The sequence below is a fragment of the Roseateles sp. DAIF2 genome (assembly GCF_015624425.1).
In the GTDB taxonomy this organism is placed as follows: Bacteria; Pseudomonadota; Gammaproteobacteria; order Burkholderiales; family Burkholderiaceae_C; genus Kinneretia.
The window spans coordinates 4,419,490-4,474,442 of record NZ_CP049919.1 but is presented as its reverse complement, the minus strand read 5'-3'; the positions used below and the strand labels follow the sequence as shown (position 1 = coordinate 4,474,442).

Genomic DNA, 54,953 nt, shown 5'->3' with positions numbered 1-54,953 from the left:
CGGTGCCGAGACCTTCAGCAAGCAGGTCACCGCGGCCGGTTTCCAGCTCAAGGGCTCGGGCTGGTACGCGACCGACTTCAAGGGCGGCGCCGGCGCGAGCGCCGCGGCCGCCTCGACGGGCAGCACTGCCGCCGCGGACAGCGGCTCGGCCGGCTCCGGCGGTTCCGACAGCGGTGCCAGCAGCGCGGCGGCCGCCCCGGCGGCCTGCGGCGGCTCCTGTGCCTGCCACTGATCGGATCGTGTGAAGAAGTACATCATCACCGGCCTGCTGGTCTGGCTGCCTCTCGCGATCACCATCTGGGTGCTGCTGTGGGTGCTGGGCATCATCGACGGCGTGTTTGCCTCGCTGCTCAGCGCGATGCAGGCGGTCGCGCCGGCCTCGCTGCACGACAACCTCGAGGGCCTGCGCCATATCCCGGGCCTGGGCGTGGTGATCCTGGTCGGCGCGCTGCTGCTGACCGGCGTCTTCGTCGCCAACATCTTCGGCCAATGGTGGCTGAAGCAGTGGCATCGCCTGCTGTCCAACATCCCGATCGTCAAGAGCATCTACAGCTCGGTCAAGCAGGTCTCGGACACGCTGTTCTCCAGCAGCGGCAATGCCTTCCGCGAGGCGGTGCTGGTGCAGTACCCGCGCGAGGGCAGCTGGACCATCGCCTTCGTCACCGGCCGGCCCTCGGGCGAGGTGGCCGAGGCGCTCGGGGATGAACATGTCAGCCTCTATGTGCCGACCACGCCGAACCCCACCTCCGGCTTCTTCCTGATGATGCCGCGAGCCAGCGTCAAGCCGCTGGCGATGAGCGTGGATGAGGCGCTCAAGCACATCATCTCGATGGGCGTGGTGGCGCCCAATGGACCGGTCACCGTTGCGGCCGAGAATCCGCGAAACCTGCCGGGTTGAGCGCCGTCAGCACGCGTTCAACCCTGAGGGCATACCGCCTGCCAGTGCTCCAGCCGACCACGAATACCCGGCCGACTCCCGAGGAGGAGAAGGCCCCAAGCATCCGGAGAAAACAATCATGCGAACCTGCTACGCCGGCCAAGTCAGCGAGAAGCTGCTCGACCAGACCGTGACCCTGATGGGCTGGGCCCATCGCCGCCGCGACCATGGCGGCGTGATCTTCATCGACCTGCGCGATCGCGAGGGCCTGGTGCAGATCGTCTGCGACCCGGACCGCGCCGAGATGTTCAAGATCGCGGAAGATGTGCGCAACGAGTTCTGCCTGAAGGTGGTCGGCAAGGTGCGCGCGCGCCCGGCCGGCACCGAGAACGCCAACCTGGTGAGCGGCAAGGTCGAGGTGCTGTGCCACGAGCTGGAAGTGCTGAACCCCAGCGTCACGCCCCCGTTCCAGCTGGACGACGAGAACCTGTCGGAGACGACGCGCCTGACGCACCGCGTGCTGGACCTGCGCCGTCCCTACATGCAGAACAACCTGATGCTGCGCTACCGCGTGGCCATGGAAGTGCGCAAGTTCCTGGACGAGCAGGGCTTCGTCGACATCGAGACCCCGATGCTGACCAAGAGCACGCCGGAGGGCGCGCGCGACTACCTGGTGCCCAGCCGCGTGCATGACGGCATGTTCTTCGCGCTGCCGCAGTCGCCCCAGCTGTTCAAGCAGCTGCTGATGGTGGCCGGTTTCGATCGCTACTACCAGATCACCAAGTGCTTCCGCGACGAGGACCTGCGCGCCGACCGCCAGCCCGAGTTCACCCAGATCGATATCGAGACCTCGTTCCTGACGGAAGAGGAAATCCGCTCGATGTTCGAGGGCATGATCCGCCATGTCTTCCGCAAGGCGCTGAATGTCGAGCTGGGCGACTACCCGGTGATGAAGTACGCCGACGCGATGTTCCTGTACGGCTCGGACAAGCCCGACCTGCGCGTCAAGCTGCAGTTCACCGAGCTGACCGAGGTGATGGCCGACGTCGACTTCAAGGTCTTCTCGACCCCCGCCACCACCAAGGGCGGCCGCGTCGTGGCCCTGCGCGTGCCGGGTGGCGCCGCGATGAGCCGCGGCGAGATCGACAGCTACACCGAGTTCGTCAAGATCTACGGCGCCAAGGGCCTGGCCTGGATCAAGGTCAACGAGGTGGCCAAGGGCCGCGAGGGCCTGCAGTCGCCGATCGTCAAGAACCTGCACGACGCCGCGATTGCCGAGATCCTGAAGCGCACCGGCGCCGCCGACGGCGACCTGATCTTCTTCGGTGCCGACAAGGCCAAGGTCGTCAACGACGCCATCGGCGCGCTGCGCCTGAAGGTCGGCCACAGCGAGTTCGGCAAGGCCAATGGCCTGTTCGAGGACAAGTGGGCGCCGCTGTGGGTGGTCGACTTCCCGATGTTCGAGGAGGACGAGGAGAACAAGCGCTGGTCCGCCGTGCATCATCCCTTCACCGCGCCGAAGGACGGCCATGAGGACCTGATGACCAGCGACCCGGGTGCCTGCATCGCCAAGGCCTACGACATGGTGCTGAACGGCTGGGAGCTGGGCGGCGGCTCGGTGCGTATCCACAAGGCCGATGTGCAGGCCAAGGTCTTCGAGGCGCTGAACATCAGCCCCGAGGAGCAGCGCGTCAAGTTCGGCTTCCTGCTGGATGCGCTGCAGTACGGCGCGCCCCCGCATGGCGGCCTGGCCTTCGGCCTGGATCGCATCGTCACGATGATGACCAAGGCCGACTCGATCCGCGACGTGATCGCCTTCCCCAAGACCCAGCGCGCGCAATGCCTGCTGACCGGTGCCCCGTCCTATGTCGACGAGAAGCAGCTGCGCGAGCTGCACATCCGCCTGCGCAACCCCGGCACGGCCGCGGCCTGAGCCTCGCGCTCCGGCGAACGATGAGAAGGCGCCCCGCGGGGCGCCTTTTTATTGCCCGCTATGCTTGCGCCTTGCTTCGCAACACGAACGATTGAACAAGCGATGAACAAGACCGGTCTCGGTGCCGCGGAGAAGGCCCGCTGGGAACGCCTGGTGATGCGCCGCCCGGGGCTGGTGCTGCCGCGGCTGCAGCGCCTGATGCAGGGCAGCCAGCGCGAGCCGGCAGTGACGCGCGCCGCGCTGCAGGGCACCTTCTTCGTGCTGGAGCGCCTGGGCCGTGCGGCCGAGCTGCAGGACGAGCTGGAGGCCGCGCTGGCCCAGGCCGAGCGCCAGCGCGCCCTGGCCGAGGCGGCCGAGCTCAGCGAGGCGCTGGGCCGGCTGCATTACCAGCGCGGCGACTACAACCAGGCCTGCAATGCCTGGAGCCAGACCCTGCATTGGGCCGGTGACGATTCGCGCAGCGCCTGCCTGGCGCGCATCGGTCTGGCCCACCTCTGCTACGCGCTGGGTGAATGGGCGCGCGGCGGCCGCGTGCTGGAGGAGGCGGAGGCGCATTACGCGCGCCTGTCGCGCGACGCCTATCTGCGCGCCAAGATCGCGCTGAACCGTGCCGCCTCCTTGCGCGCCACGCAGGGGCCGCAGGCCGCGCTGCCGGCGTTGGACGAGGCCTTCGCCGCCGCGCGCGAGGCCGGCCACCGCGACTACCAGGCCGAGGCGATCTGGCACCACGCGCGCTGCGCCCGCGACCGCGGCGACACGGTGCTGGCGCTGCGCCTGGCGCAGGAGGCGCTGGCCCTGGCGCGCGCCTGCGGCTATCTCTGGCTGGAGGGCCAGGCCGCGCTGCTGCAGAGCGAGCTGCAGGAGGGCGAGGTGGCGCTGCGGCATGCCAACGAGGCCCTGGCCTTGGCCGAAACCCTGCAGTCGCGCTCGCTGCAGGCCCTGGCGCATGGCCGCCTGGCCGACCTGATGCGCGAGCGCGGCGAGCTGGGCCCCAGCTGGCACCATGCCCAGCAGAGCCACCGGCTCGAGGCCTCGATGAACCAGAGCCAGATGCCGGCCGGGCTGGAGGCGCTGGCGCGCTTCGACACCGATCCCGCCGGCGCCGATGCGCTGCTGCTGGAACTGGCGGGCCAGGCCTGGACCCTGGAGAGCTCGCAGGACTTCATCGTCGCCTGGCAGCGTCTGCTGCCGCGCCTGCTCGAGGGCCTGGGCCTGTCCGGCCTGCAGCTGTGGTGGGACGAGGGCGGCAATGGCCGCTTCCTGCCGCTGCTCGCCACCGGCGACGCGATGGCACCGCTGACGGCGGCGCGCGTGCCCGGCTATCTGCATGCGCTGTCGGCGCCCGGCGCGCCGCTGCTGGCCGCCGATGCGGCCAGCCATCCCTGGCGGGTCGAGCTGGGTGAGGCCCTGGCCGGCGGCGGGCGCCAGACCCGGCTGGAGCTGGGCCTGCGCCTGGACGGCCGGCTGGTGGCGCTGCTGTGGCTGCTGCGCGAGCCCGGCGCGGCCTGGCCGCGCGCCGACCTCAGCCGCGCCGGCCGCCTGGCAGCGCTGCTGGAGCGGCTGCTGGCGCAGCTGCAGCAGGCGCGCCAGCGCCAGGCCGCGGCGGCCCCGACGCCGCATGCCGACGAGGTCGCCGCGCTGGCCGCCGCGACGCGTCAGCTGCAGCGCCTGCTGCAGCTGGAGCCCCTGGACCGGGCCGCGCTGGCGGTGCTGGCCGAGCGCCTGGGCCTGCAGGCCGAGCGGCTGGAGCGCGCGCTGCGCAAGGCCTGAGAGGTCGCAGACTTACCAGACCGACAGGCTCTGCGTCAGCACGCGCTGCAGCCAGTTGCGCTGCGCGGCCTCGGAGACATCGCCCTGGCCGGCCACCTCCAGCCGCGCGTTGACGACATCGACCGAGGCCACCACATTGCCCGGCTTGATGTCGCGGGGGTCGACCACGCCGGAAAAGCGCAGGGTGCTGACGCCGCCGTTGAAGGCCATGCTGCGCTCGCCGGCGACCACCAGATGGCCGTTGGGCAGCACATTGATCACCGCCGCCGCCAGCTGCGCGGCGAAGCTGCTCGTGCTCTCGGTCTGGCCCGAGCCCTTGAAGGCGTCGTTGCCGGAGGCGCGGGCATCGGCATTCAGGATCGAGCCGAGCAGGCCGCCGGCCTGGCTGCCGCCCGGGCCCTTGACCGCCAGCTTGTTGTCGCGGCTGGTGTCGGTGGCCTGCTTCTGGCTGGCGCGCAGATGCTCGGCGATGTCCACCTTCACCGAGTCGCCGATCTGGCGCGGCTTCTTCTCGTTGGAGAACAGGCTGGTGGTCTGCATATGCGGCTGGTAGATGCCGCCCTTGTTGACTCGCTCCACATAGGTGGCGGGCTGCATCGGCGGCGCGATCAGCGGGCCGTGCACGATGCTGGGCGGCGGGCCGCCGGCGCAGCCGGCCAGCAGGGCGGCGAGCGCAAGCGCGCCGAAGCGGCGGCGTGAATGCATGGAGATTCCCTCTGTCATTGGTGTTCTTTCTTTTTCAGTTCTCGAAGCCGGTCAGCAGCGCCTTCACCACCGGCGCCAGCTTGTCGCGGGTCGAGCTCCAGCGCCCCATGCCGAGCCCGTCGTCGAGCTGGTAGCTGCTGCTGGACAGCAGGCGGCCGTCGGCATGGTGCAGGCTGAGCGCGGCGGCGCTCAGATAGGGCTTGTAGCCGCTGGACAGCGGCGGCTCGCCCCATTGGATGCTGGCCACATAGCGCAGCCAGATGCGGCAGTCCGGCCAGTCGGTGCCGGCCTCGTAGACGCGGCTGGCGACACGCTGCCCACGCAGCTCGGCCTGCAGCGCCGGCACCAGCTCGCCGGACTGCACGTCTCGGTTGAACTCGATGCAGACGCTGCCGGGCACCGGCTCGCCATGGTGCACGGTCTGGCTGGCCCGCGAGGGGCCGTAGGCCAGCGCGGTGCCGGCCACGCCGGAGCCGGCCTTGATCAGTTCCCAGGCCGGGGCCGGGCTGAACACCGAGCAGCCGCTCGACAGCGCCGCGGCGAGCAGCGGGGCGATGAGCAGGAGGGCGCGCGCGCGCGCCATCAGACCAGCTCGTTGACCAGGCGCCGGCCGGCGGCCAGGCCCAGGGTCGCGTAGCCGGCAATGTTCTGCGCCGCGGTGGTGGCTCCGTCGTAGACGCTCTCGGCCGCGTCGCCGACCGCCTCCAGCCCGTCCTCCACCGTGTCCACCACGCCGTCGACCGCGCGCTCGGCGCCGCGGCCCAGCTTGGCCAGGCTCTCGGTGCTGAAGTGGCACACGCTCTCGGCCGCCTCGCCGGCCAGCTGCACCGCGCTGATCGCGGTGGCCGCCACCGGGCCGTACTCGCGGGCGTTCAGCTCGAAGCTGCCGCTGACGCCGCGTGCCGGCGTGGCCACGCTGGGCAGGGCATTGGACAGGGCGCTGAGGGGATTCACATTCATCGAAAAACTCCGTCGTCTGCTGGGATGGCTCGCATCCTAGAAGTGCGGTTTTTTTCGGGATCCCCGATAAGGCTTCGAAACACCGGGCCGCCGGCGCCTTAACTGTGGCAACCGCTTTACCTGGGCGTCCGGTTGGACATCTGTCGGTCGCGATCACGGCAACAATGTTGCTAGCGGCAAAAAGAGGGGCGACAGGCGCGCATTAGGGCCTGCTGCCGCAGTGCTAACAGGCCCTAGTCCGGCAGGCGCAGCGGCAGCGGCGCGCCGCTCTTGACGCAGCGGATCGCGAAGCTGCTGTTGATGTCCTGCACCACCGGCAGGGCCTGCAGCCGGCGCACGATCTGCTCGTAGTCGCCCAGGGTACCGACCACCACCTCCAGCAGGTAGTCATGGCTGCCCGAGACCACATGGCAACTGATCACCTCGTCCATCGCCTGCATCGCGGCCTCGAACTGCTGCACCGCATCGGCACGGTGGTGCATCAGCCGCACATTGACGAACACCGTGCTGGCCAGGCGCAGCGCCTGGCGGTCCAGCACCGCGCGGTAGCCGGCGATCAGGCCGCCGTCCTCCAGGCGCTTGAGGCGGCGCGCGCAGGGGCTTTGCGACAGCGCCACCCGCTCGGCCAGCTCGGCCACCGTGAGCCGGCCCTCGCGTTGCAAGAGGTCCAGCAATTGCAGGTCGATACGGTCCATGGTGAAAATCGCCAAATGATTTGATTTTATTGGTGAAAACAATCGCATTGATGGGGTGATGAGGCTTGGATTGGTGCTTGTCGCCCCGGGTGGCGCCGGACAATCGCGGCCGAGCCGTTTTCCGAGCAGTTGTCCCGATGTCCCATCCCGCCCAGCCTCCCATCGCCATCGCCCCGGGCGATCCCGCCGCCAGCCGCGGCCTCTGGCTGGGCTGGGCCGCGCTGGGCCTGACCCTGTGCATCTGGGCCGGCTTCTTCGTCTCGCTGCGCGCCGGTGCGCGTGCCGCGCTGCCGCCGGCCGAGCTGGCGCTGATCCGCTTCGGGCCGGCCGGCCTGCTGTTCGCGCCGCTGCTGTGGCGCGCCCGCCATCGCCTGCTGGCCCTGCCGCGCCGCCTGCTGCTGCTGATCGTGGCGGGCGCCGGCCTGCCTTACTTCCTGATCGCCGGCTGGGGCATGCGCCATGCGCCGGTGGCCGATGGCGCGACCCTGATCCCCGGCACCCTGCCGCTCTTCACCGCGCTGCTGGCCGCGGCCCTGCATGGGCGCCAGGCGCTGGCGCGCTGGCCGGCCCTGTTGTGCATCGCGGCCGGTGTCGCGACGATGCTGGCGTTGCAGGCCGGGGAGGTCGGTCGGGCCCAGGGCTATGCGCTGTTCCTGCTGGGCAGTGTGATGTGGTCGGCCTACACCCTGGCGCTGCGCCAGGCGCGGCTGACGCCGCTGGAGGCGGCGGCGCTGATCTCCAGCGTCTCGCTGCTGCTGCTCGCGCCCTGGCTGCTGTGGCAATGGTGGCAGGCGCCGTTGCTGCTGGTCACGCTGAGCCGCGATCAGCTGCTGCTGCAGCTGGCGCTGCAGGGTCTCGGTGTCGGCCTGATCTCGACGCTCAGCTACAGCGTCGCGGTGGCCCGCCTGGGCGCGCAGCGCAGCGCCACCGCCGGCGCGCTGACCCCGGTGCTGGCCGCGGTGCTGGCGCTGCCGCTGTTCGGCGAGCGGCCGGACGGCGTGACCCTGGCCGGCATGCTGCTGATCGCGGCCGGCGTGCTGTGGAGCCAGCGCCAGCGTTGATCATCAAGTCGGCCGCGGCGCGCCACGCCTCCGCTATGCTTGCCGCATGAGCGAGAGTGCAGTGCAAGCCCGGCCCTACAAGATTCCGGAGTCGGTCCTGGTGGTGATCCACACGCCGGACCTGCAGGTGCTGATGCTGGAGCGGGCCGACCGCCCCGGCTTCTGGCAGAGCGTGACCGGTTCGCTGGACGCGCCGGATGAGGCGCTGGACCAGACCGCGCGGCGCGAGGTGCTGGAGGAGACCGGCATCGACATCGCCCTGAGCGGCGCGGTGCTGCGCGACTGGCGCCTGAGCAATGTCTACGAGATCTACCCGGTCTGGCGCCATCGCTACGCGCCCGGCGTGACCCACAACACCGAGCATGTGTTCGGCCTGACCGTGCCGGCCGGCACCGCGGTGCGGCTGGCGCCGCGCGAGCATCTGCAGTACCGCTGGCTGCCCTGGCGCGCCGCGGCCGACCTGTGCTTCTCGCCCTCCAATGCGGAGGCCGTGCTGCAGCTGCCGCGTTTCACCCCCGCATCCTGAGGTCCGCATGATCCGCCCCGCCTTCAAGCAGACGGTGCAGCCGCCGCAGACCAGCATCCTGAGCCCGCATCTGCGCGTGGCCACCTACAACATCCACAAGGGCGTGCGCGGCGTCGGGCCGCAGAAGCGCCTGGAGATCCACAACCTGGGCCTGGGCGTCGAGGCGCTGGATGCTGACATGGTGTTCCTGCAGGAGGTGCGCCATTTCCACCATGCCGATGCCAAGGCCTTCCAGCGCACCTGGTTCGGCTGGCCCGATCAGGGCCAGGCCGAGTTCCTGGCGCCCGAGGGCTATGACGTGGCCTACCGCACCAATGCGGTCACCAAGCATGGCGAGCATGGCAATGCGCTGCTGTCGCGCTGGCCGATCGGCGAGATCGGCCACCACGATGTCTCCGACCATCGCTTCGAGCAGCGCGGCCTCTTGCATGTGCCGGTGCAATGGCAGGGCCTGACCGTGCATGCGGTGGTGGCCCATCTGGGCCTGATGCATGGCAGCCGGGTGCGCCAGGTGCAGCGCCTGGCCGAGTACATCCAGGCCGAGGTGCCGGCCGAGGGGCTGCTGGTGGTGGCCGGCGACTTCAACGACTGGGGCGAGAAGCTCGACGCGCCGATGCGCGAGTTCGGCCTGGCGCGGGCCCAGGCGCCGGGCCAGCGGCGCCTGGCCACCTTCCCCTCGCGCCTGCCCTTCTTCTCGCTGGACCGCATCTACACGCGCGGCCTGCGCTGCGTCAGCACCCAGGTGCCGCGCGGCCCGGTGTGGGCGCGCATGTCCGACCACCTGCCGCTGGTCGCCGAGTTTGAATTAGCGTGAGCGACGTGAGCGCCCCCGGCGATGCCGAGCATGTCTCCTCCTGGCACGCGATCGCGCTGCCCGAGTACAGCGGCGGCAACGAGCTGCGCCTGCTGAAGGGCGGCGACGAGCTGTTCCCGGCCCAGGTCGCGGCGATCAACCAGGCCCTGGTCGAGGTGTGGGTGGCCTGCTACATCTTCCACAGCGACAGCGCCGGCGCCGCGATGGTGATGGCGCTGCGCGCCGCGGCGGCGCGCGGTGTGCGGGTGCGGGTGGTGGTGGACGGCTTCGGCTCCAAGGCCAGCCTACCCTGGCTCAGCAACGCGCTGGCGGGCAGCGGCGTCGCGCTGGCGGTGTTCCGGCCGATCGACCGCTGGTGGCGCTGGCTGCAGCCCGGGCAGCTGCGGCGCCTGCACCAGAAGCTCTGCGTGGTCGACGGCGAGCATGCCTTCGTGGGCGGCATCAACATCATCGACGACCGGCTCGACCTGCACCATGGCGAGACCGAGGAGCCGCGGCTGGATTTCGCGGTGGCGCTGCGCGGCCCGGCGGTGACACCCATCGCGCAGGCGGCGCGCGCGGTCTGGACCCGCGCCTGGCTGGGCCGCGACTTCGGCGAGGAGTTGCTGGCCCTGGTGCGCAGCCCCGAGCCGGTGCGGCGCCTGCGCCGGCTGGCGCGGCGCCTGCGCATGCCGCGCGGGCGGCGCAGCCGGCGCAGCGGCCAGTCCGACTGGCAAGACCTGACCCCGGTCTGCGCCGCCTTCGTGCTGCGTGACAACCTGCGCCAGCGCCGCACGATCGAGCGCGCCTATATCGACGCGATCCGCGCCGCGCGCGAGCGGGTCGACCTGATCTCGCCGTATTTCTATCCCGGCCATGCCTTCCGGCGCGCGCTGCGCGATGCGGCGCGGCGCGGCGTGCGGGTGCGGCTGCTGCTGCAGGGCAAGCTGGACTACCGCATCGCCGGCATGGCCGCGCAGGCGCTGTACGCCGAGCTGCTGGGCCATGGCGTGCGGATCTTCGAGTACACGCCGGCCTATCTGCATGCCAAGGTCTGCGTGGTCGACGAGAGCTGGGCCACGGTCGGCAGCTCCAACATCGATCCGCTGTCGCTGCTCCTGAACCTGGAGGCCAATGTGCTGGTGCGCGACGGCGCCTTCGCGCGCGACGTGGCGCTGCAGTTCGAGACCGCGGCCGCGGTCTCGCGCGAGGTGGATTTGAAGCGCTGGGGCGGCGCCGGCCTGCGCGGCGTGCTGACGCGCGCGCTGGTGGCCTGGACCGCCTATGTCTATCTGCGCGTCGCGGGGGCGACGGGGCGCTACTGAGCGAGCGCCGAACTCGCTACAGTCCGGCTCCACAAGGGAGCGGACGATGAACGAGGACAGCGTAGCGGCCGGCACGGCCCGGGCCACCGGCCTGCTGACATGGTGGCGGCAGGGATGCCGGAGCGCCTTCTTCCTGCGGCCGGACTGGCGCGGCCTGCGGGCGACGCCCTGGGTCGTGGCGGCGTTGCTGCTGGCGCAGGCGCTGCTCGCGCTGCTGGCGGAGCGGCTCTATATCGACGGCCCGGCCCAGTTCTACTGGGCCGGCCTGCTGGGCGGCTGGCTGGGCACGGTGGTGCTGGCCTGGTGCTGCTGGTGGCTGGGTGGCGACCGGCCACGGCGCGGCGCCGATCTGTTCGCCCTGCTGCTGGCGCAGGGCCTGCTGTTGCTGCTGCTCAGCCAGCTGCTGCTGGTGCCGATCGTGCGCCTGGGCTGGCAGGGCCGGCTGGGCACATGGGGCTACTGGCTGCTGTGGTGGGGCCTGCTCGCCTGGTCGCTGGCCGCGCAGCTGCGCCTGCTCGCGCGCGGCGGCTTGACGCTCCGGCTCGGCCTGGCGGGCCTGCTGCTGGTCGGCGTGACCCTGGCGCAGACCTGGGGGCGGCCGACCCAGCATTGGTATGCCGTCGAGTCCGAGACCGCGGCGCCGACCCGGCTGCGCCTGACCCAGGACCTGCTCGAGCGCCAGGCCGGCCTGCTCGACGAGCGCCTGCGCGCGCTGCAGCCCGGGCAAGCCGGGCGGGTGGAGCTGTTCGCGCTGAGCTTCGCGCCCTATGGCAGCGAGGATGTGTTCATGCGCGAGAGCGCGCTGGTGGACGAGGTGATGCGCACGCGCTTCGGCGCCCAGGGCCGCAGCCTGCAGCTGGTCAACAACGTCGCCACCGCCGAGGCCTGGCCCTGGGCCACGCCGCAGAACCTGCGGCGCGCGATCCAGCGCGTCGCCGCGCTGATGAACCGCGAGGAGGACCTGCTGTTCATCCATCTCAGCTCGCATGGCGCGCGCGATGGCCAGCTTGCGGCCGCGTTGTGGCCGCTGGAGGTCGAGGCGGTGACGCCGCAGCAGCTGCGGCAATGGCTGGACGAGGCGGGCGTGCGGCACCGCATCCTCTCGATCTCGGCCTGCTATTCGGGCAGCTGGATCGAGCCGCTGGCGGACACGGGCAGCCTGGTGATGACGGCGGCCGATGCCGAGCACACCTCCTATGGCTGCGGCCGCGGCTCCGAGCTGACCTTCTTCGGTCGCGCCCTCTATGCCGAGCAGCTGCGCACAACCCGCTCCTTCGAGTCGGCCCATGCCGAGGCGCGCCGCGTCATCGAGCGGCGCGAGCAGGAGGCCGGCAAGAGCGACGGCTATTCCAACCCGCAGATCCGCGTCGGCGAGCGGGCGCGCCGGCAGCTGGCGCTGCTGGAGGCGAGCCTAGGGAAGTAGCAGCGGCCGGGTCTCGAAGCGGTAGCGGCCCAGCCCGGGGTTGAGTTTCTTGCTATAGGGCCGGAAGTCCAGCGCCGGCATGCCCGGCGCGAAGCGGGCCAGGTACTGGCGCGCCTCGGCCTGGCCGAACAGCATGAACATCGGGCGTTCCTGCTCCAGGCCTTCGGCGGCGAAGTCCAGGCCATGGTGGTGGTCGTAGAGCATCACCAGGGCCCAGGCGCCGGCGATGAAATGCCCGCCGACCACGGCGCTCAGCCGGCCCTCCTGCAGGGCCTGCAGCGCGGGCAGCGAGTTGTTGATCGCCGAGAACAGCAGCTCCTCGCGCCGGCCCTCGGGTTCCAGCGCCTGCATCGCGCCGAAGGCCATCTGGTCGCTGCCGGCCCAGATCAGGCGCGCCTGCGGATGGCGGCGCAGCAGCGGCGGGGTCAGCTCGGCCGCGCGCTCCAGGCGCCAGTCGGCGAAGACCTGTTCGTCCAGCTCGGCCCGCGCGGCCTGTTCCTTTAGCGCGCGGCGCAGACCCTCGTTGCGGCGGATCGAGACCGGGGTCGAGCGGTCGCCGGCGATCGCCAGCAGATGCAGCCGGCCGTCCGGGCCGGCCAGGCCGCGGCGCAGGCCCTCGTCGATCAGGGCCTTGGCGCTCAGGTAGCCGGCCTGCTCGGCATCGGGCTCCAGGCTGCCCAGCAGCAGCGGCAGGCCGCGGCGCGGCGCCCAGCGCCTGCGCTCCTGCGGCAGCAGCCCGCTGAAGGCGGCGAAGCTCTTGATGCCGGCCTCGCCGAGCACGCGCGCGTTCGGCACCAGGGTGCCTTTCTCGTTGACCAGCACCACATAGTCGGGGCGCTGGGCCGGCGGCCGCGCGGCGATCTGGCGCCCCAGGGCCAGGGCCTGCTCGGGGTCGCGCTCGGCGTACAGCACCTCCAGCTGGATGTTCAGGCTGCGCGCGGCGGCCTGCATCGCCTGGCTGGCACTGATCCAGTACAGCTCGTCGGATCGGCCCGGATTGATGAAACTGATGCTCAGGGCCTGGGCCGGACCGCACAGCCAGGTCAGCACCAGCACAAGGGCCAGGCGCATGCCGCCATTGTCGCCCGGCTTGGGGCTCAGGCCAGCGCGGCGGCCTGCACCTCGCTGCGCAATTGTTCCGTCAGTTCGCGTTTGAGCGCGGCGAACTCGGCCGTGGTCTTGACCGAGTAATGGCGCGGATGGGCAAAAGGCGAGGGCAGGTCGGTCTTGATGCGGCCCGGCCGCGCGCTCATCACGACCACGCGCGAGCCCATGAAGATGGCCTCGTCGATGTCATGCGTGACGAACAGCACGGTCTTGCGCTCCCGCTCCCAGATGGCCAGCAGCAGCTCCTGCATCAGCTCGCGGGTCTGGTGGTCCAGCGCGCCGAAGGGCTCGTCCATCAAGAGCATGCGCGGCTGGTTCGCCAGCGCGCGGGCCAGCGCGGTGCGCTGCTGCATGCCGCCGCTGAGCTGCTTGGGGTAATGGCCGGCGAACTTGGCCAGCCCCACCTTGGCGATGAAGTCCTGTGCGATCTCCAGCTGCTGCGCGCGCGGCAGGCCGCGCTCGCGCAGGCCGAAGGCCACGTTGTCCAGCACCGTCAGCCAGGGGAACAGGGTGTAGCTCTGGAACACCATGCCGCGGTCGGCGCCGGGGCGGTCGACCGCGCGGCCATCCAGCAGCACCTGGCCGCCGCTGGGCACATCGAGCCCGGCGACGATGCGCAGCAGGGTGCTCTTGCCGCAGCCCGAGGGGCCGAGGATGGTGACGAAGTCGTTCTCGGCCACCTCCAGGTCGGTGGCCTGCAGCGCCACGGTCTGCTGGCCGCCCTGGCCGGTGAAGGTGCGGGAGACGCCGCGGATCGAAAGAATGGAAGAAGCAGTAGTCATCGGCCGAGCTGTGCCCATGGAAAGAGCTTGCGGTTCAGCGCCTTGAAGGCGAAATCGCTGACCAGGCCGATCAGGCCGATCACGATGATGCCGAAGATGATCTGGTCGGTAGCCAAGAGGGCCTGGCTGTCGGTGATCATGTGGCCGATGCCGCTGGATGCACCGATCAGCTCGGCCACGATCACATAGGTCCAGGCCCAGCCCAGCACCATGCGCAGGATCTCCGCGATCTCCGGCGCGGCGCCGGGCAGCAGCACGCGGGTGATCAGCGTGCGGTCGCTGACGCCCAGGGTGTAGGCCGCCTCGACCAGGTCGCGCCGCTGGTTGCCGACCGCGACCGCGATCATCAGGGTCAGCTGGAAAAAGCTGCCGATGAAGATCACCGCCAGCTTCTGCGCCTCGCCGATGCCGGCCCAGAGGATCAAGAGCGGGATGAAGGCCGAGGCCGGCAGGTAGCGCGCGAAGGAGACGAAGGGTTCGAAGAAGGCCTCGACCGGCTTGTAGGTGCCCATCGCGACGCCCAGTGGCAGCGCCAGCGCGGCGGCGATCAGGAAGCCGCCGACGACGCGCCAGACCGTCATGCCGATGTCTTTGGCGAAGCCCATCTCGGTCAGCAGGGTCCAACCGGACCTGAGCATCGTCAACGGATCGGCCAGGAAGGTCTTGCTGACCAGGCCGCCGAAGGTGACGGCGGCCCAGAGCGCGGTGAAGACGACGAAGAAGGACAGGCCCAGGGCCGCGCGGGCCCGGGGCGTCACCGGGGTGAGAGGACGCATGCTGGCTTACTGGATGAAGCGCGTGTCGGCGAGTTTGGAAAGGTCGGGGATCGCCTTGATGATGCCCACCTCCAGCAGCAGCTCGGCCGCCTCCTTGCTGAACTGCGCATGCTCGCCGGCAAAGAACTTCTGGTTGGCGGCCTTGTCCTGCCAGCGCAGATAGGCCTGGCTCTTCTCGAAGGCCTCGCCGCTCTGCTTGACGTCGGCGCCCATGATCTCGAAGCTCTTCTTCGGATCGGCCTTGATCATCGCCAGCGCCTCGAAATAGCTGTCGGCCAGGGCCTTGGCGGCCTTGGGGTTCTCGGAGAGAAAACGGGGCGTGCAGCCGAAGGTGTCCATCACCATCGGATAGTCCAGGGTGGTCGCGATGATCTTGCCGGCCTCGGGCTTGGCGCGCACGCCGGACAGATAGGGCTCGTAGGTCATGCCGCCGTCCAGGTCGCCGGTGCCGGCGATAAAGGCATTGGCCGCAGCCTGCGGCTCCAGGTTCACCACCTTGACGTCCTTCACCGAGACGCCGTTCTTCTTCAGCATCCAGGCCAGGCCGAAATAGGGCGCGGTGCCGGGCGCGCTGGCGGCCACGGTCTTGCCCTTCAGGTCGGCGATCCTGGCGATGCCGGGCTTCACCACCAGGCCGTCGGCGCCGAAGCTCTTGTCGAGCTGGAAGATCTGCGTGGTCGCGACGCCGTTGGCGTTCCAGACGATCCAGGTCTCGACCGTGGTGGCCGCGCATTGCACATCGCCGGAGGCGATCGCCAGGTGGCGGTCCTTCTGCGGGATCTTCTTGATCGTGACATCCAGGCCGTTCTTCTTGAACAGGCCGGCCTCCTTGGCCAGGGTCAGCGGTGCGAAGCCGGTCCAGCCGGAGATACCGATACCGACCTTGGTTTCCTGGGCCTGGGCGCCGGCCTCCATCAGCGCGAGCACGAGCCCCAGCAGGGGGCGGGTTGAGAAAGGGGCCGGGCGCGAGGTCTTCATGGAGCGGACATCCTTGCAAGGGGGTAGGGGCGGCCGGACGGGGAGGGCCGGCTCGGGAGCAGCCATCATGGCCGCAGTCGCGGGGCTTGGCTCTCAGGGCTTCACCGGATCGGGGGGCATGAGGGGCGCGAGGGCTGCTGCACAATGCGCACAAGCCCAAGTCGACAACAACAGGGAGTTGGCCGATCTGCCCGCGCGCCGGGCAGCCGTCTCGGAGTGACTGGCATGGACCCTGAGCAGGCGGACGCCGGATGGCTGGATGCCCAGGTCGATGAGCTCTACACCCTGCTGGGTTGCCAGCAGGTGCAGCAGGGCGTGCAAGGGCTGGAGAGCCTGGAGCAGCGGCTGGGCGCGGATCTGCCGCGCCTGCGCTGCCTGCGGGCCTGGATCCAGCTGCGCCAGGCCCAGCCCATCGAGACGGCGCGGCTGGCCGAGCTGCTGGCGCTGGGCGAGAGCGGCGCCGCGGCCAGGGGGCTGCCGGCGAGCGAGCATCTGCTGCTGTCGGCCCAGGCCCTGCACCGCCAGGGCCTGAGCGTGCAGGCCGCGCGCGACGGGAGCGCGGCGCTGGCCGCCTTCGAGCAGCAGGGCCGCCGGCCGGCGATGTGCATTGCCGCCAACCAGATGCTGTCGCAGCTGATCGCGATCGGCGATCTGGTCGAGGTGGGGCGCCTGCTGCCGCTGCTGGAGCAGCGCATCGGTGGGCTGTTCGACTGGAGCGATACCCTGCTGGGCGTCGCCCATGCCTGCGTGGCCTATGGTCGGGCGGAGGCCGGCGACGAGGCGGCGCGGCGCGAGTGCATCGAGCGCTACCTGCGGCTCTACGAACATGCCGCGCGCCCCGGCCTGGGGATGCTGCGGCGTCTGGTCGGCACCAATCTGGCAATCAACTGCGCGATGGGCGGGGATCCGGAGCAAGCCCTGCGGGTGCTGGGCGAGCTGGAGGCCGAGGCCGATGAGGTGCCCTTGTCGCTGCTGAACCTGATGCTGGCCTGGTGCGCCTATGCGCAGGCGCGCATCGAGCTGCTGGGCGAGGCACCGCAGCGCGCGGCGCCGCATCTGAACCAGGCCCTGGCGCTGGAGCAGGACAGCCAGCGCTCGGCCAATCTGCGCATCAAGGTGCATGAGGCACTGGCCGAGCTGGCCTTCCGGGACGGCCGCGTGGCGGACGGGCGGCAGCAGATGCGCGAGCGCCAGGCGGTGCAGGAGCAGGTGATCGAGCAGATCCGCCAGCGCCACCAGTCCGGCCTGCAGGCCCTGCTGCGCGAGGCCGAGCTGTCGGCCGAGCTGCAGCATCGCAACCGGCAGCTGCAGGAGGCCAACGAGGAGATGGAGCGGCGGGTGCGCGAGCGCACCGCCGAGCTGGGCCGGGCCCGCGAGGCCCTGCTGCAGCATGAGCAGCGCCAGGCCATCAGCCGCCTGCTGATGGGCGTGGCGCATCAGCTCAACACGCCGCTGGGCAATGCGGCGCTGGGCGCGGGCGCGCTGGCCGGCCTGGCGCAGGGGCTGCGCGACAAGGCGCTGGGCCCGCTGCGGCGGCAGGAGCTGGTCGAGGGGCTGGAGCAGGCGGTGCAGGCGGCGGACGTGGTGGCCGCGGCGGTGCGCAGCTCGCATGCGCTGCTGGCCCGCTTTGCCGAGCTGGGCCTGCACGAGCGCCTGCATGAGAACCGGCGCGTCAATCTGGCCGCGCTGCTGCGCGAGCAGGCGCAGCAGGCGGCGCCGGAATGGGCCGGTGGCGGCGCCGGGCTGACCCTGGCGCTGGACGAGGACATCGAGTGGTGCGGCGCGGTCGAGGCGCTGGGCCATGTGGTCCAGCATCTGCTGCGCAATGCGCTGCGCCATGGCCACGAGGCGGGCGAGGCCACCCGCGGGTTCCTGCGGCTGCGGCGCGCGCTGCCGCAGCCGGGCCTGTGCATCGAGGTGGCCGATCAGGGGCCGGGCATGGACGAGGCGACCCGGGCCCAGGCCTTCACGCCGTTCGCGCGCCGCCTGCCCACCGAGGGCGGGCTGGGGCTGGCCCTGGTGCGCAATCTCGTCGAGGGCCTGATGCGCGGCAGCATCGAGCTGCTGCCGCAGCAGCCGCATGGCCTGCTGGTGCGCCTGACCCTGCCCGACGGCCGCGCGGGTCTGCCGGCCGCGACCGCAGCGGGCGCGCTGCTCAACCGAGGGCGTTGAGGCCGCCGTGCCGGCCGGCCAGGGCGGCCAGCTCGTCGCCATGTACCAGCGCGGTCGCGCGCTCGATGTCCGGTGCCAGGTAATGGTCCTGGGGCATCGGGGGGCAGACCTTGCGCAGCAGCGCATGCACCTGCTCCAGTGCCGAGGAGCTCTTCAGCGGGCGCAGGAACTCGATGCCCTGGGCCGCGGCCAGCAGCTCGATGCCGATGATGTGGGCGGTGTTGTCCAGCATCGGGCCCAGGCGGCGCGCGCCGAAGGTGGCCATCGAGACATGGTCCTCCTGGTTGGCGCTGGTCGGCAGGCTGTCGACGCTGGCCGGGTGCGCCAGGCTCTTGTTCTCGCTGGCCAGCGCCGCGGCGGTGACATGGGCGATCATGAAGCCCGAGTTCAGGCCGGCGTTCTCGGTCAGGAAGGGCGGCAGGCGCGAGACGCTGGCATCGATCAGCATCGCGATGCGGCGCTCGGCGATCGCGCCGACCTCGGCGATCGCGCAGGCCAGCGCATCGGCGGCCAGGGCCACCGGCTCGGCGTGGAAGTTGCCGCCCGAGACCATATAGGCCGTGCCGTCGGCGTTGGCGAACACCAGCGGGTTGTCGGTCACCGCATTGGCCTCGCGCAGCAGCACCTCACGCACATAGCGGGCCTGGTCCAGGCAGGCGCCCATCACCTGGGGCTGGCAGCGCAGGCAATAGGGATCCTGCACCCGGTCGTCGCCCTCGCGATGCGACTGGCGGATCTCGCTGCCGGCCAGGATCTGGCGGTAGGCCTGGGCGGCCTCGATCTGGCCGGGCTGGCCGCGCACCGCATGGATGCGGGCGTCGAAGGGGCCGTCGCTGCCGCGCGCGGCGTCCAGGCTCAGCGCGCCCGAGACGATGGCCGAGGCATAGACCTTCTCGAAGCGCAGCAGGCCTTCCAGCGCCAGCGCGGTCGAGGTCTGGGTGCCGTTGATCAGGGCCAGGCCTTCCTTGGCCTGCAGGGTCAGCGGCTTCAGGCCGGCCTTCTCCAGTTCGGGGCCGGCGGGCAAGCGCCGCCCATCGACCAGCATCTCGCCCTCGCCCATCAGGGCCAGGGTCATGTGGGCCAGCGGTGCCAGGTCGCCCGAGGCGCCGACCGAACCCTGCGCCGGCACATAGGGCGAGAGGCCGGCGTTGAAGACGTCCAGCAGGCATTGCACCACCTCCTCGCGCACGCCCGAGAAGCCGCGCGCCAGCGAGGCCGCCTTGGTGGCCAACATCAGGCGCACGACCGAGGGCTCCAGCGGCGCGCCGACGCCGACGCAATGCGAGCGGATCAGGTTGCGCTGCAGGGTGGCGAGCTCCTCCTTGCTGATGCGCTTGGAGGCCAGCTTGCCGAAGCCGGTGTTGACGCCGTAGACCGGCGCGTCGCCGGCGGCCGCGGCCTGCACGACGGCGGCGCTGCGGCGGATCGCCTCGGCGGCGCTGGCGTCCAGCGCCAGGCGCACGCCGCCGGCGCGGATCGCGCGCAGCTGGTCCAGGGTCAGATGGCCGGGGGTGAGGATCAGGTCGGTCATGGCTGCAAGATCAAAAAGGGTGGGGAAGGGGGAAAGAAGAAAAAGGAATCAAGGGCGGCGCGGTGCCAGCTCGCCGGGATCGAAGCGCTCCGGGCTGAGGGTCAGCGCCATGCTTTCGTAGAACTCGGTCAGGCGCTCCAGTTCGCCGCTGGCCTTGAGCCGCTGGATCGCCGCGGCGATGCGCGGCGCCAGCGCGCGGTGGCGCGGATGCAGGTAATGGAACAGCTCGTAGCGCGCCAGCTCGGGCGAGGCGCTGAGCTGCTCGCGCAGGCCCAGGCGCTCCAGCACATGGCGCGCGGCCAGGCCGCTGTCCAGCGCCAGATCGACCCGCTCGGCCTGCAGCATGCGGAACATCTGCTCGGAGTTCTGCGCCAGGGTCAGCGCCGGATGGCCGGGCGTCAGCTCGGGCACATAGGACAGGCCGCGGATCGCTGCCAGCTTGTAGCGCGCCAGGTCCGCGCGGCTGCCCACCTGCACCCGGCGCGAGGCGAGCGAGAAGGCCTGCACCTGGATGCGGTAGTAGGGCGGATCGATGCGCAGCAGGCGCGGGTTGCGCTGGCCATGGGCCTCGGTGCGGATCAGCTCGCCGTCCACCTCGCCGCTGAGCGCCAGCAGGCCGGCACGCGGCGCCGGCATCGGCTCCACCACCAGCTCCAGGCCGGCCAGGCGGTAGACCTCGGTCAGCAGCCGTGCCGCCACCCAGCTGACCGCATCCTTCTGCACCGCGGCGATGTGCAAAGGTGGCGGCGCGGGCTCGGTGGCGCGCGCCGGCAGGGCCAGTAGGCAGGCGGCCATCAGCAGGCCGCGGCGAACGGAGGCTTCTTGTCTCATGCCGATCCGGAGGGCGCTGCATCGGCGCCCGCTTGTCGAGATGAGCCATCCTAAGAGCCTGCCGCCGCGCTGCAAGTCGGAAAGTGAACGAGCGTGCGCTGCCCGCGTCAGCGAGCGCCGCCCTGTTGCATCGGCAGATGCAGGCCGCGCTCGCTGGCGCATTGCTGGGCGATCTCGTAGCCGGCGTCGGCATGGCGCATCACGCCGGTGCCAGGATCGTTGAACAGCACGCGCTCCAGGCGCTTGGCGGCCGCGTCCGTGCCGTCGGCGACGATGACCACGCCGCTGTGCTGGGAAAAGCCCATGCCCACGCCGCCGCCATGGTGCAGCGAGACCCAGGTGGCGCCGCCGGCGGTGTTCAGCAGCGCGTTCAGCAACGGCCAGTCGGAGACGGCGTCGGTGCCGTCCTTCATCGCCTCGGTCTCGCGGTTCGGGCTGGCGACCGAGCCGCAGTCCAGGTGGTCGCGGCCGATCACGATCGGCGCCTTCAGCTCGCCGGTGCGCACCATCTCGTTGAAGGCCAGGCCGGCCAGGTGACGCTGGCCCAGGCCCAGCCAGCAGATGCGCGCCGGCAGGCCCTGGAAGGCGATGCGCTCGGCCGCCATGTCCAGCCAGCGGTGCACGCGGGTTTCCTCGGGGAAGAGCTCCTTGATCTTGGCGTCGGTCTTGTAGATGTCCTCTGGGTCGCCGGAGAGCGCCACCCAGCGGAACGGGCCGCGGCCCTCGCAGAACTGCGGGCGCACATAGGCGGGCACAAAGCCGGGGAAGTCGAAGGCGTTCTTGACGCCCTGGTCCAGCGCGACCTGGCGGATGTTGTTGCCATAGTCGACGGTGGGCACGCCCATGGCCTGGAAGTCCAGCATTGCCTGCACATGCACGGCGCAGCCCTTGGCGGCGGCGTCCTTCAGCTTGGCGTGCTGGCTGGCATCGGCGGCGGCGGCCTTCCACTGCTCGACGCTCCAGCCGGCGGGCAGGTAGCCGTTGATCAGGTCATGAGCCGAGGTCTGGTCGGTCACGACATCGGGCTTGGGCGCGGTGCCGGCCTGCACGCGCTTGACCAGCTCGGGCAGGATCTCGGCGGCATTGCCCAAGAGGGCGATCGAGATCGCCTTCTTCTCGGCCGTGTACTTGCGGATGCGCGCGATCGCGTCGTCCAGATCGGCGGCCTGCTCGTCGACGTAACGGGTCTTCAGGCGGAAGTCGATGCTGGTCTGCTGGCATTCGATGTTCAGCGAGACGGCGCCGGCGAAGGTCGCGGCCAGCGGCTGGGCGCCGCCCATGCCGCCCAGGCCCGCGGTCAGCACCCAGCGGCCGGCCAGGCTGCCGCCGTAATGCTGGCGGCCGGCCTCGGCGAAGGTCTCATAGGTGCCCTGCACGATGCCCTGGGTGCCGATATAGATCCAGCTGCCGGCCGTCATCTGGCCGTACATCATCAGACCCTTGCGGTCCAGCTCGTTGAAATGCTCCCAGTTGGCCCAATGCGGCACCAGGTTGGAGTTGGCCAGCAGCACGCGCGGCGCATCGGCATGGGTCTTGAACACGCCGACCGGCTTGCCCGACTGCACCAGCAGGGTCTCGTCCTCGTTCAGGCCCTTCAGGGTCGCGAGGATGGCGTCGAAGCATTCCCAGTTGCGCGCCGCCTTGCCGATGCCGCCATAGACCACCAGCTCGGCCGGGTTCTCGGCCACCATCGGATCCAGGTTGTTTTGGATCATGCGGTAGGCGGCCTCGGTCAGCCAGCTCTTGCAGCTGAGCTGGGTACCGGTGGGGGCGCGGACGACGCGTGCGGTGGTCGGGGCGGGGCTGCTCATGTCGGGCATGTCGGTCTCCTGCGAAGGGCAAGCGGGGGATGGAATGATGCGGAATGTAGTTGTCTATACAAGTACAGTCAAGTACCATTCGATCCCATGCCACGACGATCTCCCGACGGCCCGGCGCCGCAATACCTGAAGGTCAAGAGCTTTCTGCGCGAGGGCATCGCCGCCGGCCGCTGGGTGCCCGGCGACCTGCTGCCCTCGGAGGCCGAGCTGGGCGCGCAGTTCGGGCTGAGCCGCATGACGGTGAATCGCGCGCTGCGCGAGCTGGCCCAGGAGGGCATGATCGAGCGGGTGCAGGGCGTCGGCACCTTTGTCGCGCAGATCCACCGCATCGCCTCCACCCTGACGGTGCGCGATGTGCATGAGGAGATCGCCGAACGCGGCCACGCGCATGAGGCTCGGGTCCATCTGCTGGAAAAGCTCAAGGCCACGGCCGAGCAGGCGGCCGAGTTCGGTTTGAAGGCCGGCGCGCCGCTGTTCCACAGCGTGATCGTGCATCTGGAGAACGGCGTCGCGATCCAGTGCGAGGACCGGCTGGTGAATCCGGCCTGCGCGCCCGACTACCTGGGCCTGGACTTCGCGACCGTGACGCCGACCCATTACCTGCTGGAGGTGGCCCCGCTGTCGGAGGCGCGCTATACCATCGAGGCGACGTCACCCAGCGAGCTGGAAGCCAAGCTGCTGGGCATTGCCCGGCGCGATCCCTGCCTGGTCGTCAAGCGCCTGACCTTCAGCCGCGGCATCGCGGTGACGGCGGTGCGCCTGACCCATCCAGGTTCCCGATACCTGCTCGAAGGAGGATTCCAAGCATGAGCTGGACGTCCCACCCCCTACCGGCTGCGCCGGCCCCCTCAAGGGGGCAGCGCCGGCCGCCCGGCAAAGCCGGATCGGCGCCGCTCGCTTGGGAATGCCGTCGGATCTGCCTTGGAGGACTGTCATGAGTTGGAGCGTGATTTCAGCCGAACAGGTGGCGCCGCAGCGCTGGAAGAACAACGGCGGCTGGACCCGCGAGCTGCTGGCCTGGCCGCATCCGGCGCAATGGGCGCTGCGGGTCAGCGTCGCGGACATCGAGGCGGACGGCCCGTTCTCCTCCTTCGAGGGCGTGCAGCGCTGGTTCGCGGTGCTGTCCGGCCGTGGCGTGCGGCTCTATGACTACGAGCTGCATCCGGAGAGCGAGATCCTCAGCTTCGACGGCGCGCTCGGCCCCGACTGCGAGCTGGTCGACGGCCCGACGCGGGACTTCAACCTGATGCACCGCCGCGCGCAGGGCCGGATGCGCGTCGTCGCGGCGGACCAGCCCTTCGAGGCGCAGGGCAGCCAATGGCTGGGCCTGTTCAGTGCGGGCGGCGGTCTCTTGAAGCATGGCGGCCGCGCGATGCCGCTGGCGCCGCAGAGTCTGGCCTGGTGCGAGCAGCCGGCCGCGCAGCCGCTGAGCTTCGCGGGCCCGGGCCAGGCCTGGTGGATGAGCTGGAGCGAGTGAGACATCGATGAGTGACAAGACCTTGTGGCGCGGCGCGCGCCTGGCCACCCTGGACGGCACCCAGCCCTGGGGCTGGGTCGAGCGTGGGGCGCTGATCACCGAGGGCGAGCGCATCGCCTGGGTGGGCCCCGAATCCGAACTGCCCGCCGGCCTGGCGCCGGCGGCCGAGCATGAGCTGGGCGGCGCGGTCGTGACGCCGGGCCTGATCGACTGCCATACCCATCTGGTCTACGGCGGCCAGCGGGCGCGCGAGTTCGAGCTGCGTCTGCATGGCGCCAGCTACGAAGAGATCGCCCGCGCCGGCGGCGGCATCCGCTCGACCGTGGCCGCGACCCGTGGCGCCGACGAAGCCGAGCTGCTGCGCCTGGCCCAGCGGCGCCTGGATGCGCTGCTGGCCGAGGGGGTGACGACCGTCGAGGTCAAGTCCGGCTATGGTCTGGACCTGGACAGCGAGGCCCGCTGCCTGCGCGCCGCGCGCGCGCTGCAGGGCGCCGAGGTGCGCACCAGCTATCTGGGCGCCCACGCGCTGCCGCCCGAGTTCCAGGGCCGGCAGGACGACTATGTCGAGGCCGTCTGCGCCTGGATGCCCCGGCTGCAGCGCGAGGGCCTGATCGATGCGGTCGATGCCTTCTGCGAGGGCATCGGCTTCACCCCGGCACAGACCCGGCGCGTGTTCGAGGCGGCCCGGGCCCTGGGCCTGCCGGTCAAGCTGCATGCCGAGCAGCTGTCGGACCAGGGCGGCACCCAGCTGGCCTGCGAGTACCGCGCGCTGTCCTGCGACCATCTGGAATACCTGAGCCCCGAGGGCGTGCGGGCGATGGCCGCCAGCGGCACGGTCGCGACCCTGCTGCCCGGCGCCTACTACTTCCTGCGCGAAACCAAGCTGCCGCCCGTCGGGCTGCTGCGCGAGGCCGGCGTGCCGATTGCGATCTCGACCGACCACAACCCCGGCACCTCGCCGACCCTGTCCCTGTTGCTGATGCTGAACATGGCCTGCACCCTGTTCCGGCTGACGCCGGAGGAGGCGCTGCGCGGCGTCACGGTCAACGCGGCGCGGGCCCTGGGCCTGACGGACCGCGGCCGGCTGCGGGCCGGGCAGCGCGCCGATTTCTGCGTCTGGGATGTCGAGCATCCCAATGAACTGTCCTACTACTTCGGCCGCAACCCGCTGCGTCAGCGCGTGTGGGGCGGCAAGGTGTTCCGAGCATGAGTGAAGTCGACGTTTTCAAGCTGCGCCAGGGCAGCCGCCCGCTGCTGATCAGCATGCCCCATGTGGGCACCGAGATCCCCGCCGACCAGCGCGCGCGCTACCAGCCGCGCGCCCTGGCGACCGAGGACACCGACTGGCATCTGGAGCGCCTGTACGGCGAGATCGCCGCCGAGCTGGGCGCCAGCCTGATCGTGCCGCGCTACTCGCGCTTCCTGATCGACCTGAACCGCCCGCCGGAGGACACGCCGATGTACCCCGGCGCGTCGAACACCGAGCTGTGCCCGACCCGCTTCTTCAGCGGCGACCCGATCTACCTGGACGGCCAGGCCCCCGATGCCGCCGAGAAGCTGCGCCGGCGCGAGGCCTACTGGCGCCCCTATCACGATGCCTTGCAGGCCGAGCTGGACCGGCTGAAGGCCCTGCACGGTTATGCGCTGCTGTTCGATGCGCACAGCATCAAGTCGGTGCTGCCCTGGCTGTTCGAGGGCAAGCTGCCCGACCTGAACCTCGGCACCGCCGAGGGCCGCAGCTGCGACGCCGCGATCACGCAGGGCCTGGGCGCGGTACTGGCCGCGCAGGGCGACTACACCCAGGTGGTCAACGGCCGCTTCAAGGGCGGCCACATCACCCGCCACTACGGCCGGCCGGATCTTGGGCAGCATGCGGTGCAGCTGGAGATGTGCTGGAGCTGCTATATGCACGAGGACGGCAGCTTCGCCTATGACGAGGCGCGCGCCGCGCGGGTGCAGCCGCTCCTGAGGCGCCTGCTGCAGGCCTATCTGGCCTGGAGGCCGGCGGCATGAGCGGCCAGGTGTTCTGGGCGCCCCAGGCCTGGCTGGACGGGCGCTGGCAGGCCGAGGTGCTGATGCAGGCCGATGCCCGCGGCCATTGGACGAGCTTCACGGTGGGCCGCCCGGCGCCGGAGGGCGTTGAGCGGCTGGCCGGCCCGGTGCTGCCCAGCCTGGTCGATGCGCACAGCCATGCCTTCCAGCGCGCCTTCGCCGGCCTGGCCGAGCGGCGCAAGGCGGGCGAGGACGATTTCTGGTCCTGGCGCGACCGCATGTACGGCCTGGCGCTGAAGGTCACGCCGGCGCAGCTGCGCGCGATCGCGGCCCAGCTCTATGTGGAGCTGCTGAAGGGCGGCTACACCCAGGTCTGCGAATTCCATTACCTGCAGCACCGCGAGGACGGCAGCGCCTATCCGGACGACGAGCTGGCGCTGAGCTGGGCCCTGGCCGACGCGGCGGACGAGGCGGGCCTGGGCCTGACCATGCTGCCGGTGCTGTATGCCCATGCCGGCTTCGCGCAGGCAGCGTTGCGGCCCGACCAGCGCCGCTTCGCGACCGATGCGGCCTGGGTCTGGCGCGCCGCGCAGCGCCTGAATGCCGCCGGCCGGCCGCTGCTGAACGCCGGCGTGGCCCTGCATTCGCTGCGCGCGGCCCACGCCCCGGACATCCGCGCGCTGCAGGCCCTGGTCGGCGAGACCGCGCTGCCCATCCATATCCACATCAGCGAGCAGCTGCAGGAGGTGCGCGACAGCCTGGCCGCGACGGGCCGGCGGCCGATGCAGTACCTCTGCGACGAGTTCGCGCCCGATGCGCGCTGGCACTTGGTGCATGCGACGCACAGCGAGCCGGCCGAGATCGCCGCGGTGGCGCGCGCCGGCGCCGGCGTCGTGATCTGCCCCGGCACCGAGGCGAACCTGGGCGACGGCCTGGCCGATCTGCCGGGCTGGCTGGGCGCCGGCGTGCCCTTGTCGCTGGGCTCGGACAGCCATGTGACGCGCGGCTGGATCGAGGAGCTGCGCTGGCTCGAGTATGGCCAGCGCCTGGGCCTGCGCCAGCGCAATGTGGCGGCCGATCCGCGAGGCGGCCAGCCCTCCAGCGCGGCGCGCCTGTTCGAGGCCAGCCTCGCCGGCAGTGCGGCGCCGGCCGGCCTGACCTCCTGGGGCCTGGCGCCCGGCGCGCGCGCCGACTTCCTGGTGCTCGACACCCGCGCCTCCGGCCTGCTGGGTGTGCCGCAGCCGGCGCTGCTGGACGCGCTGGTGTTCGCCAGCCAGGGCCAGGCCTTGCGCGACGTCTATGTGGCCGGCCGGGTGCGGCTGCGTCAAGGGCGCCACGCGGGCGAGGAGGCGATCGCGGATCGCTTCGCGGCGGTGATGGCGGAGCTGTCGACCGGCGCCTGAACGCGTGGCGCGCCGGCCGCGTACCCGTATCAGGGTGTTTCGGCCGGCGCGTCCGCCTGTTAGGCTCGCGGCAGGGAGTGTCTGACCATCTGCCTGCCGGAGGTTGTGATGTCGATTTGGACGCTACGCAATTACTCGATCCGGGCCCGTTTGTACGCGCTGGCGCTGCTGGCAATCGGGGCGATGCTGGCGATCGGCGGCGACGGGCTGTGGAGCCTGGCCAAGGCGCGCGGCACCTTCGAGCATTTCGTCGACAACGATGTCAGCGCGCTCAGCAAGCTGGCCGATGTGCGCGCTGGCGTCGGCAATCTGCGCCGCTACGAGAAGGACCTGCTGATCAACCTGAACGACAAGGCCGCGGTCGAGCGCTACCGCAAGGAATGGGACCAGAGCTACGAGCGCGTGGTCGCGGGCCTCGGCGCGATGGACAAGCTGGATCTGCCCGACTCGGTCAAGAAGTTCCCGGCCGAGATGATTCAGTCGCTGCAGGGGTACCGCAGCGGCTTCGCCGGCATCGCCGAGCGGGTGGCGCGCGGCGAGTTTGGCGACACCGCCAGCGCCAACCAGGCCACCGAGCCGATCAAGGCGCCGGTGCGCGCGCTGGACAAGTCGCTCGGCGAGCTGACCCAGGCGGTGGACCGCTACTCGGCCGCCGAGGTGGAGCGCATCGCGGCCGACGAGAAGGTGGTGCGGCGCAACCTGGTGCTGCTGATGGTGGTCGCGGTGCTGAGCATCGCGGTCTACACCCTGTTCAACATCCGCTCGATCCTGGCGCCGCTGTCCGACGCGGTGGCCAGCTCCGAGCGCATCGCGCAGCATGACCTGAGTCAGGCGGTGCAGGTGCAGGGCCAGGACGAGACCGCGGCGATGATGCGTGGTGTGCTGGCGATGCAGCGCTCGCTGTCCGGCGTGGTCAGCGGCGTGCGCGGCGCCACCGACAGCATCGCCACCGCCTCGCGCGAGGTGGCGGTCGGCAGCCAGGACCTGAGCCAGCGCACCGAGCAGACCGCGGCCAATCTGGAGCAAACGGCCTCGGCGATGGAGCAGCTGACCGCCAGCGTGACCCACAACGCCGACTCCGCGCGCCAGGCCAACCAGCTGGCGCTCAGCGCCGCCGAGGTGGCGCGGCGCGGCGGCGCGGTGGTCGGCGAGGTGGTCAACACGATGGGGCGCATCAGCGCCTCGTCGAGCAAGATCTCCGACATCATCGGCGTGATCGACGGCATCGCCTTCCAGACCAATATCCTGGCGCTGAACGCGGCGGTGGAGGCGGCGCGCGCCGGCGAGCAGGGCCGCGGCTTCGCGGTGGTGGCCGGCGAGGTGCGGACCCTGGCGCAGCGCAGTGCCGAGGCGGCCAAGGAGATCAAGGCCCTGATCACCGCCAGCGGCGAGAGCGTCGACAACGGGTCCCAGCTGGTGCAGCGCGCCGGCCAGACGATGCAGGAGATCATGAGCTCGATCGAGCGGGTCAGCGGCATCGTCGCCGAGATCAGCAATGCCACCAGCGAGCAGAGCAACGGCATCAGCCAGATCGGTCTGGCGATCGCGAACCTGGACCAGATGACGCAGCAGAACGCCGCGCTGGTCGAGGAGTCGGCCGCCGCGGCGCAGAGCCTGCAGCATCAGGCCGATGAGCTGGCCCGCTCGGTCGCGGTCTTCAAGCTGGCCTGAGCGCGCCTCAGGCCACGCAGACCCGGTCCCGGCCGCCGCGCTTGGCGCTGTAGAGCGCGCGGTCGGCGCGTTCCTGCAGCTGCCGCACCTCGCCCGGCGCCGGCCCGCCGGCCAGGCCGATGCTGACGCTGACCCGCAGGCTCGGCGCCAATGTGCTCCAGTCATGCGCACGCACCGCCAGGCGCAGCCGCTCGCAGATGTCCTGCGCCACCGGGCAGCTGGCGCCGACCAGCGCGATCAGGAATTCCTCGCCGCCGACCCGCGCCAGCAGGTCGGCGCTGCGCATCTTCAGGCGCAGCAGCTGGGCCAGCTGCTGCAGCACCAGGTCGCCGACGCCATGGCCGAACTCGTCGTTGATGGCCTTGAAGTGGTCGACGTCCAGCATCGCCAGGCAGACCGGCTTGTCGGCCAGGCGCGCGCCCTCCAGCAGCAGCGGCAGCGCGAACTCGGCATGGCGGCGGTTGTTCAGCCCGGTCAGCACGTCCTCATGGGCGGCGCGGTCCAGCGCCGCGGCTTGGTCGCGCAGCCGCACCTGCTCATGCTCCAGCTGGCGCGCACGTTCGCGTTCGCGGTGCGCGTCCTGCAGCGCATGCTCGGCGCGCGCATGGGCCTGCTCGACCTCCTGGCGGATCAGCATCACCTCGGTCTGCAGCGCCATCGTGTCGCGCGCCAGCTGGCGCTCCAGCTCGGCATGCTGTTCCAGATAGGCCAGGGCCTCGCGGTAGTCGCCGCGCGCCTTGTGGGTCTCGTAGAGCGCGTGGATCAGCTCCTGGCGCAGCTTGGGCGGCAGGCTGCGCCCGTCCATCAGCCCGCTCAGCAGGGCCAGCGCATCGTCGTAGCGGTGGCCGGCCTTCAGGATCAGCGCGCGCTGGGTGGTGGCCTGCAGCTCCAGGGTCAGGTAGCCCCGGTCGCGCGACAGCGCCTCGTACTCGTCGATCAGCGGCAGCGCCGCGCGATGGTCGTCGCGGCCCAGCAGGGCCTCGACCCGGTTGGACAGGGCCACCGCGACGCGGAAGGGGCTGGCCGATTCGCGCGCCAGCGCGGTAGCGCGCTCGGCCAGCTGCAGCGCCCGGCCGCGCGCCTCGGCCAGCGCCGCGGCATCGCCGGCGCGGCGCGCGTCGGCCAGGCGTGCCAGCCAGAAATAGCTCAGGTTGTTCAGGCAGGAGAACTGCAGCTCGGCGTCGCCCAGCGGCTCGGCCACCTCCAGCGCCTGCACCGTGGTGTCGCAGGCCTGGCCGGGGTTGTCGAGACCCGCATAGGCCACGCCCAGGCGGTTCAGCGCCCAGCCCTCCAGCCGCGCATCGCCGCTGCTGCGCGCCGCGGCCAGCGCGCGCAGCCCGCATTCCATCGCGTCGCGCCCCATCAGCAACTGGGCATAGACGAAGGACAGCGAGGTCAGCGCATCGGCCAGCACGCCGGCGTCGCCGAGCTGCTCGGCCAGCGCCACCGCCTCGCCGGCGCAGCGCACGCTGGCCTGGAACTGGCCCAGGCGCGGATGGTCATGCGCCTGCTGCGCCAGCGCGTGGGCGCGGCGGGCTTCCTCCTCGGGCGCGCAGGCGGCCAGCGCCTCGGCCCGCAGCCGGATCGCGTCGCGGTAGTCACCGCGGTCCGAGGCGCTCCGGGCGGCGGCGAGGCAGGTCTCGTAGGAGGATCGGCTCATCGGGCGATTTTTTCGCAGCGGCGGCCAGCTTCACCTGCGTCCGCGTGGGCGTCAAGCGCTTGTGCCGCGCACGAACTCGCGCAGCTCGGCCGCCATGCGCTCCAGCGAGGGCCGGTGGATGTACATCATGTGGCCGGCCTCGAAGTAGCTGACCCGCAGGCGCTGGCGCAGCGGCTCGCGCAGCCCCAGATGTGCCAGGGTGTAATCGCCCGCGGCATGCGGCGTGGCCAGGTCGTAATAGCCGCTGGCCACATAGACCCGCATCGCCGGGTTCGCCTGCAGCGCGCGGCGCAGGCTGTCGCCGACGCTGAGGTACTTGTTCTCGTGACCCTTCCAGGACCAGGTCTTCCACAGCGGCGCATGCACCAGATAGGCCTGGTCGCTGGTCCAGCCCAGGCGCTCGCGCAGCACCCGGTTGATGCCGGCCGCATAGGCGCCGACCAGGTTGTTCATGCCGGCGTCCTCCTCGGGGTGCTCGCCGGCGTCGTCGCGGTCCAGGCCGAGGAAGCGGCTGTCGAGCCGGCCGACGGTCTGGCCGCGCTCGCGCAGCAGCTCCTTGAAAAAGCGGAACTCGGTGGGCCGCAGGTCGCAGCGCAGCAGGTATTTGGCCGAGATCCCGGTCAGCGCGGCCATGCGCGCGGCGATCTCGCGCCGCGCCGCGTCGCCCAGGCGCGCGCCCTGCATCAGGGCCAGCCAGTAGTCGCCGTTGGCGAAGTCCTCGGCCTCGCGCACCAGCTGGGCCAGGCTCTTGTCCTGCTGGGCCGGCGCCAGGGCCCGGTGGTACCAGGCGGTGGCGGCGTAGGTGGGCAGGTAGAGCGGGTAGGGCAGCTCGTTGCCGGGATCGAAGGACAGGGTCTGGAAGTCCAGCGCCAGCGAGACCAGCATCAGCCCGTTCAGATGCACATCGTGCTTTTCCTGCAGATGGCGCGCCAGGCCGGCGGCGCGCGTGGTGCCGTAGCTCTCGCCGATCAGGTACTTGGGGCTGGCCCAGCGGATCCAGCGCGTCAGGTAGAGGCGGATGAACTCGCCCACCGCGTCCAGGTCGCGCTGATAGTCGTGGAACTCGGCGGCCTTCTCGCCGCTGGCCATGCGCGAATGGCCGGTGCCGACCGGGTCGATGAAGACCAGGTCGGCCTCGGCCAGCAGGCTGAACTCGTTCTCGCCCAGCGCATAGGGCGGCGTGCCGCAATGGCCCATCTCGTCGGTCAGCACGCGCTGCGGCCCGAGGATGCCCAGATGCAGCCAGACGCTGGACGAGCCCGGCCCGCCGTTGAAGCTGAAGCAGATCGGGCGCTCGCCGGCCGGCCGGTCCTTGGCCGCATAGGCGATGAAGAACACGCCGGCGCGCGTCTTCTCGCCCTTGTGCTTGCCGTCCTCCAGCTCCAGCTCGCGCAGCGGCAGGGTGCCGCAGGTGGCCACATAGTCGAGCCGGCGCCCGTCGGCCAGCTGCAGCTGGTGTTCGGTGACGACCAGGCGTTCGACGCAGGTCTCCTCGATCTTGGTCTCGACGGCTTTGTCGTCCTGGCTCATCTGGCATGCCTCCCCGATACAGTGCGTGCATGCACTCTAGCCCGAGCGAAACATTTCCCGACCTGCGGTTGATCGGCATTGACTTCAGCAGCGCGCCGACCCGCCGCAAGCCGATCACCGTGGCCCATGGCCGGCGCCGGGGCCAGGTCTTGCTGCTGGAGCGGCTGGAGGAACTGCCCGAGCTGGCCGGTTTCGAGGCCCTGCTGCAGCGGCCCGGCCCCTGGCTGGCGGGCTGCGACTTCCCCTTCGGGCTGCCGCGCGAGCTGGTGCTGGCGCTCGGCTGGCCGCAGCGCTGGGATGCGCTGATCGACCACTACGCCGGCCTGACGCGCGCGCAGATCCGCGACGAATTCGCCGCCTTCTGCGCCGCGCGGCCGGCTGGGGCCAAGTTCGCGCACCGCGCCTGCGACGGCCCGGCCGGCGCCTCGCCCTCGATGAAATGGGTCAACCCGCCGGTGGCTTACATGCTGCATGCCGGCGCGCCGCGCCTGCTGGCGGCCGGCGTGCATCTGCCGGGTTTGCACGAAGGTGACCCGCAGCGCGTCGCGCTGGAGGCCTATCCGGGCCTGCTGGCGCGCGAGCTGATCGGGCGGCGCAGCTACAAGAGCGACGACCGGGCCAAGCAGGACGAGGCCCGGCTGATCGCGCGCAAGGACCTGGTGGAAGGCCTGGAGCAGGGCCGCAGCCGCCTGGGCCTGCGCCTGAAGCTCAGCCACGCGCAGCGCGACGCGCTGGTGGCCGATGCCGCAGGCGACCGGCTCGATGCGGTGCTGTGCCTGCTGCAGGCCGGCTGGGCGGCGGGCCAGGAGGGGCATGGCCTGCCGGCGACGCTGGACCCGATCGAGGGCTGGATCGTCAGCGCCTGACACAAACGCAAACAAGGATGAAGCCGTGGCCGCCAACCCGGGTCGGCCCGGCGGCGTTGCGCCTGCATCGATCCGGCAAGTAGGGAGGCTGATTTGGGATCCGTGATGAAACGATGGGCGATGCTGCTGGTGGCGGCGCTGAGCTTCATGGCCGGCCCGGTCCAGGCCGGGCGCGACTGGGGCGACGAGGGCGACTACCGCATCCTGCATGCGCGCTACGGCACCGCCCGACACCATGTCGACGTCACCGAACGCCTGCGCGAGCTGGCCCGGCGCGACCAGCGCGTGCGCCTGGGCAATGGGCTGTTCGGGGTCGATCCCGACCCCGGGCGGCGCAAGTCGCTGCGCATCTATGCCACCGGGCCGGACGGCGAGCGCGGCATCTTCGAATATGCCGAGTACGCCTATCTGGACGGCGGCCGTTTCAGCGGCTGGCGGCGCGGCGACTGGGGCGGCCGGCCCTCGGGCTGGCGGCCCGACTGGCAGGGCGGCTGGTCCGACGAGGACGACGAGCACAAGCCCGGTCCCGACGACGGTGACGATGCGGGCCGCTACCGCATCCTGAAGGCCACCTATGGCACGGCGCAGCGCAGCGTCGACGTCAGCGAGCGCCTGCGTGAACTGGCGCGCGGCGATGGCCGTTTCCGGGTCGGCAATGCGCTCTTCGGGCAGGACCCGGATCCGGGCCAGCTCAAGACCCTGCGCATCACGGCGCGCGAACCCGATGGCGACTCGCGCGTGTTCGAGTACCGCGAGGGCGAGCAGGTCGATGGCGCCCGCTTCGTCGGCTGGCGGCGCGGCGACTGGGGTGGCGGGATCGACCCCACCGAGCCGGCGCGGCCCGGCCGTCTGCTGATCATCAGCGCGCGTTACGGCGAGAGCGGCGCCAACAGCGTGGACATCAGCGAGCGGCTGCGCGAGCGGATCTGGCGCAACCGCCTGCAGGTGCGGGTGGACAACGCGCTGGCGGGCACCGACCCGGCGCCGGGGCGGCGCAAGACCCTGAGCCTGGCCTATGCCTTCGAGGGCGGGGAGATCCGCCATGTCCGCATCGACGAGCAGGAGCAGCTGAGCCTGCCCTGATTTCCGGACCTCCGGCACGGCGGGCGCCGGCATGCGAGACTGCCGGCGAACCGGAAGGAGGTTCCAGATGAAGGTCGCAGTGATGGGTGCGGGCGCGGTGGGCTGCTATTACGGCGGCATGCTGGCGCGGGCGGGGCATGAGGTGGTGCTGATCGGCCGGCCGGCCCATGTCGAGGCGGTGCGGCGCGAGGGGCTGCGCCTGCAGACCCAGCGCTTCGACGAGCGCCTGGCGCTGGCCGCCAGCACCGAGGCCGCGGCGGCGGCCGGCGCGGAGTTGCTGCTGTTCTGCGTCAAGTCCACCGACACCGAGGCCGCCGCGGCCCAGCTTCGGCCGCATCTGGCGCCGGGCGCGCTGCTGCTGAGCCTGCAGAACGGGGTCGACAACGCGGACCGCCTGCGCGCCGCGCTGCCGGGGCAGCCGGTGTCGGCCGCGGTGGTCTATGTGGCGACCGAGATGGCCGGCCCGGGCCATCTGAAGCACCATGGCCGCGGCGAGCTGGTGGTCGAGCCGGTGGCCGCGGGCGTGGCGCCGCTGCTGGCCGCGGCCGGCGTGCCGACCGAGGTTTCCGACAATGTGCGTGGTGCCCTCTGGGCCAAGCTGATCCTGAATTGCGCCTACAACGCACTCTCGGCGCTGGCGCGCCTGCCCTATGGCGAGCTGGTGCAGCGCGCCGGGGTCGATGCGGTGATGCAGGATCTGGTGGCCGAATGCCTGGCGGTGGCGCGTGCCGAGGGCGTCGACGTACCGGGCGAGCCGCTGAGCGCGGTGCGCGGTCTGGCGCGCACGATGCCGGGCCAGTATTCCTCCACCGCGCAGGACCTGATGCGCGGCAAGCCGACCGAGATCGACCATCTGAACGGCCTGGTGCTGCGGCGCGGCGCGGCGCTGGGCGTGCCGACGCCGGCCAACCGCGTGCTGCACACGCTGGTCAAACTGGCCGAGCAGGCAGGTGGCTCAGCAGCTCAGTAGCTGACCGTGACGGTGACGGTGTCGCTGTAGTTGCCCGGCACGGCGCCGGCCAGCGAGGGCAGGCGGCCGTAGATCGTCACGCTCTGGGCGTTGCCGGTGCCGGTGCCGCTGTAGGCGTTGGCGCCATCGCCCCAGACCTTGCTGCGGCCGGCGTCCAGGTAGAGCTGGTAGGGCAGGGCGGCGCTGCCGTTGCTGTGCTTCAGCGTGCGGGCGCCGAAGTTGGCACCGCCGCCAGCGTTGACGCCGGCATTCAGGGCCAGGGTGTAGGGCGTGGTGTTGGTGCAGACCACGGCCAGCGCGGCGCTGGCATCGACCGGGCCGCTGGCCAGCAGCGGGTCGACGCTGCCGCCGAAGCTCAGCGCGGTGCCGGAGACGGTGCAGGAGACCAGGATGGTGGCGCCGACCTGGAAGCTGGTGGCCTGGGCGGCGGAAGCGGCGGCCAGCCCGAGCAGGGTTCCCAGAACAAGGCGGTGCAGTGCGGTACGGGCGACCCGGATCGGGTCAGGAGTCAGGCAGGAACGGGTCATGAAAGGCTCGGTGCCATCGTCTCGCATCTCGCGGGCGGTGCACGCAGCGGCCAATGGCATTGCCGTCGCGGAGCCTCTGTCTGCATGTCGGTGTCCCCATTGTGTGAGGCCATCGCATGGCGGTTTCCCTGTGTCGGACGCTATTGGACATCAGGGCGGGCTTGTCCGCGCGTGATGGACCGCACAAGCGGGGCACCCTCTTTGGTGGGGAGCCCCTAAACCGGTGGCCCGGGAGCCTACTTCCGCATCAGGGTTGATTTGCCAAACAAGGACTCGATCAGGTCCACCGCCAGCACCGCGGTCTTGTTGCGCACGTCCAGCGCCGGGTTCAGCTCCATCACGTCCAGCGAGGCCAGCCGGCCGGTGTCGGCGATCATCTCCATGCACAGCTGCGCCTCGCGGTAGGTCGGGCCGCCGGGGATGGTGGTGCCGACGCCGGGGGCGATCTCGGGGTCGAGGAAGTCGACGTCGAAGCTGACATGCAGATGGGTGTTGGCGTCCAAGGTGGCCAGGGCCAGCTCCATCGTGTGGCGCATGCCCATCTCGTCGATGTAGCGCATGTCGAAGACCTCGAGCTCCTGCTCATGCACCAGGCGCTTCTCGCCCTCGTCGACGCTGCGGATGCCGATCTGGCGGATCCACTTCGGGTTGACCGCGGGCACATGGCCGCCGATCTCGACCAGCTCCTTGGGGCCCAGGCCGCACAGGCAGGCCACCGGCATGCCGTGGATATTGCCGCTGGGGGTCAGCTGGCTGGTGTTGAAGTCGGCATGGGCGTCCAGCCACAGCACGCGCAGCTTCTTGCCGGTCTCGCGGCAATGGCGCGCCACCGCCGAGATCGAGCCCAGGCCCAGGCAATGGTCGCCGCCCAGCAGGATCGGCATGCGGCCCTGCTGCAGCTCGGCATGCACCGCCTGATGCACCGCGCGGTTCCAGGCCACCACCTCGTCCAGGTGGCGGTAGCCGTCGACCGGCGGCAACCAGGGATTGGCCGGGCCGGCCAGGTTGCCGCGGTCCAGCACCTCGACCCCGCGCGCCTGCAGCGCCTCGCCGAGGCCGGCCACGCGCAGGGCCTCCGGGCCCATGCTGGCGCCGCGGGCGCCGGCGCCGATGTCGGTGGGCGCGCCGATCAGGGAGACGGCGCGATGGGCGGTGCTGCTGCTGGTCATGTCATTTGTCCTTGCGGGTCAGGCCGGCCTGGGCTTGCTCGTATTCGCGTTCGAGCAGGGCCCAGGCCTCTTCGGCACTCTCGACGAAATGGAACAGCTGCTCGTCGCCGGGGCTGATCATGCCGGTCTCGATCAGCAGTTCGAAATTGATCAGACGGGTCCAGAACTCGCGCCCGAACAGCAGGATCGGGCGGCGCCGGCATTTGCCGGTCTGAATCAGGGTCATGGTCTCGAACAGCTCGTCCAGGGTGCCGAAGCCGCCCGGGAAGCACACCAGCGCGACCGATCGCATCAGGAAATGCATCTTGCGCAGGCCGAAATAGTGGAACTGGAAGCACAACTCCGGCGTGATGTAGGGGTTCGGGTGCTGTTCGTGCGGCAGCACGATGTTCAGGCCGATGCTCTTACCGCCGGCCTCATGGGCGCCGCGGTTGCCGGCCTCCATGATGCCGGGGCCGCCGCCGGTGACCACATAAAGCGGCTCGGCCCGCTCGGCCGAGGCCCGGGTGACGATGGCGGCGAAGCGGCGCGCCTCCTCGTAGTAGCGGCTCATGCTGAGCTGGACCTCGGCGCGCTTGATCGCGGCTGGGTCCTGGCTCTGCTGGGCCAGCGCCAGCCCGGCGCGCGCCTTGTCCTCCGAGGGGATGCGGGCGCTGCCGAAGATCACCACGGTGGCCTTGATATCCTGCTCCTGCTGGACCATCTCCGGCTTCAGCAGCTCCAGTTGCATGCGCACCGGGCGCAGCTCCTCGCGCAGCAGGAAGTCGGTGTCGGTGAAGGCCAGGCGATAGGCGCTTTCCGGGCCGTCGTATTTGCCCAGCGGCTCCGCCTCGGCCTGGACCTGGGCGGATTCCTTGGCGGTCGGGAAGTTGCGGGTAAGGGGCTGTTGGCGCTTGAACATCATCAGGGGCCCGCGGTTCGGGCGGGCGTCGAGAAGAGGGCCGTGAGGCCCGGGCCGCAGCATAGGCAAGGCTGCGAGGAATTTTCTTGCGTTGTTTTCATTGATTGGTGAATTTCATTCGGCCATCACGAGTTTTCTGGCGTGACAGACCGGGCAGGCCGGGTCCTTGTGCACGATGATTTCACTCCACTCCATCCGGCGCGCCTCCAGCATCTGCAGCCGCCCGACCAGGCCCGGCAGGCCCAGCAGCAGCTTCAGCGCCTCGGCCGCCTGCAGGCTGCCGATGATGCCGACCAGCGGCGCGAACACGCCCATCGTCGCGCAGCGCTGCTCCTCGTACTGCGCATCGGGCGGGAACAGGCAGGCATAGCAGGGGGCGTCGGCGCGCCGGCTGTCGTAGACGCTCAGCTGCGCATCGAAGCCCAGGGCCGCGCCGGCCACCAGCGGCCGGGCATGGGCAACGCAGGCGCGGTTCACCGCCTGGCGGGTGGCGAAGTTGTCGCTGCAGTCCAGCACCACGTCGGCCGTGGCGACCAGGCGGTCCAGCAGGGCCGCGTCGGCGCGCTCGGCGATGCCATCGACCCGCACCTCGGGGTTCAGCGCCGCGATCGCCGCGGCGGCCGATTCGACCTTGGGCCGGCCCACCCGCGCCAGGCTGTGCGCGATCTGGCGCTGCAGATTGGTCAGGTCCACCTGATCATGGTCGACCAGGGTCAGGCGGCCGACACCGGCCGTGCCCAGGTACAGCGCGGCCGGCGAGCCGAGGCCGCCGGCGCCGATGATCAGCGCATGGCTTTGCAGCAGGGTCTGCTGGCCCTCGATGCCGATCTCGTCCAGCAGGATGTGGCGCGAGTAGCGCAGCAGCTGTTCGTCATTCATGATGGAGCGAGCATAGCGCCGCCGCTGTCCAGGCTGTCGCGCATCGCGGCGATGAAATGGCGCAGCTTGGCGGGCTGGAAGCGCTGGTAGGGATAGATCAGATAGACCGGCAGCGCGGCGGCCTGCCAGTCGGGCAGCAGGTGCAGCAGGCGGCCGGCGGCGATGTCTTCCTGGGCCAGCCAGGCCGACATCGCGGTCACGCCCAGGCCCGCCTGCGCCGCATTGCGCAGCGCGAACAGGCTGTCGGTGATCAGGCGCGGGCGCAGCGCCAGGCGCGCCTGCTCGCCCTGCGGGCCCTGCAGGGTCAGCTCGTTGCGGTAATAGGTGCCCAGCGCCAGCCAGTCCAGGTCGGCCAGGTCGGCCGGCAGCCGAGGCAGGGGGCGACCTTGCAGCAGCGCTGGCGAACCGACCAGGATGCGCGGAATCTCGGCCAGCTTCAGCGCCACCACCGAGGTATCGCTCAGCGGGCCAACGCGGATCGCACAGTCCAGGTCCTGGGCATTGAAGTTGGGCGCATGGTCGTGCAGCAGCCATTCGATCGACAGGTCGGGTGCGCGCTTGAGCAGCTCGATCAGCGGCGGCATCAGCTGCAGCTGACCCAGCGCATGCGGCACCATCACCCGCAGCAGGCCCTCGGGCTGGTCCTGGGCGCCGCGCAGCTGCGCCTCCATCTCGGCCCAGCTGCCCAGCAGGATCTTGGCCCGTTCGTAGCACTGGGCGCCGGCCTCGGTCAGGCGCAGCGCATGGGTGGAGCGCTGCAGCAGGCGCAGGCCCAGGCCGCGCTCCAGCGCCTGCAGGCGCCGGCTGATCGTCGGCTGGGTGGTGCCCAGCTGGCCGGCGGCGGCCGACAGGCTGCCCGCTTCGACGATGCGCACAAAGGTCTGCATCAGGGCCAGGCGGTCATGGTTGCCGCCGCCCTCGGCGCTGGATAGGCGTTTCATGCATGAAGCGTATAACAAATCTTCCAATAACTGGTCTTCTATGCGTAGACAAGATGAATCAGACTGCGGACCGCTCGAAAGCCTTCTCGCTTTCCCTTCCATTCCAAGTCCTCATGCAGTCTTCCTCCTCCCCATCCCTTCTTGCCGGCGCGACGGCGGCGCCATCACCGGCCCTGTCGCACGCGCTGGTGCTGCTGCTGGCCAGCGGCGCCGGCCTGTCGGTGGCCGGCCTCTACTACGCCCAGCCGATGCTGGCCGGCCTGGCCGCGCAGTTCGGCGCCGGCAGCGCCGAGATCGGCCTGGTGCCGACCCTGACCCAGCTCGGCTATGCGGCGGGCATCCTGCTGCTGGCGCCGCTGGGCGATCGCTACGACCGCCGCCGCATCATCCTGATCAAGTCGGTGGCCCTGCTGCTGGCGCTGCTGCTGGCGGCACTGGCGCCGCAGCTCTGGGTGCTGTGGCTGGCCAGCGCGGCGATCGGCCTGTCGGCCACCCTGGCGCAGGACCTGGTGCCGGCCGCGGCCACCCTGGCGCCGGAGTCACAGCGTGGCAAGACCGTCGGCACCGTGATGACCGGCCTGTTGCTGGGCATCCTGCTGTCGCGGGTGGTGGCCGGCGCGCTGGCGCAGCAGTTGGGCTGGCGCGCGGTGTTCGGCGTCGCGGCGCTGAGCATCGCGGCGCTGACCCTGCTGCTGTGGCGCGGCCTGCCGCGCTTCGCGCCGACCACCCAACTGTCCTATGGAGCGCTGCTGGCCAGCCTGGGCAGCCTGCTGCGCCGGCACCGCGAGCTGCGCCGCGCGGCGCTGGCCCAGGGCCTGCTGGCGATCGGCTTCAGCGCCTTCTGGTCCACCCTGGCGCTGATGCTGAGCCAACCGCCGCTGAACCTGGGCAGCGCCGCGGCCGGGGCCTTCGGCCTGGCCGGCGCCGCCGGCGCGCTGGCCGCGCCGCTGGCCGGTTCACTGGCCGACCGGCGGGGTCCGCAGCGGGTGATCCGCCTGGGCGCGAGCCTGGTGCTGGCGTCCTTCCTGGCAATGGCGCTGGGGCCGCAGAGCCTGTGGCTGGTGGCCGGCGCGGCGCTGCTGTTCGACCTGGGCTTTCAGGCCAGCCTGGTCTCGCACCAGAGCATCGTCTACGGCATCGAGCCGGCCGCGCGCAGCCGCCTGAACGCGGTGCTGATCGGCGCGATGTTCATCGGCATGAGCGGGGGCGCCTGGCTGGGCGGGCTGGCGATGGGCCAGTTTGGTTGGCGCGGCGTCTGCACCCTGGCGGCCCTGTCCGCCGCCGCGGCCCTGGCGGTGCGGTTGCGCCGCTGAGCCGGCCGAGCGTAAAAGCAAACGGCCCGCATCAGCGGGCCGTTGTCATTGGGGGCGGGGCAGGTCAGTCGACCTTGGCCTCGGCCTTGCGCTCGGTGGCGGTCTTGGAGACGGCGACCGGGCGGCCCTTCAGCTGGTTCAGCGCCTGCAGCAGCGGGAAGTCCTCGCCCGAACCGAATTCCGGCAGCGGCTTCGGCGGCTCGTTCTTCTTCGCGTACTCGGCTTCCAGCTTCTTGACCGCTTCCTCGCGCGCCTTCTCGCGGGCCTCGTCCTTCTCCTCGGGGCCGTTGTTCAGGTGCTTCTCGAGGTCGGCCTCGCGCATGCGCAGCGCGGCGAACACATTGCCCTCGGCGGTCTCGTCCAGCATCACATCGGGGACGATGCCCTTGGCCTGGATCGAGCGGCCGCTCGGGGTGTAGTAGCGCGCGGTGGTGATCTTCAGCGCGGTCTCGGGGCTCAGCTGGCGCACGGTCTGCACCGAGCCCTTGCCGAAGGTCTGGGCGCCCATCACGACGGCGCGCTTGTGGTCCTGCAGCGCGCCGGCGACGATCTCGCTGGCCGAGGCCGAGCCCTCGTTGACCAGCACCACCAGCGGCACATTCTTCAGCGCGGCCGGCAGCTTCTTCAGCGGATCGGTGCCACCGCGGCGCAGGTAGTAATCGGGGCTGGCCTTGAAGTTGGCCTTGGAATCGGCGATCTGGCCATTGGTCGAGACCACGTCCACGTCCTTGGGCAGGAAGGCGGCCGAGATCGCCACCGAGGCCTCCAGCAGGCCGCCCGGGTCGTTGCGCAGATCCAGCACCAGGCCCTTCAGATTGGGTTCCTGCTTGTAGATCTCCTCAAGCTTCTTGACGAAGTCGTCGACCGTGCGGTCCTGGAACTGGCTGACGCGCAGCCAGGCGTAGCCGGGCTCGATCACCTTGGCGCGCACGCTCTGCACGCGGATCTCCTCGCGCGTGATCGTGACCGGGAAGCTGCGGCTCTCCGCCTTGCGGAAGATCATCAGCGTGACCTTGGTGCCGGGCTCGCCGCGCATCTTCTTGACCGCCTGATCCAGGCCGAGGCCCTTGACCGCGCTGTCGTCGATCTTGCTGATCAGGTCGCCGCTCTTCAGGCCGGCGCGGAAGGCGGGGCTGCCCTCGATCGGCGAGACGATCTTGACCAGACCGTCTTCCATGCCGATCTCGATGCCGACGCCGACGAACTTGCCGGTCGTGCCTTCGCGGAATTCCTTGAAGCTCTTCTTGTCGAAGAACTGCGAATGCGGATCGAGGCCGGACACCATGCCGGAGATCGCATCGTTGATGAGCTTCTTCTCGTCGACCGGTTCCACATAGTCCGACTTGACCATGCCGAACACGGCGGCGAGCTGCTGCAGCTCTTCCAGCGGCAGCGGCGACAGACTGCTGCGGGCATTGGCCTGCAGCTGCATCGTGGTCATCGCTCCAGCCACGGCGCCCAGCGCCACCCAGCCTGCAACTTTCAGTTTGGCACCCATGATGCGAGTGTTCCTATCGGTGATGTACTGCCATTCAAAGGTCCGTCCGGCCTGGACCGCGCACGCGAACCCTGTTGGCAGTATAGGGCGACGGCCGCGGCCGAGGCTCGGTAGAGGCCCCCATTTGCTGGGCTATTTCCGCGCATTCAAGCCAACTTTGCGTCTATTTACACGCCCTGCCGGGCCCGGTGCGCGCTGCGTCTTCAGTCTGCCGCCAGCGGCTGGGGTCGCCCGAAAGTCACGACATGGTCGACATCGGCGCGGATGCCGATCCACTCGCCGACCTGGTGGTCGTGGTGCGAGGGCACATGGGCGACCAGACGCTCGCCGCTGGCCAGGCGCAGGGTGTAGAGGAACTCGGCGCCGCGGAAGATCTTGCGTTCGATCTGCGCCTTCACCGGCGCGTCGTCGTCGTGCACGATGTCATCGGCGCGCAGCAGCACCTCGCATTCGCCGCCCGGATAGGCGCTGGGCAGCGCGCATTCGCCGGCATCGCTCAGCTCGCCCAGCGGGGTCTGCACCACGGGACCGGCCGGCCCCTGCACCACCTTGCCCGGCGTGAACACGCCATGGCCGATGAAGTCGGCCACGAAGCGGGTCGCGGGGCGGTGGTAGACCGCATAGGACTCGTCCCATTGCTCAAGCCGGCCCTGGTGCATCACGCCGACCACGTCGCCGATCGCGAAGGCCTCGGCCTGGTCATGGGTGACGAACAGCGCCGTCGTGCCGCTGTCCTGCAGGATGCCGCGCAGCTCCTGCGACAGATGCTCGCGCAGGTCCACGTCCAGGCTGGAGAAGGGCTCGTCCAGCAGCAGCAGGCGCGGTTGCGGCGCCAGCGCGCGGGCCAGCGCGACGCGCTGCTGCTGGCCGCCGGAGAGCTGGTGCGGCGCGCGCCGGGCCGCATGCGACAGGCCGACCAGGTCCAGCACCTGCTGGATGCGTGCCTGGCGCGGCTCGCGCGCCAGATGGCGCAGGCCGAAGCCAATGTTGTCGGCCACCGAGAGATGCGGGAACAGCGCGTAGTCCTGGAACACCATGCCGATGTGGCGCGCCTCCGGGGCGGTATGCAGACCGCTCGCGGCGTCGGCCAGCAGCTCACTGTCGATCCGGATGGTGCCGGCGCTCAGGCGCTCCAATCCCGCGATCGATCGCAGCAGGGAGGTTTTGCCGCAGCCCGAGGGGCCGATCAGCACGCCGATCTGGCCGCGCGCCAGGCCGAAGGAGACGCCATCCACCGCCTGGCGGCCGCCGGCGGCGCCGGGGTAGCGCAGGCCGACCTGGTCAAGAGCAAGAAACATGGGCCCTATGATACCGGCCCTGGTTGCGCATTCGAATGCGCATCGTTCTCATCTGATCCCGCCGTGCCGCCGCCCGGGCGGTCCTGTGCATGCTGCGTCTCGTCACCCTTTTCTGCCTGCTGCTGACCGTGCCGGTGCTGGGCATCCTTGGTTCCTGGCTGGCGCTGGACAGCCAGGCGCTGGACATCCTGAGCCACCAGCTGCAGACCGTGCTGCCGGACTATGCGCAGGCCTCGCTGCTGCTGTCGGTCAGCGTCGCGCTGGGCGTGGCGCTGATCGGCGGGGCCACCGCGGCGGCGGTCAGCCTGTTCGACTTCCCGGGCCGGCGCTTCTTCGAATGGGGCCTGCTGCTGCCGATGGCGATGCCGGCCTATGTGGCGGCCTATGCCTATACCGACGCACTGCAGTACAGCGGCCCGCTGCAGACCTGGCTGCGCGCACTGACCGGGGCGCAAGGGGCGCTGTGGCCGGACGTGCGCAGCATGCCGGGCGCGATCGCGCTGTTCGTGCTGTGCCTGTATCCCTATGTCTATCTGCTAGCCCGCACCGCGCTGACCGAGCGCGGCGTTGCGCTGATGGAGGCGGCGCGCATGCTGGGCGCCGGCACCCTGCGGCGCGTGCGCGAGGTGGCCCTGCCGCTGGCGCGGCCGGCGCTGGCGGCCGGCATCGCGCTGGCGCTGATGGAGACCCTGGCGGACTATGGTGTCGGCGCCTATTTCGGCCTGACCACCCTGACCACCGGGGTCTACAAGGCCTGGCTGGTGATGAACGACAAGACCGCCGCGGCGCAGCTGGCCTCGGTGCTGCTGGTGGCGGTGGCGGGCCTCTTGTGGCTGGAGCGGCGCGCGCAGGCGCGGCTGCGCTTCGCCAGCAGCCGCAGCGGCGCGCTGCATGCGGCCGAGGCGCGGCCGCTGCCGCTGCGCGGCCTGCATGCGGTGGGGGCCTGGCTGCTGTGCGCGCTGCCGATCCTGCTGGGCTTCGTGGTGCCGGTGCTGGTGCTGCTGCGCCTGCTGTGGCAGGAGGCACTGCACAACGAGCTGGGCCTGCCTCTGGAGCGTTTCGGCCAATGGAGCCTGACCAGCCTGAAGCTCTCCGGTCTGGCCGCGCTGCTGGCGGTGGTGCTGGCCCTGGTGCTGGCCTGGCTCGGGCGCGTGCGCGGCCCGGGGCGTGATCCGCTGCTGCAGGTCTCCTCGCGCGTGGTCTCATTGGGCTATGCGGTACCGGGCGCGGTGATCGCGATCGGCATCCTGCTGCCGCTGGGCTGGCTGCAGGAGCGCTGGCCCGCGCTGGGCCTGCCGGCCCTGCTGACCGGCACCATCTTCGGCCTGCTGTATGCCTATCTGGTGCGCTTCTCCGGCGTCGCGCTGCAGTCGCTGGAGGCGGGCTACGCGCGCATCTCGCCGACGGTGGACGAGACCGCCCGCATGCTCGGCGCCTCGCGCACCCGCCTGTTCCTGGAGCTGCATGCGCCGCTCCTGGCGCGCTCGGCCTGGGCCGCGGCGCTGCTGGTCTTTGTCGACGTGATGAAGGAGCTGCCGGCGACCCTGGTGCTGCGCCCCTTCAACAGCGACACCCTGGCCGTGGTGGCCTACCAACTGGCGCGCGATGAGCGCCTGGGCGAGGCCGCGCTGCCCTCGCTGGCCATCGTGCTGGTCGGGTTGATCCCGGTCATCATGCTCTCGCGGGCGATGCGCCGGGGCTAGACTGGCCTCCAAGCGGCGACATGCCGCAGGGGAGCGAGCATGACCTGGCAGACCCATGAGGTAGACAACCAGTTCGACGAGCTGAGCGGCTACAACCTGTTCGACAGCGACCCGGCCCTGCGCGAGGCGTTGCAGCGCGCCGGCGCCGAGGCCTTCGCGCCGCAGCTGTCGGCCTATGGCGAGCGCCTCGGCCGCGCCGAGACCTATGCACTGGCCGAGCGGGCGAACCGCCACCACCCCGAGCTGCAGCGCTTCGACCGCCGCGGCCATCGCGTCGACCGGGTAGAGTTCGATCCGGCCTGGCATCGGCTGCTGGCGCTGTACCGCGCCGAAGGCCTGGTCGCGCTGCCGTTTCGCGACACGCGGCCGGGCCGCTGGAGCGCCTGGGCCGCGGGCTTTTATCTGCATGGCCAGGTCGAGGCCGGCAGCCTGTGTCCGGCCACGATGACCCAGGCCGCGATCCCGCTGCTGCAAAAGGAATCGGCGCTGTGGGAGCGGCTGCAGTCGAAGCTCTACAGCGACGCCCATGATCCGCAGGACCTGCCGCTGGCGCAGAAGGGCGCGATCTGGCTGGGCATGGGCATGACCGAGAAGCAGGGCGGCTCCGATGTGCGCGCCAACACCACCATCGCGACGCCGGTCGGCGCCGGCGGGCGCGGCGCCGAGTACCTGCTGCGCGGCCACAAATGGTTCTTCTCGGCACCGATGTGCGATGCCCATCTGGTGGTGGCGCGCACCGCCGAGGGCGGCCCGTCCTGCTTCTTCGTGCCGCGCTGGCGCGACGACGGCAGCCGCAATGCGGTGCGCATCCAGCGCCTGAAGGACAAGGTCGGCAACCGCAGCAATGCCAGCAGCGAGGTCGAGTTCGAGGACGCGCAGGGCCTCCTGATGGGCGAGGAGGGGCGCGGCATCCCGACCATCATCGAGATGGCCACCTACACCCGGCTGAACTGCGTGATCGGCAGCGCCGCGATGCTGCGCCAGGGCCTGGTGCAGGCGCTGGCCTACACGCGCCGGCGCCGCGCCTTCGGCCGCGTCCTGGCCGAGCAGCCGCTGATGCGCGCGGTGCTGGCCGATCTGGCGCTGGAGAGCGAGGCGGCGCTGGCCCTGCTGATGCGGCTGGCGCTGGCCTACGAGAACGACCAGCAGGGGCAGGGCGGCCCGCTGGATCGGGCCTGGAAGCGCATCCTGACGCCGGCCGCCAAGTTCTGGGTCTGCAAGCGCGCGGTCGAGGCCAGCGGCGAGACCATGGAGATCCTGGGCGGCAACGGCTATGTCGACGATGGCATCATGGCGCGCCTGTACCGCGAGACCCCGGTCAACTCGATCTGGGAGGGCTCGGGCAATGTGATGTGCCTGGACATGCTGCGCGCGATCGCGCGCGAACCCGAGGCCGCCTTCGCGTTGCTCGATGAGCTGGCCGCGCTGGCCGGCGACGAGGCCGTGCTGCGCAATGAGCTGCGTGCGCTGGGCGAGGCCCTGCGGCTCCAGTCCGGCCGGATCGATCGAAGCCTTGCTGCAGCGGGCGTTTCCGGCTTGATCCATCGATCGGTCGCTGGTCCGACAGGTATCGAAAAATCAGCCTAACTGATTGATTCGTAAGGGCCGTTTCGGCGTATCCCTGATGCCGTTCCCCCATTTGTTCCCCCGCACCTGACACGCTGCCCTAATTTGTGGGGATCAAGCGACACGGGCCGCTGCTGTTCAGCTCGCCATGCGGCGCAAGAGTTCTTTCTGCTGTTTCAGCAGGCCGCTCACCTGCTGCCTGAACTCGCGCAGGGCCTCACGCTCGGCTTTCCATTGCCCGCCCTTGTCGCCGTTCCGGGCGGCGCGTGCTTTGCCCTCAAGGCTGCGCGGGCCGGTGGAGTGTGTCCACGGTTGCCAGGTGCGAATCAGTGCCGCCTGCTTGGCTCTGCGCTCGGGTGTCCAGCCCTTGGTCATGGTTCGCCTCCAATAGTTCGGTTTTCACTGGAACCGGATTCGTCGCGTGTGAGGCCGTGGGCACATCGCTTGCCGCGCTCCTGCCGTTGTTCACCTGCTGCTGTCCGCCGTTGTTGATGTTGGCTTGCTTGGCGTAGACCACGGGCGGGTTCTTGATGTTCGCCAGCGTCTCCAAGGTCATGCGGCATTGGTTTTGCGCCTTGAGGGCCATGCGTAGGTAGGCCTCCCAATGCTTGAGGTAGTCCTGGCTTGTTGCACGCCTTGCCAGGTTCATGAAGATGGCTTGCAGGGCGTGAGCCTGCCCTTGCTTCTGGCTGGTGTGTTGCGGTCTTTGCCTTGGGCTTGTTTGCAGTCCCAGCAGATGGCAGTTCTAGATGGTGTCCGGTGTACGGAACAGGTCGGGCCATTGAACAAGGTGTGACAGCTCCGACCATCGGACCAGCAGGGCGCGCCTCTGTTCCGACCATCGGAGCAATGGGCGGCTCCGCTTTTCCGGTCATCGGACTAAGGCCCGCGTTTTGGCTGGGGCTTCTTTTCGGTGGCTTGCGTCTCGGCGTCGGCGCGGGCGTGGCTCGCAAATAGCTGCCGCGCTCAAAGGTGGCGGCTGCGCCGGGGTCATAGCCTGGGTGCGGGTCCAGCAGGCGCCAGGTCACTGCAAACCAGCTCGCCTTGTTGGGCCTGTGCCCGCGCACCGTTTGATGGATCAGGCCGGCTGAAAGCAGGTTCTTGATGCACTGGCTGATCAGGCCTGCAGACTTCCAGCCTCGCCCGGCCAGGTGCGCCCGGCTGGCCAGCAAACGGCCGTTGTTGTCCCGGACGAACTGGCGCGCAATCTCGATCAGCAAAGCCTTGTCGGCATGGCGCAGCGCCAGATAGGCAGGACAGTCCAGCACCTGCCAGGGCAGGGCCACAAAGCCACCTGCCACCCGCCCCAGATCGCCCTTGCGCTTGCCTGAAGGGTCACGCCCCATGGTGTTCAGGCCCCGCCAGCGCCAGCAAGTCCTGCAGCGAATGCAGCGCCACCTTGGCCCGTGCAAAGGCCTCGTGATGGTCACCCGCCCCGCGCATGGCTCGCGTCGCCAGGTTCTGCGCCAGGATCACCGCTGCGAGCTGGGGCGCTGCGGCTCGGTGCCGCTCTCCAGCGTCCAGGCCTGCCGTGCGATTCACCAGCCGATTGACGTTCAGGTGCACGAACCGGGCATTTGGTGAGTCTCCCGCGAGCGCTTGAATGTCCTCATGCAGGCGGTGATAGCCCGGCAGGTACTCGCTGCGCCGCATCTCGGCCGCGCTGCGTGCCTCCCGGAAGGCCTGCACCAGCCGCAGCTTGAGCTTGCGCACCCGCTCGGTGTTGCGGCTGTAGGTCAGCAGCAGATAGCACTGATCCTCATTGAGCAAGGCGAACTTGCTCGCCTGCCCGGTGGCACTGCCTGGCGAAGCCGCGATTTCAAATCGCACCTTGCCCAGCTCGGCAAAGTCAGCCCGGTTGTCGCTGATCAGCTTGAACACGCTGCGATGCTGCAGCCCCAGCGCATCGGCCAGCAGACGCGAATCCATGCGCGCTTCATCTTTGACGGTCGAGAGTGGCAGCGCCGAGTCAGCCCCGGCACAATCCAGGCTGTTGACAGAAGATTGAGGTTCACCGAAGCCCTGCACCGCGCCAACGGTCGGGGCTTCTGTCTTGCCGGGCCTCATGCCTGCCCCCGCTGCAGAGAATAGACCCCACGCGATGCCGCTCGCCGCACTCGGTCTGCACCGTGCGCCAGGTGGTCAGCACCCGGTGGCCTTGCTGAACCAGATTTAGCTTGCGTGCCCTGGGGTCGTACAGGTCCAGAAAGCGCGAAGCCTCAAAGGTGGTGATGTGGCCGAGGGCCTGCAGGGCCTCCAGCAGCCGCGCAGCTTGCGTGCTGGCCGAATCGCCGCGATGCCGGTCGCGGATGGCCTGCAGGGCCGCGATGCGCTCGGGCGGGGTGGTGTGCAATGGGGCGTTCATTGCTCGCCCCCTTGAGCCTGAATCCAGGCTCGCACATCGGCGGCTTTCCAGCGGGTACACCGCTTGCCAAGTCTTACTGGCGCCGGGAACTCCTTGGCGGCTAGCTTGCGATACAGGCTGGCAACCGAAAGACCGGTGGCGTGAGAGACAGTTCGAACGCGTAGCAACGCGTCTGACAACTGGATCGCATCAAGTGGTTGATTGCCTTTGGCGACGCGGGTTTTGTCCTGAGCAGCAGGGATCTGGTGTGGTTGCATCTGAGCCATCAAGTGAGTGATCGATGGCCCGAAATGTCATCTAGGTCGACCTGGCGATGTTCCAGATGCCTGGCTAGACGTGACGCCAGGGCTGCCAGCCGTTACGCATGGCTGGCTAGCCGCCGCGCTGGCGAGACCGCAACACGTCATAGATAAACCGCTGCGGGTTTGCCGAGACATCCGCCATTTCGGGGGGAAGCGATGCCGACAGCTTGCGGGCCAAGTTCATGTCATCGCCCCGCAATGTCGCCGCCTTTTCTAGCACCCACTTCTTCATTTCGGCATGTCGGCGGTGCTTTGCGGCAGCTCCCTTGGCGCCCGCTTGTGAGAGCAATTGCCGCTGCTCGGACTGAAAGCGTTCCAGTAGGCCGTCGGCCTTCTTCGCAAGTCCCCTCGCCACGCCCATGAAGCTGCTCACGTCCATTAGCGTTTCAACAAGCCACTCGCAATCGCAGTGCTCCTCGTCCTCTTGCTTATCTTCAGAATGAAGAAACGTGGCGATATGAAGGCCGAACGCGGCGCTGAGAAACTCAACCGCCTCACGAGGAACTCCCGGCGCTGCATCACACAACTCGTTGAACTGCTGCTTCGCTCGATCAACGTATGCACGACTTTCATCCGTTGGGTTTCGCTCGAAGTACGTGGCGTGCATCGCAGACTGTCCTAGCTTGAGGAATGTGTCCTTCTTGATGCCGAAATCTTCAGCCGTCTCGATCAATTGGTCGAACTGATCCAGAGCCATCTTCACAATGTCCACGAGCGCCCCCTGCGCCCCTGATGAAAGTGCCGCGCCAGCCCGTCAGGGAAACAGGTTTTCGGGGATCAGCCTAGGCGCGGCGAAACTGGATTCTGCAGCAGCTGCTTATGCCGCCTTGATTGAGATGATCTGTGCGCCCGCCCGCAGTTGGTCCAGGTAGTCCGCCCAGGTCTGCATCAGCGATTTGCGCCTCTCCATGTACTCGGCCCGGTCGTAGGCGCCACCCAGCGGGCCAGTTTTACCGTGCGCCAGCTGGGCCTCGATCACCTCGGGGTCGATGCCGGGGATGTTCTCCACCATGATGGTGCGAGCCATGGCGCGGAAGCCGTGGGCGGTCATCTCGTCCTTGCTGTAGCCCATGCCGCGCAGGGCCGCGTTCACGGTGTTCTCGCTCATGGGCTTGTCGCCGGTGCGCAGGCTCTGGAATACATAGCGGCCGTGCCCGGTCAGCGGCTGCAGATCGCTCAGGGTGGCAACGGCCTGCGTGGACAGCGGGACCAGATGCGGGCGCCCGTTGAGCTTGCCAGCCTTGGCGCGTTTCATGGCCTCGGCGGGGATGGTGAGCAAGGCCCGATCCAAGTCGATCCAGGCCCATTCCAGCGAGCGGATGTTTCCCGGCCGCTGGAACAGGAGCGCAGACAGCAGCAGCGCCGCCCGCGTGGTGGGCTGACCTTGGTAGCTGCTCATGGCCCGCATCAGCTCGCCCGCTTTGGCCGGTGTCAACACGGCGGCCATGTGCTTGACGGTGTGTGCCTTGAAGGCGCCGATCAGGTCGCGTGCCGGGTTGCCCTCGCATTTCCCGGTGCGTATGCCGTACATGAACACCTGGCCCGCAAACTCGCGCAGGTCGCGCACCAGTTGCAGGGCTCCGCGTGCTTCCACCCGGCGCAAGCTGTCCAGAAGCACCGGCGCCGTGATGTCGCGTAAGGGCAGGGTGCCGATCCAGGGGAACAGGTCTTTCTCGCAGCAGCGCAGGAACTGCGCCGCGTGAACCGGGCTCCAGTCGCTGGCCTTTTGCTGGTGGTACTCCTCCGCCACGGCCTTGAAGGTCACCGCCGATGACACCCGCTTGGCGATCACTTCGGCCTTGCGAGCCTGTACGGGGTCGGCGCCTGTTTCGCGGGTCTTGCGGGCGGCGTCGCGGCCAGCGCGAGCGGCTTTCAATGCCACTTCTGGGTAGCTGCCCAGCGCAATGCGCTTTTCCTTGCCCGCAAAGCGGTACTTGGCAAACCAGCGCTTTGAGCCGTTAGGCGCCACCTCCAGATAGAGCCCCCCTGAGTCGGTCAGCCGGTGCCGGGTCTTGCCTGCCGGGCAGACAGCGTTCTTGCAAGCGGTATCGGTCAGCATGGGGGAACAGGCTCCGTGAAAGTGGGGGAACTGCGCTTTGTTCCCCCGCATGTTCCCCCGCCTGTGCCGCGCTGTAAAGCGCCGTTGTGCGCGAACCTGACATGAAAAAAGCCCCTAAGTGCTTGATTCACCTAGGGGCTTGATCGTTTGTGCGGCGTCCTGAAATGCCGTCTTGGTCCCTCCGACAGGAATCGAACCTGTATCTGCCGCTTAGGAGGCGGCCGTTCTATCCATTGAACTACGGAGAGCACCGGCCCCGAGAACCGGGGCGGCGCGCATTGTCGCATGGCTGCGGACATGGGGAGTTCCGCGACGATTTCGGGTATTCCTGAGCCCGGTACGCGGGGCAATGCTTCGATTCCCGATGGCGTTTTTTGACATCTGCCACTCCTATCATCTGCCGGCGCCGACACGGCGCACAGGGAGAAGCCAAATGAATGAGAACCCGTCCTTAGCGCAGGCTTTGCGGATCAGTGGAGACGCTGCAAGCAACGTGACCCGGAGCCCCGCATGAGCATGTCCTGCAGCCTGTACCGGCTGACCCCCGAGCAGGTCGATCAACTGACGCAGCACCCGCATGCCGTCGGCCAACTGCTCGGTGATGAAGCACCGATCGCGCCGACGCGCCCGGGCCTGCTGGCGCGGCTGTTCGGCGCCAAGCCCGCCGAGGTACCTGTGCAGCCGGTCTTGTTCGAGCCGCTCGGCGAAGGCGATCGCTTCGAGCTTGAGCAGGCCTGGCATGTGCTGCACTTCCTGTTCACCGGCACCGCCGATGCGGCCGAAATGCCCGGCGGCTTCCTGGTCGAGGGCGGTGCGGAGATCGGCCCGGATCGCGGCTATGGTGCGCCGCGCCTGCTGTCGGCCGCGCAGACCGCCGCGGTGGCTACCTTCCTGCAGCGGCAGGACCGGCAGGCGCTGGATCGGGCCTATGCGACCGACGCGATCACGGCGGCCGAGATCTACTGGCAGGCGGCCGAGGACGCCGAGGAGCGGCGGGCGCAGCTGGATGATCTGGGCGCGTTGACCGAACGCCTTACAGCCTTTCTCGGCCAATCAGTAGCGAACGGAGCAGGAACGCTGGTGTCGATCTACTGAACCGCGCCGTCAGGCGCGGTCCTTGTTCAATCCCACTTCCACTGCCAGATCAGATCGACCGCGTTGTCCTGCCCGGTCTGCGCGCGCAGGGTAAAACGCTGGGCCAGGCGGTAGATCAGCTGCCAGCTGCCGGCGGTGGCGTTCAGGCCGCGTTCGTAGCCGACATACCAGTGCCGTGACAGCTGCTTGCCCAAGCGCACCACGGTGCCGCGCGCGTCGCTGTCCTCCTGGCTGACCGAGAGCTCGTCCAGCCCCAGGTTCTTGATCAGCTTGCCTGAGGGGCTCTCGCCCTCGCCGCTGAGCAGGGCCAGCGCGGCGCGTTGCAGCAGCGCGGTGTCGGCGCGGCCCAGGCCGTCGGGGGCACGGCCCAGCAGCAGCCAGGAGAGCTTCTCGGTATCGGACTTCTCTGGTTCGGAGAACAGCTTGATGCGCGGGTCCAGCGCGGTGCCGGTGACGGTGACGCCGACCCGCAGATCGGTGTTGGGCCGCACCGCCAGCACATTGATGCGCGGGTTGTCGATCGCGCCGGCGAAGCTGACCTCGCCCTTCTCGATCTCCAGCTTCTGGCCATAGGCGTCGTAGGTGCCGCCGAAGGTGCTGACGGTGCCGGTCAGCAGCGGCCCGGCGCCCTGGTGGATCAGGCGCAGCTCGCCGCGCAGCCGCGTGTCGACGCCGCGGCCGCGCAGGCGCAGCTGACGGCCCAGGTCGATCGCCACCTGTACATCGATCTTCGGCGCCGGGCCCTTGCTGGCGCGCGGCGTGGCCTTGTCGGCCTCGGCCGGGTCGACCGCGCGGATCACCTGCACATCGTCATCCAGCGTCGGCGCATTGCCGCGCGAGAAGTCGAACAGGCCCTCGTCCACCTCGACCCGGCCGTTCAGGCTCAGGCTGCGTTCGACGATCTGCAGCCCGGCCTGGCCGCTGGCGACCAGGCGCCGGTCGACCCGGCCCAGGAAGGTGAACTTGTCGGCCTTCAGCTGCAGGTCCAGCTGCGGCTTGGCGCCGAACTCGGCGCGGCCCTGGGCCGTCAGCTGGCCGCCGGCGCTGCCGCGCACCGCGAAGCGCTGCAGGGTCGCGGTCGGGCCGTTCAGGTCCAGCGCCAGCTCGCCGTCGCGTGCATCCACGCCCAGCAGCGGGTTGCGCAGCTGCAGCTGGGCGCCGCGGGCGCGGCCCAGGATCTCGGGCGCGCCGACCTTGCCGGCCAGCTGCAGCGCCGCGTTGAAGGTGCCGCCCAGGCGCCAGCCCGCCGGCACCCAGGCGCCCCAGGTGCCCAGGTTCGCGACGTCCAGCTGCAGCACGCCCTCCAGCGGCGCCTCGGGGCCGGGCCACAGGGCCTGGGCCGAGGTGCGGCTGCTGATCGCACCGCCCATCACGCCCAGGTTGCTGCCGGCCACGCCCTGCGCGAAATGCCAGACGCCGTCGCGCGCCTGCAGCGCCAGGCGCAGATCGCTCAGGCCCAGCTGCTGCACGCTGCTGCCCTCGGTGACGCTGAGGTCGCCGCCGGCGCGCTCCAGCACGATGTCCACCTCGACCCGCGGCGCGCTGCGGATCTTGGCGCTGCCGCCCACCACCAGCTCGCCGCCCCAGCCGAAGTCCGGCTGCCAGCGCGCCAGCAGCGGTGCCACCTTCAGCGGCTCCAGGCTGACATCGGCCAGCACCTGAGGCGGCCGGCCCAGTAGGCGCGGCGCCTGCCAGGACAGCTGGCGCCAGGCGATCGTCGCGCCGGCCAGCTCCAGCTTGCCGGGCGCGGCCTCGGCCGCCAGCAGCTCGCCGCCGCTGCCCAGATTCAGGCGCAGCGCCAGCTCGCGCGCGGCCAGCCAGTCGGGTTGGCCGCGCTTTTGCGGGCGCAGCTGCAGCTGCTCCAGCTGGGCGCGCCAGTCCAGCGGCGCGCGGCCCTTGACCAGGCTGCGCCAGGGCGATTCGTTCAGCTGGCCGGCCAGCGCGGTGCGCAGGCTGCCGGCCAGCGTGGGGCCGTCGGCCACCGTCGCGGCCCAGTCCGGCGTCGGCAGCTGGCCCTGCAGCTCCAGCTTCAGGCGATGCCTGGCCCAGCTGCCCTGCAGGTCCAGCAGACCCTGGCTCAGCTGCGAGGGACCATAGGCCAGGCGCTCCAGCCGGCCCTCGGCGCGCAGCGGCGCCTCGGGGCGGCTGTCCAGCTGCCAGCCGAGATCGGCCTCGGCCAGGCTCAGCGGCGCCGTCAGGCCCGGCAGGCCGCGCAGCTGCAGGGCGCGTGCGTTCAGCTTGCCGCTGCTGCGCAGCTCCTCGCCGTCCAGCGCCAGTTCCAGCTGGGCCTGGGCGCTGCCGCCCAGCTGCAGCTCCTTGCTGCCCGGCGGCAGCGTCGCGGCCAGCAGCGGGGTCAGCGCGGCCAGGCGCGGCGCCTCCAGCGCCAGCCGGCCCTGCGGCAGCTTGGCGCCCAGTTCCTCGGCCTGCAGCTTCAAGCGGTTCTCGCCCGCCTGCAGCTCGGCCGTCAGGCGCGGCGCGGCGCCCGCGGCGGCCTGGTAGAGCAGCTGGCCGTTCAGGCCGACGCCGGCCAGCAGGCTGGGCGCCAGCTTCAGCTCGGCCTGGCCCGCGGGCCAGGGGCCGCGGCCCTGGCGCAGCTCGCCGCTCAGGCTGGCGTCCAGGC

The 54,953-nt window shown here is 70.2% G+C and carries 50 protein-coding genes, 1 tRNA gene and 1 pseudogene (2 of these 52 only partly in view); 23 read left to right on the top strand and 29 right to left on the bottom strand.

Going from position 1 to position 54,953, the window contains the following annotated elements; genetic code table 11:
* From G8A07_RS20595 to G8A07_RS20580, 4 genes are all read left to right on the top strand, one after another.
* Nucleotides 1–232 carry the 3' portion of an FmdB family zinc ribbon protein gene (locus G8A07_RS20595; protein WP_195793832.1) on the top strand. Its footprint begins 95 nt before the window's first position, so the window shows 232 of its 327 coding nt (coding positions 96–327); its start codon lies off the left edge, out of view; the stop codon is at nt 230–232.
* Nucleotides 233–241: 9 nt separating this feature from the next.
* A complete protein-coding gene (locus tag G8A07_RS20590; protein ID WP_195793831.1) occupies nt 242–898 on the top strand; it encodes a DUF502 domain-containing protein in 657 nt (218 codons plus the stop codon).
* Nucleotides 899–1,016: 118 nt separating this feature from the next.
* Entirely contained in the window at nt 1,017–2,810 is a 1,794-nt protein-coding gene (aspS, locus tag G8A07_RS20585; RefSeq protein WP_195793830.1) for an aspartate--tRNA ligase, read from the top strand.
* Nucleotides 2,811–2,912: 102 nt separating this feature from the next.
* Entirely contained in the window at nt 2,913–4,580 is a 1,668-nt protein-coding gene (locus G8A07_RS20580; protein ID WP_195793829.1) for a hypothetical protein, read from the top strand.
* Between the two features lie 12 nt (nt 4,581–4,592).
* Here the strand turns inward: G8A07_RS20580 and G8A07_RS20575 are convergent, their stop codons facing one another.
* The 4 genes from G8A07_RS20575 to G8A07_RS20560 form a co-directional block, all read right to left on the bottom strand.
* Nucleotides 4,593–5,285 (bottom strand): flagellar basal body L-ring protein FlgH, encoded by a 693-nt coding sequence (locus tag G8A07_RS20575; RefSeq protein WP_195793828.1) that lies wholly within the window; start codon nt 5,283–5,285, stop codon nt 4,593–4,595.
* A 34-nt stretch (nt 5,286–5,319) separates the two neighbouring features.
* Nucleotides 5,320–5,868: a cell division protein FtsI gene (locus tag G8A07_RS20570; RefSeq protein WP_249937076.1), complete on the bottom strand. Its 549-nt coding sequence runs from the start codon at nt 5,866–5,868 to the stop codon at nt 5,320–5,322.
* Nucleotides 5,868–6,245: a hypothetical protein gene (locus tag G8A07_RS20565; protein WP_195793827.1), complete on the bottom strand. Its 378-nt coding sequence runs from the start codon at nt 6,243–6,245 to the stop codon at nt 5,868–5,870. Before G8A07_RS20565 ends, G8A07_RS20570 begins: the two co-directional genes overlap by 1 nt.
* Nucleotides 6,246–6,478: 233 nt before the next feature.
* Nucleotides 6,479–6,940: an Lrp/AsnC family transcriptional regulator gene (locus tag G8A07_RS20560; protein ID WP_195793826.1), complete on the bottom strand. Its 462-nt coding sequence runs from the start codon at nt 6,938–6,940 to the stop codon at nt 6,479–6,481.
* 137 nt (nt 6,941–7,077) lie between these two features.
* On the opposite strand from G8A07_RS20560, the gene G8A07_RS20555 reads away from it, so the two are divergent.
* The 5 genes from G8A07_RS20555 to G8A07_RS27730 are packed head-to-tail and all read left to right on the top strand — an operon-like array spanning nt 7,078 to nt 12,068.
* Nucleotides 7,078–8,001: a DMT family transporter gene (locus G8A07_RS20555; RefSeq protein WP_195793825.1), complete on the top strand. Its 924-nt coding sequence runs from the start codon at nt 7,078–7,080 to the stop codon at nt 7,999–8,001.
* 46 nt (nt 8,002–8,047) lie between these two features.
* Nucleotides 8,048–8,527 (top strand): dihydroneopterin triphosphate diphosphatase, encoded by a 480-nt coding sequence (nudB, locus tag G8A07_RS20550; RefSeq protein ID WP_195793824.1) that lies wholly within the window; start codon nt 8,048–8,050, stop codon nt 8,525–8,527.
* A 7-nt stretch (nt 8,528–8,534) separates the two neighbouring features.
* The gene (locus G8A07_RS20545) at nt 8,535–9,341 is read left to right on the top strand and encodes an endonuclease/exonuclease/phosphatase family protein (RefSeq protein WP_195793823.1); all 807 of its coding nucleotides are present in this window, start codon (nt 8,535–8,537) and stop codon (nt 9,339–9,341) included.
* A complete protein-coding gene (gene clsB, locus G8A07_RS20540; protein WP_371816384.1) occupies nt 9,338–10,645 on the top strand; it encodes a cardiolipin synthase ClsB in 1,308 nt (435 codons plus the stop codon). Before G8A07_RS20545 ends, clsB begins: the two co-directional genes overlap by 4 nt.
* Before the next feature lie 46 nt (nt 10,646–10,691).
* A complete protein-coding gene (locus G8A07_RS27730) occupies nt 10,692–12,068 on the top strand; it encodes a C13 family peptidase (RefSeq protein ID WP_249937075.1) in 1,377 nt (458 codons plus the stop codon).
* Here G8A07_RS27730 and G8A07_RS20530 read toward each other — a convergent pair.
* Genes G8A07_RS20530 through G8A07_RS20515 form a run of 4 tightly spaced genes read right to left on the bottom strand, consistent with a single transcriptional unit; the run spans nt 12,057 to nt 15,711 of the window.
* Nucleotides 12,057–13,139, bottom strand: a complete 1,083-nt coding sequence (locus G8A07_RS20530; RefSeq protein WP_195793822.1) for an ABC transporter substrate-binding protein — start codon at nt 13,137–13,139, stop codon at nt 12,057–12,059. The two genes, G8A07_RS27730 and G8A07_RS20530, sit on opposite strands and share 12 nt — an antisense overlap.
* A gap of 26 nt (nt 13,140–13,165) precedes the next feature.
* The gene (locus G8A07_RS20525; RefSeq protein WP_195793821.1) at nt 13,166–13,957 is read right to left on the bottom strand and encodes an ABC transporter ATP-binding protein; all 792 of its coding nucleotides are present in this window, start codon (nt 13,955–13,957) and stop codon (nt 13,166–13,168) included.
* The gene (locus tag G8A07_RS20520) at nt 13,954–14,733 is read right to left on the bottom strand and encodes an ABC transporter permease (RefSeq protein WP_195793820.1); all 780 of its coding nucleotides are present in this window, start codon (nt 14,731–14,733) and stop codon (nt 13,954–13,956) included. Before G8A07_RS20520 ends, G8A07_RS20525 begins: the two co-directional genes overlap by 4 nt.
* Before the next feature lie 6 nt (nt 14,734–14,739).
* Entirely contained in the window at nt 14,740–15,711 is a 972-nt protein-coding gene (locus tag G8A07_RS20515; RefSeq protein WP_213086179.1) for an ABC transporter substrate-binding protein, read from the bottom strand.
* Between the two features lie 225 nt (nt 15,712–15,936).
* Here G8A07_RS20515 and G8A07_RS20510 point away from each other — a divergent pair, with 225 nt between their 5' ends.
* Nucleotides 15,937–17,883, top strand: a complete 1,947-nt coding sequence (locus G8A07_RS20510) for an ATP-binding protein (protein ID WP_195793819.1) — start codon at nt 15,937–15,939, stop codon at nt 17,881–17,883.
* Here G8A07_RS20510 and hutH read toward each other — a convergent pair.
* The 3 genes from hutH to hutU all read right to left on the bottom strand — a co-directional run bounded on the left by hutH (nt 17,867) and on the right by hutU (nt 22,065).
* A complete protein-coding gene (gene hutH, locus G8A07_RS20505; protein ID WP_195793818.1) occupies nt 17,867–19,414 on the bottom strand; it encodes a histidine ammonia-lyase in 1,548 nt (515 codons plus the stop codon). The two genes, G8A07_RS20510 and hutH, sit on opposite strands and share 17 nt — an antisense overlap.
* Before the next feature lie 48 nt (nt 19,415–19,462).
* Complete coding sequence (locus G8A07_RS20500) at nt 19,463–20,245, bottom strand: ABC transporter substrate-binding protein (RefSeq protein WP_195793817.1); 783 nt, start codon at nt 20,243–20,245, stop codon at nt 19,463–19,465.
* Nucleotides 20,246–20,352: 107 nt separating this feature from the next.
* Nucleotides 20,353–22,065, bottom strand: coding sequence for a urocanate hydratase (hutU, locus tag G8A07_RS20495; protein WP_195793816.1), 1,713 nt, complete (start codon nt 22,063–22,065; stop codon nt 20,353–20,355).
* Nucleotides 22,066–22,152: 87 nt separating this feature from the next.
* Here hutU and hutC point away from each other — a divergent pair, with 87 nt between their 5' ends.
* From hutC to G8A07_RS28180, 6 genes are all read left to right on the top strand, one after another.
* Nucleotides 22,153–22,875 (top strand): histidine utilization repressor, encoded by a 723-nt coding sequence (gene hutC, locus G8A07_RS20490; RefSeq protein ID WP_195793815.1) that lies wholly within the window; start codon nt 22,153–22,155, stop codon nt 22,873–22,875.
* Nucleotides 22,876–23,011: 136 nt separating this feature from the next.
* The gene (locus tag G8A07_RS20485) at nt 23,012–23,542 is read left to right on the top strand and encodes a HutD family protein (RefSeq protein WP_195793814.1); all 531 of its coding nucleotides are present in this window, start codon (nt 23,012–23,014) and stop codon (nt 23,540–23,542) included.
* Between the two features lie 7 nt (nt 23,543–23,549).
* The gene (gene hutI / locus G8A07_RS20480) at nt 23,550–24,752 is read left to right on the top strand and encodes an imidazolonepropionase (protein ID WP_195793813.1); all 1,203 of its coding nucleotides are present in this window, start codon (nt 23,550–23,552) and stop codon (nt 24,750–24,752) included.
* On the top strand, nt 24,749–25,555 hold the full coding sequence (hutG, locus tag G8A07_RS20475; RefSeq protein WP_195793812.1) for an N-formylglutamate deformylase: 807 nt from the start codon (nt 24,749–24,751) through the stop codon (nt 25,553–25,555). The genes hutI and hutG overlap by 4 nt, the downstream gene beginning before the upstream one ends.
* Entirely contained in the window at nt 25,552–26,937 is a 1,386-nt protein-coding gene (gene hutF / locus G8A07_RS20470; protein WP_195793811.1) for a formimidoylglutamate deiminase, read from the top strand. Before hutG ends, hutF begins: the two co-directional genes overlap by 4 nt.
* Before the next feature lie 108 nt (nt 26,938–27,045).
* Entirely contained in the window at nt 27,046–28,608 is a 1,563-nt protein-coding gene (locus tag G8A07_RS28180) for a methyl-accepting chemotaxis protein (protein ID WP_195793810.1), read from the top strand.
* 7 nt (nt 28,609–28,615) lie between these two features.
* Here G8A07_RS28180 and G8A07_RS20460 read toward each other — a convergent pair whose 3' ends face one another.
* Both G8A07_RS20460 and G8A07_RS20455 read right to left on the bottom strand, forming a co-directional pair.
* Nucleotides 28,616–30,268 (bottom strand): diguanylate cyclase, encoded by a 1,653-nt coding sequence (locus G8A07_RS20460; protein ID WP_195793809.1) that lies wholly within the window; start codon nt 30,266–30,268, stop codon nt 28,616–28,618.
* Nucleotides 30,269–30,319: 51 nt separating this feature from the next.
* Nucleotides 30,320–31,798: a S10 family peptidase gene (locus tag G8A07_RS20455; RefSeq protein ID WP_195793808.1), complete on the bottom strand. Its 1,479-nt coding sequence runs from the start codon at nt 31,796–31,798 to the stop codon at nt 30,320–30,322.
* A 29-nt stretch (nt 31,799–31,827) separates the two neighbouring features.
* Here G8A07_RS20455 and G8A07_RS20450 point away from each other — a divergent pair, with 29 nt between their 5' ends.
* The 3 genes from G8A07_RS20450 to G8A07_RS20440 all read left to right on the top strand — a co-directional run bounded on the left by G8A07_RS20450 (nt 31,828) and on the right by G8A07_RS20440 (nt 34,717).
* Entirely contained in the window at nt 31,828–32,664 is an 837-nt protein-coding gene (locus G8A07_RS20450; protein WP_195793807.1) for a DUF429 domain-containing protein, read from the top strand.
* A gap of 105 nt (nt 32,665–32,769) precedes the next feature.
* Nucleotides 32,770–33,747, top strand: a complete 978-nt coding sequence (locus tag G8A07_RS20445; RefSeq protein ID WP_195793806.1) for a hypothetical protein — start codon at nt 32,770–32,772, stop codon at nt 33,745–33,747.
* Between the two features lie 67 nt (nt 33,748–33,814).
* A complete protein-coding gene (locus G8A07_RS20440; RefSeq protein WP_195793805.1) occupies nt 33,815–34,717 on the top strand; it encodes a ketopantoate reductase family protein in 903 nt (300 codons plus the stop codon).
* Here the strand turns inward: G8A07_RS20440 and G8A07_RS20435 are convergent.
* The 5 genes from G8A07_RS20435 to G8A07_RS20415 all read right to left on the bottom strand — a co-directional run bounded on the left by G8A07_RS20435 (nt 34,711) and on the right by G8A07_RS20415 (nt 39,134).
* Nucleotides 34,711–35,244, bottom strand: coding sequence for a spore coat U domain-containing protein (locus G8A07_RS20435; protein ID WP_195793804.1), 534 nt, complete (start codon nt 35,242–35,244; stop codon nt 34,711–34,713). The genes G8A07_RS20440 and G8A07_RS20435 overlap by 7 nt on opposite strands.
* A 236-nt stretch (nt 35,245–35,480) precedes the next feature.
* Entirely contained in the window at nt 35,481–36,413 is a 933-nt protein-coding gene (gene rocF, locus G8A07_RS20430; RefSeq protein ID WP_195793803.1) for an arginase, read from the bottom strand.
* A gap of 1 nt (nt 36,414) precedes the next feature.
* Nucleotides 36,415–37,317, bottom strand: a complete 903-nt coding sequence (locus G8A07_RS20425) for an LOG family protein (protein WP_249937074.1) — start codon at nt 37,315–37,317, stop codon at nt 36,415–36,417.
* Between the two features lie 111 nt (nt 37,318–37,428).
* On the bottom strand, nt 37,429–38,193 hold the full coding sequence (locus G8A07_RS20420) for a HesA/MoeB/ThiF family protein (RefSeq protein ID WP_195793802.1): 765 nt from the start codon (nt 38,191–38,193) through the stop codon (nt 37,429–37,431).
* Nucleotides 38,190–39,134 carry a LysR family transcriptional regulator gene (locus G8A07_RS20415; RefSeq protein ID WP_249937073.1) on the bottom strand — a complete coding sequence of 315 codons (945 nt, stop codon included), beginning with the start codon at nt 39,132–39,134 and terminating at the stop codon, nt 38,190–38,192. Before G8A07_RS20415 ends, G8A07_RS20420 begins: the two co-directional genes overlap by 4 nt.
* Before the next feature lie 113 nt (nt 39,135–39,247).
* Between G8A07_RS20415 and G8A07_RS20410 the strand changes: the two genes are divergently transcribed.
* Nucleotides 39,248–40,447: an MFS transporter gene (locus tag G8A07_RS20410; protein ID WP_195793801.1), complete on the top strand. Its 1,200-nt coding sequence runs from the start codon at nt 39,248–39,250 to the stop codon at nt 40,445–40,447.
* A 64-nt stretch (nt 40,448–40,511) separates the two neighbouring features.
* Here G8A07_RS20410 and G8A07_RS20405 read toward each other — a convergent pair whose 3' ends face one another.
* Nucleotides 40,512–41,945 (bottom strand): S41 family peptidase, encoded by a 1,434-nt coding sequence (locus G8A07_RS20405; RefSeq protein WP_195793800.1) that lies wholly within the window; start codon nt 41,943–41,945, stop codon nt 40,512–40,514.
* A gap of 203 nt (nt 41,946–42,148) precedes the next feature.
* Nucleotides 42,149–43,243 carry an ABC transporter ATP-binding protein gene (locus G8A07_RS20400; protein ID WP_195793799.1) on the bottom strand — a complete coding sequence of 365 codons (1,095 nt, stop codon included), beginning with the start codon at nt 43,241–43,243 and terminating at the stop codon, nt 42,149–42,151.
* Nucleotides 43,244–43,332: 89 nt separating this feature from the next.
* Here G8A07_RS20400 and G8A07_RS20395 point away from each other — a divergent pair, with 89 nt between their 5' ends.
* Nucleotides 43,333–44,946 (top strand): iron ABC transporter permease, encoded by a 1,614-nt coding sequence (locus G8A07_RS20395; protein ID WP_195793798.1) that lies wholly within the window; start codon nt 43,333–43,335, stop codon nt 44,944–44,946.
* Nucleotides 44,947–44,985: 39 nt separating this feature from the next.
* A pseudogene (locus G8A07_RS20390) lies at nt 44,986–46,473 on the top strand (acyl-CoA dehydrogenase family protein); the annotation flags it as partial.
* Between the two features lie 177 nt (nt 46,474–46,650).
* On the opposite strand, the gene G8A07_RS20385 reads toward G8A07_RS20390, so the two are convergent.
* The 8 genes from G8A07_RS20385 to G8A07_RS20350 form a co-directional block, all read right to left on the bottom strand.
* The gene (locus tag G8A07_RS20385; RefSeq protein WP_195793796.1) at nt 46,651–46,887 is read right to left on the bottom strand and encodes a hypothetical protein; all 237 of its coding nucleotides are present in this window, start codon (nt 46,885–46,887) and stop codon (nt 46,651–46,653) included.
* Nucleotides 46,884–47,858 (bottom strand): hypothetical protein, encoded by a 975-nt coding sequence (locus G8A07_RS20380; RefSeq protein WP_195793795.1) that lies wholly within the window; start codon nt 47,856–47,858, stop codon nt 46,884–46,886. The genes G8A07_RS20385 and G8A07_RS20380 overlap by 4 nt, the downstream gene beginning before the upstream one ends.
* The gene (locus G8A07_RS20375) at nt 47,848–48,441 is read right to left on the bottom strand and encodes a Rha family transcriptional regulator (RefSeq protein ID WP_195793794.1); all 594 of its coding nucleotides are present in this window, start codon (nt 48,439–48,441) and stop codon (nt 47,848–47,850) included. Before G8A07_RS20375 ends, G8A07_RS20380 begins: the two co-directional genes overlap by 11 nt.
* Nucleotides 48,442–48,523: 82 nt before the next feature.
* Nucleotides 48,524–48,877: a helix-turn-helix domain-containing protein gene (locus G8A07_RS20370; protein WP_195793793.1), complete on the bottom strand. Its 354-nt coding sequence runs from the start codon at nt 48,875–48,877 to the stop codon at nt 48,524–48,526.
* Nucleotides 48,874–49,143 carry an AlpA family transcriptional regulator gene (locus G8A07_RS20365; RefSeq protein WP_249937072.1) on the bottom strand — a complete coding sequence of 90 codons (270 nt, stop codon included), beginning with the start codon at nt 49,141–49,143 and terminating at the stop codon, nt 48,874–48,876. Before G8A07_RS20365 ends, G8A07_RS20370 begins: the two co-directional genes overlap by 4 nt.
* A gap of 106 nt (nt 49,144–49,249) precedes the next feature.
* A complete protein-coding gene (locus tag G8A07_RS20360) occupies nt 49,250–49,891 on the bottom strand; it encodes a hypothetical protein (protein ID WP_195793792.1) in 642 nt (213 codons plus the stop codon).
* A 105-nt stretch (nt 49,892–49,996) separates the two neighbouring features.
* Nucleotides 49,997–51,238: an integrase arm-type DNA-binding domain-containing protein gene (locus tag G8A07_RS20355; RefSeq protein WP_195793791.1), complete on the bottom strand. Its 1,242-nt coding sequence runs from the start codon at nt 51,236–51,238 to the stop codon at nt 49,997–49,999.
* Nucleotides 51,239–51,411: 173 nt separating this feature from the next.
* Nucleotides 51,412–51,486 (bottom strand) — tRNA-Arg (locus G8A07_RS20350).
* A gap of 262 nt (nt 51,487–51,748) precedes the next feature.
* Here G8A07_RS20350 and G8A07_RS20345 point away from each other — a divergent pair.
* Complete coding sequence (locus G8A07_RS20345; protein ID WP_195793790.1) at nt 51,749–52,333, top strand: YfbM family protein; 585 nt, start codon at nt 51,749–51,751, stop codon at nt 52,331–52,333.
* 26 nt (nt 52,334–52,359) lie between these two features.
* Here the strand turns inward: G8A07_RS20345 and G8A07_RS20340 are convergent, their stop codons facing one another.
* A protein-coding gene (locus tag G8A07_RS20340; protein WP_195793789.1) for a translocation/assembly module TamB domain-containing protein crosses the window boundary here: on the bottom strand, nt 52,360–54,953 show its 3' portion. It continues 1,567 nt past the right edge of the window; 2,594 of the gene's 4,161 nt are visible here — the last part of the coding sequence; its start codon lies beyond the right edge, outside the window; the stop codon is at nt 52,360–52,362.

What these genes read in the sequence shown, in the direction of transcription:
- aspS (WP_195793830.1), top strand. Translation starts at nt 1,017, where the DNA reads ATGCGAACCTGCTACGCCGGCCAAGTCAGCGAGAAGCTGCTCGACCAG.
- G8A07_RS20580 (WP_195793829.1), top strand. Translation starts at nt 2,913, where the DNA reads ATGAACAAGACCGGTCTCGGTGCCGCGGAGAAGGCCCGCTGGGAACGC.
- G8A07_RS20575 (WP_195793828.1), bottom strand. Translation starts at nt 5,285, where the DNA reads ATGCATTCACGCCGCCGCTTCGGCGCGCTTGCGCTCGCCGCCCTGCTG.
- G8A07_RS20570 (WP_249937076.1), bottom strand. Translation starts at nt 5,868, where the DNA reads ATGGCGCGCGCGCGCGCCCTCCTGCTCATCGCCCCGCTGCTCGCCGCG.
- G8A07_RS20565 (WP_195793827.1), bottom strand. Translation starts at nt 6,245, where the DNA reads ATGAATGTGAATCCCCTCAGCGCCCTGTCCAATGCCCTGCCCAGCGTG.
- G8A07_RS20560 (WP_195793826.1), bottom strand. Translation starts at nt 6,940, where the DNA reads ATGGACCGTATCGACCTGCAATTGCTGGACCTCTTGCAACGCGAGGGC.
- G8A07_RS20555 (WP_195793825.1), top strand. Translation starts at nt 7,078, where the DNA reads ATGTCCCATCCCGCCCAGCCTCCCATCGCCATCGCCCCGGGCGATCCC.
- nudB (WP_195793824.1), top strand. Translation starts at nt 8,048, where the DNA reads ATGAGCGAGAGTGCAGTGCAAGCCCGGCCCTACAAGATTCCGGAGTCG.
- G8A07_RS20545 (WP_195793823.1), top strand. Translation starts at nt 8,535, where the DNA reads ATGATCCGCCCCGCCTTCAAGCAGACGGTGCAGCCGCCGCAGACCAGC.
- G8A07_RS27730 (WP_249937075.1), top strand. Translation starts at nt 10,692, where the DNA reads ATGAACGAGGACAGCGTAGCGGCCGGCACGGCCCGGGCCACCGGCCTG.
- G8A07_RS20530 (WP_195793822.1), bottom strand. Translation starts at nt 13,139, where the DNA reads ATGCGCCTGGCCCTTGTGCTGGTGCTGACCTGGCTGTGCGGTCCGGCC.
- G8A07_RS20525 (WP_195793821.1), bottom strand. Translation starts at nt 13,957, where the DNA reads ATGACTACTGCTTCTTCCATTCTTTCGATCCGCGGCGTCTCCCGCACC.
- G8A07_RS20520 (WP_195793820.1), bottom strand. Translation starts at nt 14,733, where the DNA reads ATGCGTCCTCTCACCCCGGTGACGCCCCGGGCCCGCGCGGCCCTGGGC.
- G8A07_RS20515 (WP_213086179.1), bottom strand. Translation starts at nt 15,711, where the DNA reads ATGAAGACCTCGCGCCCGGCCCCTTTCTCAACCCGCCCCCTGCTGGGG.
- G8A07_RS20510 (WP_195793819.1), top strand. Translation starts at nt 15,937, where the DNA reads ATGGACCCTGAGCAGGCGGACGCCGGATGGCTGGATGCCCAGGTCGAT.
- hutH (WP_195793818.1), bottom strand. Translation starts at nt 19,414, where the DNA reads ATGACCGACCTGATCCTCACCCCCGGCCATCTGACCCTGGACCAGCTG.
- G8A07_RS20500 (WP_195793817.1), bottom strand. Translation starts at nt 20,245, where the DNA reads ATGAGACAAGAAGCCTCCGTTCGCCGCGGCCTGCTGATGGCCGCCTGC.
- hutU (WP_195793816.1), bottom strand. Translation starts at nt 22,065, where the DNA reads ATGCCCGACATGAGCAGCCCCGCCCCGACCACCGCACGCGTCGTCCGC.
- hutC (WP_195793815.1), top strand. Translation starts at nt 22,153, where the DNA reads ATGCCACGACGATCTCCCGACGGCCCGGCGCCGCAATACCTGAAGGTC.
- hutI (WP_195793813.1), top strand. Translation starts at nt 23,550, where the DNA reads ATGAGTGACAAGACCTTGTGGCGCGGCGCGCGCCTGGCCACCCTGGAC.
- hutG (WP_195793812.1), top strand. Translation starts at nt 24,749, where the DNA reads ATGAGTGAAGTCGACGTTTTCAAGCTGCGCCAGGGCAGCCGCCCGCTG.
- hutF (WP_195793811.1), top strand. Translation starts at nt 25,552, where the DNA reads ATGAGCGGCCAGGTGTTCTGGGCGCCCCAGGCCTGGCTGGACGGGCGC.
- G8A07_RS28180 (WP_195793810.1), top strand. Translation starts at nt 27,046, where the DNA reads ATGTCGATTTGGACGCTACGCAATTACTCGATCCGGGCCCGTTTGTAC.
- G8A07_RS20460 (WP_195793809.1), bottom strand. Translation starts at nt 30,268, where the DNA reads ATGAGCCGATCCTCCTACGAGACCTGCCTCGCCGCCGCCCGGAGCGCC.
- G8A07_RS20455 (WP_195793808.1), bottom strand. Translation starts at nt 31,798, where the DNA reads ATGAGCCAGGACGACAAAGCCGTCGAGACCAAGATCGAGGAGACCTGC.
- G8A07_RS20450 (WP_195793807.1), top strand. Translation starts at nt 31,828, where the DNA reads ATGCACTCTAGCCCGAGCGAAACATTTCCCGACCTGCGGTTGATCGGC.
- G8A07_RS20445 (WP_195793806.1), top strand. Translation starts at nt 32,770, where the DNA reads ATGAAACGATGGGCGATGCTGCTGGTGGCGGCGCTGAGCTTCATGGCC.
- G8A07_RS20440 (WP_195793805.1), top strand. Translation starts at nt 33,815, where the DNA reads ATGAAGGTCGCAGTGATGGGTGCGGGCGCGGTGGGCTGCTATTACGGC.
- G8A07_RS20435 (WP_195793804.1), bottom strand. Translation starts at nt 35,244, where the DNA reads ATGACCCGTTCCTGCCTGACTCCTGACCCGATCCGGGTCGCCCGTACC.
- rocF (WP_195793803.1), bottom strand. Translation starts at nt 36,413, where the DNA reads ATGACCAGCAGCAGCACCGCCCATCGCGCCGTCTCCCTGATCGGCGCG.
- G8A07_RS20425 (WP_249937074.1), bottom strand. Translation starts at nt 37,317, where the DNA reads ATGATGTTCAAGCGCCAACAGCCCCTTACCCGCAACTTCCCGACCGCC.
- G8A07_RS20420 (WP_195793802.1), bottom strand. Translation starts at nt 38,193, where the DNA reads ATGAATGACGAACAGCTGCTGCGCTACTCGCGCCACATCCTGCTGGAC.
- G8A07_RS20415 (WP_249937073.1), bottom strand. Translation starts at nt 39,134, where the DNA reads ATGAAACGCCTATCCAGCGCCGAGGGCGGCGGCAACCATGACCGCCTG.
- G8A07_RS20410 (WP_195793801.1), top strand. Translation starts at nt 39,248, where the DNA reads ATGCAGTCTTCCTCCTCCCCATCCCTTCTTGCCGGCGCGACGGCGGCG.
- G8A07_RS20405 (WP_195793800.1), bottom strand. Translation starts at nt 41,945, where the DNA reads ATGGGTGCCAAACTGAAAGTTGCAGGCTGGGTGGCGCTGGGCGCCGTG.
- G8A07_RS20400 (WP_195793799.1), bottom strand. Translation starts at nt 43,243, where the DNA reads ATGTTTCTTGCTCTTGACCAGGTCGGCCTGCGCTACCCCGGCGCCGCC.
- G8A07_RS20395 (WP_195793798.1), top strand. Translation starts at nt 43,333, where the DNA reads ATGCTGCGTCTCGTCACCCTTTTCTGCCTGCTGCTGACCGTGCCGGTG.
- G8A07_RS20385 (WP_195793796.1), bottom strand. Translation starts at nt 46,887, where the DNA reads ATGACCAAGGGCTGGACACCCGAGCGCAGAGCCAAGCAGGCGGCACTG.
- G8A07_RS20380 (WP_195793795.1), bottom strand. Translation starts at nt 47,858, where the DNA reads ATGGGGCGTGACCCTTCAGGCAAGCGCAAGGGCGATCTGGGGCGGGTG.
- G8A07_RS20375 (WP_195793794.1), bottom strand. Translation starts at nt 48,441, where the DNA reads ATGGATTCGCGTCTGCTGGCCGATGCGCTGGGGCTGCAGCATCGCAGC.
- G8A07_RS20370 (WP_195793793.1), bottom strand. Translation starts at nt 48,877, where the DNA reads ATGAACGCCCCATTGCACACCACCCCGCCCGAGCGCATCGCGGCCCTG.
- G8A07_RS20365 (WP_249937072.1), bottom strand. Translation starts at nt 49,143, where the DNA reads ATGGCTCAGATGCAACCACACCAGATCCCTGCTGCTCAGGACAAAACC.
- G8A07_RS20355 (WP_195793791.1), bottom strand. Translation starts at nt 51,238, where the DNA reads ATGCTGACCGATACCGCTTGCAAGAACGCTGTCTGCCCGGCAGGCAAG.
- G8A07_RS20345 (WP_195793790.1), top strand. Translation starts at nt 51,749, where the DNA reads ATGAGCATGTCCTGCAGCCTGTACCGGCTGACCCCCGAGCAGGTCGAT.